The 57,671-nt window shown below is 35.1% G+C and carries 41 protein-coding genes (1 of these 41 only partly in view); 35 read left to right on the forward strand and 6 right to left on the reverse strand.

The genetic code is table 11. The annotated features are described in order from the left end of the window. The 11 genes from APR43_RS02685 to APR43_RS02735 form a co-directional block, all read left to right on the forward strand. Positions 1-362, forward strand: partial view of a RagB/SusD family nutrient uptake outer membrane protein gene (locus APR43_RS02685; protein WP_053471994.1) — the end only. The gene continues 1,312 nt to the left of window position 1, outside the view; only the last 362 of its 1,674 coding nucleotides appear in the window; its start codon lies off the left edge, out of view; it ends in the stop codon at positions 360-362. A 104-nt stretch (positions 363-466) separates the two neighbouring features. Next, entirely contained in the window at positions 467-1,402 is a 936-nt protein-coding gene (locus APR43_RS02690) for an alpha/beta hydrolase (protein WP_053471993.1), read from the forward strand. 11 nt (positions 1,403-1,413) lie between these two features. Next, positions 1,414-2,379 carry a DUF4861 family protein gene (locus APR43_RS02695; RefSeq protein WP_053471992.1) on the forward strand — a complete coding sequence of 322 codons (966 nt, stop codon included), beginning with the start codon at positions 1,414-1,416 and terminating at the stop codon, positions 2,377-2,379. Between the two features lie 281 nt (positions 2,380-2,660). Then, positions 2,661-3,851, forward strand: a complete 1,191-nt coding sequence (locus tag APR43_RS02700; protein WP_053471991.1) for a glycoside hydrolase family 105 protein — start codon at positions 2,661-2,663, stop codon at positions 3,849-3,851. A 22-nt stretch (positions 3,852-3,873) separates the two neighbouring features. Further along, on the forward strand, positions 3,874-5,094 hold the full coding sequence (locus APR43_RS02705) for a glycoside hydrolase family 105 protein (RefSeq protein WP_053471990.1): 1,221 nt from the start codon (positions 3,874-3,876) through the stop codon (positions 5,092-5,094). Between the two features lie 332 nt (positions 5,095-5,426). Further along, complete coding sequence (locus APR43_RS02710; RefSeq protein WP_053471989.1) at positions 5,427-7,022, forward strand: glycoside hydrolase 43 family protein; 1,596 nt, start codon at positions 5,427-5,429, stop codon at positions 7,020-7,022. Between the two features lie 26 nt (positions 7,023-7,048). Then, positions 7,049-9,058, forward strand: coding sequence for a pectate lyase (gene pelA / locus APR43_RS02715; RefSeq protein WP_053471988.1), 2,010 nt, complete (start codon positions 7,049-7,051; stop codon positions 9,056-9,058). Positions 9,059-9,152: 94 nt separating this feature from the next. Next, positions 9,153-10,502, forward strand: a complete 1,350-nt coding sequence (locus APR43_RS02720; protein ID WP_053471987.1) for a glycoside hydrolase family 28 protein — start codon at positions 9,153-9,155, stop codon at positions 10,500-10,502. Between the two features lie 246 nt (positions 10,503-10,748). Then, on the forward strand, positions 10,749-11,492 hold the full coding sequence (locus tag APR43_RS02725) for a rhamnogalacturonan acetylesterase (RefSeq protein WP_053471986.1): 744 nt from the start codon (positions 10,749-10,751) through the stop codon (positions 11,490-11,492). A gap of 41 nt (positions 11,493-11,533) precedes the next feature. Continuing rightward, positions 11,534-12,829: a DUF4861 domain-containing protein gene (locus APR43_RS02730; protein ID WP_053471985.1), complete on the forward strand. Its 1,296-nt coding sequence runs from the start codon at positions 11,534-11,536 to the stop codon at positions 12,827-12,829. A 392-nt stretch (positions 12,830-13,221) separates the two neighbouring features. Then, positions 13,222-13,398, forward strand: a complete 177-nt coding sequence (locus APR43_RS02735) for a histone H1 (protein ID WP_026729959.1) — start codon at positions 13,222-13,224, stop codon at positions 13,396-13,398. Positions 13,399-13,521: 123 nt separating this feature from the next. Here APR43_RS02735 and APR43_RS02740 read toward each other — a convergent pair whose 3' ends face one another. The 3 genes from APR43_RS02740 to APR43_RS02750 form a co-directional block, all read right to left on the reverse strand. Beyond that, on the reverse strand, positions 13,522-14,835 hold the full coding sequence (locus APR43_RS02740; RefSeq protein WP_053471984.1) for a WG repeat-containing protein: 1,314 nt from the start codon (positions 14,833-14,835) through the stop codon (positions 13,522-13,524). A gap of 69 nt (positions 14,836-14,904) precedes the next feature. Further along, entirely contained in the window at positions 14,905-15,807 is a 903-nt protein-coding gene (locus tag APR43_RS02745) for a hypothetical protein (RefSeq protein WP_205720327.1), read from the reverse strand. A gap of 105 nt (positions 15,808-15,912) precedes the next feature. Further along, positions 15,913-16,818, reverse strand: coding sequence for a helix-turn-helix domain-containing protein (locus tag APR43_RS02750; RefSeq protein ID WP_053471983.1), 906 nt, complete (start codon positions 16,816-16,818; stop codon positions 15,913-15,915). Positions 16,819-17,073: 255 nt separating this feature from the next. Here APR43_RS02750 and APR43_RS02755 point away from each other — a divergent pair, with 255 nt between their 5' ends. Beyond that, positions 17,074-18,132, forward strand: a complete 1,059-nt coding sequence (locus APR43_RS02755; RefSeq protein ID WP_053471982.1) for an NAD(P)-dependent alcohol dehydrogenase — start codon at positions 17,074-17,076, stop codon at positions 18,130-18,132. A gap of 134 nt (positions 18,133-18,266) precedes the next feature. Here APR43_RS02755 and APR43_RS02760 read toward each other — a convergent pair whose 3' ends face one another. Continuing rightward, the gene (locus APR43_RS02760) at positions 18,267-19,307 is read right to left on the reverse strand and encodes a GntR family transcriptional regulator (protein ID WP_053471981.1); all 1,041 of its coding nucleotides are present in this window, start codon (positions 19,305-19,307) and stop codon (positions 18,267-18,269) included. Positions 19,308-19,690: 383 nt separating this feature from the next. Between APR43_RS02760 and rhaT the strand changes: the two genes are divergently transcribed. The 20 genes from rhaT (at position 19,691) to APR43_RS02860 (ending at position 53,144) form a co-directional block, all read left to right on the forward strand. Continuing rightward, positions 19,691-20,740, forward strand: coding sequence for an L-rhamnose/proton symporter RhaT (gene rhaT, locus APR43_RS02765; protein WP_053471980.1), 1,050 nt, complete (start codon positions 19,691-19,693; stop codon positions 20,738-20,740). Positions 20,741-20,765: 25 nt separating this feature from the next. Further along, the gene (locus APR43_RS02770; protein WP_053471979.1) at positions 20,766-22,907 is read left to right on the forward strand and encodes a bifunctional rhamnulose-1-phosphate aldolase/short-chain dehydrogenase; all 2,142 of its coding nucleotides are present in this window, start codon (positions 20,766-20,768) and stop codon (positions 22,905-22,907) included. A gap of 376 nt (positions 22,908-23,283) precedes the next feature. Then, positions 23,284-24,558: a TIM barrel protein gene (locus APR43_RS02775; RefSeq protein ID WP_053471978.1), complete on the forward strand. Its 1,275-nt coding sequence runs from the start codon at positions 23,284-23,286 to the stop codon at positions 24,556-24,558. A gap of 70 nt (positions 24,559-24,628) precedes the next feature. After that, positions 24,629-25,990 carry an FGGY-family carbohydrate kinase gene (locus tag APR43_RS02780; protein WP_053471977.1) on the forward strand — a complete coding sequence of 454 codons (1,362 nt, stop codon included), beginning with the start codon at positions 24,629-24,631 and terminating at the stop codon, positions 25,988-25,990. A gap of 255 nt (positions 25,991-26,245) precedes the next feature. Then, on the forward strand, positions 26,246-27,001 hold the full coding sequence (locus APR43_RS02785) for a (Fe-S)-binding protein (protein ID WP_053471976.1): 756 nt from the start codon (positions 26,246-26,248) through the stop codon (positions 26,999-27,001). Between the two features lie 179 nt (positions 27,002-27,180). Beyond that, positions 27,181-28,584 (forward strand): lactate utilization protein B, encoded by a 1,404-nt coding sequence (locus APR43_RS02790; protein ID WP_053471975.1) that lies wholly within the window; start codon positions 27,181-27,183, stop codon positions 28,582-28,584. Beyond that, entirely contained in the window at positions 28,574-29,161 is a 588-nt protein-coding gene (locus tag APR43_RS02795; protein ID WP_053471974.1) for a lactate utilization protein C, read from the forward strand. The genes APR43_RS02790 and APR43_RS02795 overlap by 11 nt, the downstream gene beginning before the upstream one ends. Positions 29,162-29,309: 148 nt before the next feature. Continuing rightward, positions 29,310-29,771 carry a hypothetical protein gene (locus APR43_RS02800; protein WP_053471973.1) on the forward strand — a complete coding sequence of 154 codons (462 nt, stop codon included), beginning with the start codon at positions 29,310-29,312 and terminating at the stop codon, positions 29,769-29,771. Between the two features lie 495 nt (positions 29,772-30,266). Beyond that, positions 30,267-31,172, forward strand: a complete 906-nt coding sequence (locus tag APR43_RS02805) for a carbohydrate kinase family protein (RefSeq protein ID WP_053471972.1) — start codon at positions 30,267-30,269, stop codon at positions 31,170-31,172. Positions 31,173-31,479: 307 nt separating this feature from the next. After that, the gene (locus tag APR43_RS02810; RefSeq protein ID WP_240514914.1) at positions 31,480-35,520 is read left to right on the forward strand and encodes a two-component regulator propeller domain-containing protein; all 4,041 of its coding nucleotides are present in this window, start codon (positions 31,480-31,482) and stop codon (positions 35,518-35,520) included. Between the two features lie 695 nt (positions 35,521-36,215). Then, entirely contained in the window at positions 36,216-37,613 is a 1,398-nt protein-coding gene (locus APR43_RS02815; protein WP_053471970.1) for a hypothetical protein, read from the forward strand. Between the two features lie 45 nt (positions 37,614-37,658). After that, complete coding sequence (locus APR43_RS02820) at positions 37,659-40,691, forward strand: SusC/RagA family TonB-linked outer membrane protein (RefSeq protein WP_053471969.1); 3,033 nt, start codon at positions 37,659-37,661, stop codon at positions 40,689-40,691. 12 nt (positions 40,692-40,703) lie between these two features. After that, the gene (locus APR43_RS02825; RefSeq protein ID WP_053471968.1) at positions 40,704-42,305 is read left to right on the forward strand and encodes a RagB/SusD family nutrient uptake outer membrane protein; all 1,602 of its coding nucleotides are present in this window, start codon (positions 40,704-40,706) and stop codon (positions 42,303-42,305) included. Between the two features lies 1 nt (position 42,306). After that, on the forward strand, positions 42,307-43,944 hold the full coding sequence (locus tag APR43_RS02830) for a glycoside hydrolase (RefSeq protein ID WP_053471967.1): 1,638 nt from the start codon (positions 42,307-42,309) through the stop codon (positions 43,942-43,944). A gap of 174 nt (positions 43,945-44,118) precedes the next feature. Further along, positions 44,119-45,705 carry a glycoside hydrolase gene (locus APR43_RS02835; protein ID WP_053471966.1) on the forward strand — a complete coding sequence of 529 codons (1,587 nt, stop codon included), beginning with the start codon at positions 44,119-44,121 and terminating at the stop codon, positions 45,703-45,705. A 110-nt stretch (positions 45,706-45,815) separates the two neighbouring features. Next, a complete protein-coding gene (locus APR43_RS02840; protein ID WP_053471965.1) occupies positions 45,816-48,236 on the forward strand; it encodes a sugar-binding domain-containing protein in 2,421 nt (806 codons plus the stop codon). 273 nt (positions 48,237-48,509) lie between these two features. After that, positions 48,510-49,877 (forward strand): glycoside hydrolase family 27 protein, encoded by a 1,368-nt coding sequence (locus tag APR43_RS02845; protein WP_082356421.1) that lies wholly within the window; start codon positions 48,510-48,512, stop codon positions 49,875-49,877. Next, on the forward strand, positions 49,877-51,808 hold the full coding sequence (locus APR43_RS02850; protein ID WP_053471964.1) for a family 43 glycosylhydrolase: 1,932 nt from the start codon (positions 49,877-49,879) through the stop codon (positions 51,806-51,808). Before APR43_RS02845 ends, APR43_RS02850 begins: the two co-directional genes overlap by 1 nt. A 311-nt stretch (positions 51,809-52,119) precedes the next feature. Beyond that, entirely contained in the window at positions 52,120-52,524 is a 405-nt protein-coding gene (locus tag APR43_RS02855) for a hypothetical protein (RefSeq protein ID WP_053471963.1), read from the forward strand. Positions 52,525-52,754: 230 nt separating this feature from the next. Beyond that, the gene (locus APR43_RS02860; RefSeq protein ID WP_053471962.1) at positions 52,755-53,144 is read left to right on the forward strand and encodes a helix-turn-helix transcriptional regulator; all 390 of its coding nucleotides are present in this window, start codon (positions 52,755-52,757) and stop codon (positions 53,142-53,144) included. 49 nt (positions 53,145-53,193) lie between these two features. Here the strand turns inward: APR43_RS02860 and APR43_RS02865 are convergent, their stop codons facing one another. Further along, the gene (locus APR43_RS02865) at positions 53,194-53,526 is read right to left on the reverse strand and encodes a YegP family protein (protein ID WP_053471961.1); all 333 of its coding nucleotides are present in this window, start codon (positions 53,524-53,526) and stop codon (positions 53,194-53,196) included. 169 nt (positions 53,527-53,695) lie between these two features. Between APR43_RS02865 and APR43_RS02870 the strand changes: the two genes are divergently transcribed. From APR43_RS02870 to APR43_RS02880, 3 genes are all read left to right on the forward strand, one after another. Further along, entirely contained in the window at positions 53,696-54,181 is a 486-nt protein-coding gene (locus tag APR43_RS02870; RefSeq protein ID WP_053471960.1) for a copper resistance protein NlpE, read from the forward strand. Positions 54,182-54,312: 131 nt separating this feature from the next. Continuing rightward, positions 54,313-55,449 (forward strand): XdhC family protein, encoded by a 1,137-nt coding sequence (locus APR43_RS02875; RefSeq protein WP_053471959.1) that lies wholly within the window; start codon positions 54,313-54,315, stop codon positions 55,447-55,449. Beyond that, on the forward strand, positions 55,412-56,032 hold the full coding sequence (locus APR43_RS02880; protein WP_053471958.1) for an NTP transferase domain-containing protein: 621 nt from the start codon (positions 55,412-55,414) through the stop codon (positions 56,030-56,032). The genes APR43_RS02875 and APR43_RS02880 overlap by 38 nt, the downstream gene beginning before the upstream one ends. Before the next feature lie 240 nt (positions 56,033-56,272). On the opposite strand, the gene APR43_RS02890 is transcribed toward APR43_RS02880, so the two are convergent. Further along, positions 56,273-57,424: a cysteine desulfurase family protein gene (locus tag APR43_RS02890; RefSeq protein WP_053471956.1), complete on the reverse strand. Its 1,152-nt coding sequence runs from the start codon at positions 57,422-57,424 to the stop codon at positions 56,273-56,275. Between the last annotated feature and the right edge of the window lie 247 nt (positions 57,425-57,671).

Here is a 57,671-nt window from a genome sequence, read left to right on the forward strand (position 1 = left end):
GATTGGGAGAAACGTATTTAATCGCTGCCGAAGCCTATTTAAAAGCAGGACAGCCGGGAACTGGTTTAGACCGTTTAAATGAAGTGAGAAGAAGAGCCGGAGTTGCAAATGCTACATTAGCTGAGTTCAATATCGATTATATTTTAGATGAAAGAGGAAGAGAATTGTTAGGAGAATACAAACGTTGGTTTGATTTAAAACGTACGGGAACATTAGTTGCACGAGCATCGGCTCATAATTATAAAATTAAGGCCGCAAATTTTGTTGGTGTTGGCGGACAACTTAAAATTTTAAGACCAATTCCGCAAGTGGCATTGGATTTAAACCAGAATAAAGATTTTCCTCAGAATCCTGGTTATTAGTAATTTGTTAGTTTTTTGAGACTATTAGTTTTTTTGAAGAAGTTAAGGAGGAGTTCGACCCAAGTGTCGGACTCCTTTCTGACTAAAAAGTAAAAAGGATTGTAATGCGAAAAATAATATTGATTTCATTCATGCTGTCTTGTGCAATAAATGCGCAGCAGACTTATCCTGTCGACACATCGTACACGGTAAAAAGCACGTATGCTAAATTGATAAAAAAATATCCGTCAATCACAATTCCGGTTTTAGAAAAGCATAATAATCTGATTCAAATTAAAGATATAATTTACTTTAAAGAAAACGAAAGAACCTTGCATTTTGATGCTTTTGTATATAACACAAAAAAGCAAAATCCTGCCGTTATTATGATTCATGGCGGAGGTTGGAGATCTGGCGATAAAACTCATATGAACGCTTTGGCAGAAGAAATTGTTTCTTACGGTTATTCCTGTTTTACAATAGAATACAGGTTATCACTCGAAGCAAAATATCCGTACGGAGTTTATGATGTAAAAAATGCGATTAAATTTATAAAAGATAATGCAAAGAAATTCAAAGTAGATCCAGACAAAATTGCGGTTTTAGGCTGTTCTTCGGGCGGGCAAATGGCAGCTTTGATTGGTACAACAAATGAAAATCCAACTTTTGAAGATGCTTCTTATAAAAGTAAATCAACTTCAAAAGTAAATGCAATTATCGATATAGACGGCGTTTTGGCATTCAGGCATCCGGAATCTTCAGAAGGAGAAATAGCATCTTTTTGGCTTGGAGGTTCTTATGAAGAAAAACCGGAGAATTGGAAAAATGCTTCGGCTTTAAGCCATACCGACAAAAACACGCCGCCAACATTGTTTATAAACAGCAGTATTGACAGGTTTCATGCCGGGAGAGATGATATGATAAAAATTTTAAATCAGTATAAAATTTACAATGAAGTTCAAACACTAGAAAACTCACCGCATTCTTTTTGGTTTTTTGAACCCTGGTTTTATAAAACAACCAATTTTACAGTCCAATTTCTAAATAAGATATTCAAATAATTTACCATAAAATGAAAACAAAAATTACAGCCGCAGCTTTATTCTTAATTGGTTTTACATCCGTTAATGCTCAAAAATATGATATTAAAACGGCTAAAACGTATGCTGAAATTTCAGCAAAAACAGACGGACACTGGGAGGGACGCAAATACATTGGCGGAACTACTTTTAAAAACGTCGACCGATTAAAACTGGCACCGGAACATACAGATCATTCCTTTGATATTCGTTACGAAGGTCCGGGCTGGGAAAATAACCGAATTGGTTACCGTTTGTATTTAGACTGGAGAAATGCGATTGATATTTTTGGAAAGAAAACATCGGCTATAATTTTACCAAAAGTCGGGCAGGATAATTTTGATTCGTATCATGAAATGAGCGATTGGGGAGCTGATATTCTAAAAGCCGGAAAAGCAATCGGAATTGGTTCTATCGATCGTTATTTAAACAATGAAAAACTGCATTTCCGTGAAGTAGATTCTACGATTGCAACAGTTGTAAATAAAGACAACGAATCGGGCGTAAAAGTGAATTATTATGGATGGAAGACAGCATCTGATAAAATTGATTTTACTTCTACTTTAACTATAAAGCCAGATCAATTATATACAAAACATACGATTCAGGCCTCCAAAGAAATTAAAGGAATCTGCACGGGAATTGTAAAACAAAAGAATACTGAATTGCTTAAAAAAGAAAGCAAAAACAAAAAATGGGCTTATATAGCAACATATGGTACACAGTCTTTGGTTCCGGATAAATTAGGACTGGGTATTTTTTATGAAGTAAACACAATCCAAAACATCGCTGATACGGATTTAGATTATTTATTGGTTTTTAAACCAACAACAAAAGCAAATTCTTTTTATCTTTTAGGTGCCTGGGAACAAGAACAAAACGGAATAAAATCGCAGGAAGATTTCGTGAAATATTTAGATGCACAATTAGAGGTTTTGAATAAAAAAGGGAAGATGTAGGTTATTTTTTGCCACAGATTTAAAGGATTAAAAAAGATTAAAAAATCTGCTGATCTGCAAAATCTGCGTGAAAAATATTTAACACATAGAAACATAGATTTTGTTGTGTTTAAAAGAGTATAAAAAGAAGCAAGCTTCTTAAACATAGCTTACTATGTTTGTTGATGCAAGTGAAACGCCTTTTATTAAGTCTCAAAAAACTATGTTTCTATGTGTTTAAAAAACAAGCAAAGAATAATCCATTTAATCTGTGAAATCTGTGGCAAAAAAAATATATAAATATGAAGTATAAAAAAACAGCCGTACTATTATTTCTGCTTCTCCATGTTTTTGCTATTGCACAAAACAATTCTGAAAACGTACTCCCAGATAATTTAAAATGGTCTGAGCGAACTGCACTTTCTATTTTAGATAAATATCCCGAAGCATGGAAACTAGACGGAAATGACAGCCCGAAATGGGATTATAAAATGGGGTTTGTATTGTCTGGTTTTGAGAAATTATATCAGGAAAAAAAAGATAAAAAGTACCTCGACTATATCAAAAACTATGTTGACGGTATGATTGACAGCGACGGAAATCTTAAAAAATATGAAACTAAAGAATATAACATTGATTGTTTGAATCCGGGGAAACTTTTGTTCAATTTATACGATGTGACAAAAGATTCGCGCTATTTTGAAATTATTGGAAAATTGAGAAATCAATTAGAAAATCAGCCGAGAACAGCGAGCGGAGGATTTTGGCACAAACAGATTTATCCGAATCAAATGTGGATTGACGGCTTGTATATGGCTGAACCTTTTTATACCCAATTTACGGTGAAATATGAAAAAGGAAGAAGCTTAGATGATATTGCAAAACAATTTGAATTAGTTCACGATCATATGATCGATAAAAAAAGCGGACTGGTTTACCAGGCTTGGGACGAAAGCAAGGAAATTGCCTGGGCTGACAAACAAACCGGAACTTCGCCAACAGTTTGGGGACGCGGAATTGGCTGGTATATGACAGCATTGGTAGAAACGTTGGATTATTTTCCAAAATCTCATCCAAAATATAAAGTTTTGGTTCAGTACTTAAATGAAATTGCAGCGGCTGTAGATCAATATAAAAGCGATACCGGATTATGGTATCAGGTAGCAGATAAAACACAGTTATATGCCAATTATACAGAACCATCTGGTTCAGGAATGATTATTTATGCTTTTGCAAAAGGAGCACGCAAAGGATATCTTTCTTCGAGTTATAAAAAAACAGCAAAGAAATCATTTGACAGTTTTATAAAAGAGTTTGTTAAGGTTGATAAAAAAGGAGAAGTAAATATTCTCAATGTGTCGGCAAATGTAGGTTTAGGAGGAAAACCTTTTAGAGACGGCACGAATGATTATTATCTTATTGCCAAAACAAAAGAGAACGGGGCAATAGGCTTAGGAGCATTTTTACTGGCTTCAATTGAATTAGAAAAATAATAGAATTAAAATATATTTTGAAATGAAAAATACTAGGAAACAAAGTTTTATGTCGGTTTTATTAGTTTGCGCTATTGCTTTAACAGGCTGTAAAGCGATTTCGCAGGAACCAGCAAAAAAAGAAATTGTTATTTCTAAAGACTTGAAATGGTCAGATAAAATGGCTTTAACCTTAATGAAACGTCATCCGGAAAGTTATATGCTTGACGATTCTAAAAAGCCAAAATGGGATTATGTTCATGCTTTAGTTTTGCATTCGATAGAAGAATTGTACAAGAAAAATCCAGATCCGCGTTACAAAGCTTATATAAGAGGCTATGTAGATGAATTGGTTCAGGAAGACGGAAGTATTAAAACTTATGAATTCGATAAATACAACATTGATTTGGTTGTTCCCGGACGTTTGCTTTTTGATATTTATGCAGAATCAAAACAGGATAAATATTTAAAAGCGATGCAATTAGTTCGCAAGCAATTAGCAGAACAGCCACGTACGGCAAGCGGCGGTTTCTGGCACAAACAAATTTATCCAAACCAAATGTGGTTAGACGGTTTATATATGGGAGAACCATTCTACGCACAATACACAGCAACGTTTGAAAACGGAAAAAGCTTTGATGATATTGCAAAACAATTTGAGTTGATTCAGCTTCATGCTACAGATCCAAAAACTGGATTGTTATACCACGGCTGGGACGAAAGCAAAGCAATGCCTTGGGCAAATAAAGAAACAGGAAATTCACCAAATTTTTGGTCAAGAGCTTTAGGCTGGTACGTAATGGCATTGGTTGATGTTTTGGATTATATGCCAAAAGACCACCCAAAAAGAGCAGAGTTAATTAAGTATTTAAATAATGCTTCAGCAGCTTTGGCTAAATATCAGGATAAATCCGGATTATGGTATCAGGTTACAGATAAAGGCGGAGAAAAAGGAAATTATTTAGAAGCCTCAGGATCAGCAATGTTTACTTATGCTTTTGCAAAAGGAGCAAATAAAGGATATTTACCTGCAAAATATAAAAAACTGGCGAACAAATCTTTTGACGGACTGACTAAAATCTTAATCAAAAAAGTTGACGAAGACGGCGGTATTACCTTAACAAACTGTTGTCAGGTTGCAGGTTTAGGCGGAACTCCCTATCGTGATGGTTCTTATGAATATTACGTAAACGAAAAGAAAAAAGATAACGATCCTAAAGCGACGGGGCCTTTTATCTTGGCTGCTTTGGAATTGAATAGATAGAAGTTAATTGTTAATTGTAAATTGTTAATTGTTAATTGTGAGTTATGAATTTTGAATTATAAGTTAAGAGTGAACGCACGCTTTGTCTTGCTGAGCGAAGTCGAAGCATCGCAAAGTAATTCCTCAAAGAAACTCCAATTACAAATTACGATACAAACCCGACAGTCCCGAAGCTTCGGGATAAAACCTGTCGGGTTTAAAACACATAGTTTGTCATTTCGAGGAACGAGAAATCGCACTCGGAATTCGACAAAGATTGACGACAATAGGAATGGATTTTCTTGTGCGATTTCTCCTTTCGTCGAAATGATAAAAAACAAAACAATACAAAAATGAAAAATATAAAAATCATTTTCCTTTTCCTTTCCATTTTCTCTTTTGAGAAAAATTCGGCGCAAGTCTGGACACCGGATAATGGAGACGGAACTTATACCAATCCTATCATTCATGCTGATTACTCAGATCCTGATGTGGTTCGAGTGGGAGATGATTTTTATATGACAGCATCGTCCTTTAACTGTATTCCCGGACTTCCGATTCTGCATTCTAAGGATTTGGTAAACTGGAAAATTTTAAGTTACGCGCTGCCGAAACAGCCGCCTTTTGAAACGTATGATAAAGTACAGCACGGAAATGGAGTTTGGGCACCAAGTATTACTTTCCATAACAACGAATTTTATATTTATTATCCAGATCCTGATTTCGGGATTTATATGATAAAAGCTAAAAAAGCCGAAGGTCCTTGGTCAGAACCACTTTTGGTAAAAGCCGGAAAAGGATTGATTGATCCGAGTCCGCTTTGGGATGATGATGGAAAAGTGTATTTAGCGCATGCGTTTGCAGGAAGCCGTGCGCAGATAAAAAGTTTATTAGTAGTCTGCACGATGAATGCAGAAGGAACTATCGCTAATAATGATGAGGTTATGGTGATTGACGGACATGAAAGTGAAGGTACAATTGAAGGGCCAAAATTCTACAAACGAAACAATTACTATTACATTTTTGCACCTGCTGGCGGCGTTCCTACGGGCTGGCAGACCATCTTAAGATCTAAAAGTGTTTTTGGCCCTTACGAAAAGAAAAAAGTTTTAGAACAGGGATCAACCCAAATAAACGGCCCGCATCAGGGCGCGTGGGTGCAGACACAAACGGGTGAAGATTGGTTTATTCATTTTCAGGATAAAGGCGCTTACGGAAGAATTGTGCATTTGCAGCCTATGAAATGGGAAAACGACTGGCCGGTTATGGGGCAGGATTTTGATAAAAACGGAATAGGCGAACCGGTTACAACATTTAAAAAACCAAATGTTGGCAAAAAATATCCAATTGAAAATCCGGCGACTTCAGATGAATTTAATGAACCAAAATTAGGTTTACAATGGCAATGGCAGGCCAATTCGCAAGTCAATTGGGGTTTTCCTACCAGTATGGGATACCTGAATTTATTTTGCGTAACAACAATCAAGGATAATAAAATATTTGATGCACCGAATTTGCTTCTTCAAAAGTTTCCTGCCGAAGAATTTTCGGCTACAGCCAAAATAACTTTCAATACCAGATTAAACGGCGAATCGACCGGACTAATTATCATGGGATTAGATTATAGTTATTTATGTTTTAAAAATGTAGAAGGAAAATTATATCTAAACCAAAAAACAGGAACTTTCAATAAAACGGTTTCAGAAACAGAAACAAAACCTATTTTGATTGCTAACAATACTGTTTATTTAAAAGTTAAAATTAAGAAAGGCGGAGTGTGTAGTTTCTTTTACAGTTTAGACGATAAAAACTATCAATCAATAGGAACTGACTTTATTTCGAAAGAAGGAAAATGGATTGGAGCGAAAGTCGGGCTTTTTGCTTTAGGCGAAAAAATAACAAACGATTCCGGGAATGCTGCCGTTGATTGGTTTAGAATAACGAAATAAAAATGATCAAAAACTAAAAGAATAAAATGATTCCACTAAAAAAAATAGTACTGCTTTTTATTGTTGGTTTTAGTTTTGCAGTAAATGCGCAAAATACTTATAAAAACTGGCCGGATATTATTCGTAAAAATGATGCGTCCTGGTTTGGTACAGAAGAAGCGAAAAAGATTGCCGAAAATGTTTTGCTTTATCAAAGAGATATTGGAGGCTGGCCAAAGAACATTCAAATGCAGAATGAGCTGACTCCATCACAGAAAAAAGAATTACTTGAAATAAAGAAAACTACAAAAGAAACCACGACAGACAATGGAGCAACGACCCAGGAAATGCTTTTTATGTCTAAAATGTATGCGCAGGTTAAAGACGAACGCTATAAAGAATCCTTTTTAAAAGGTTTAAATTATTTGTTAGAAGCCCAATATGCAAACGGCGGCTGGCCTCAGTTTTATCCCTTAAAAAAAGGATATTACACCCATATAACATATAATGACGATTCGATGGTTCGCATTTTAAATGTGATGAAAGAAGTTGCTGAAGAAACTGATTTTTACAGCATTAAACCCTCAAAAGATATTGTTGCCAAAACTAAAATAGCTTTTGATAAAGGCATCGACTGCATTATCAAAACACAATACAAACAAAACGGAGTTTTAACGGCTTGGTGCGCTCAGCATGATGAGGTTACATTACTTCCGGCAAAGGCGAGAGCGTATGAACTTCCTTCGCTTAGCGGAAAAGAATCGGCTAAAATTGTTTTGCTTTTAATGTCAATTCAAAAACCTTCACCAGAAATAATTACTGCTGTAAAAAGTGCCAATATCTGGTTTGAAAAAACAAAAATTACCAATCTGGAAGAAAAACGTGTTTTAAATGACGCCGGAAAAATTATCGATAAAAAAATGATTCCGGTTCAAAATGCGTCACCAATCTGGGCGAGATTTATGGAGTTGGATAACAACGAACCTTTCTTTAGTGATCGTGACGGAATCAAAAAGAAATCACTGGATGAAATAGGCGAAGAACGCAGAAATGGTTACGCTTGGTATACCGACGAGCCAAAAGAAGTTTTGAAAAAATACGATTCCTGGGCAGTTAAAAATGGTATAAAAGTTTCGGAAACAGCATCAGAGAAAAAAAAAACTAACTTCTTAACGGTTGCTCAGGATGGCTCTGGTGACTTTACCAAAATACAAGATGCCATTTATGCAAGTCCGTCTTTTCCTTATGAAAAAGTGACCATTTTTATAAAAAACGGAACCTATAAAGAAAAGCTTAGAATCCCGGAATGGAACAACAATTTGATTTTATTGGGAGAAAGCAAAGAAAATACCATTATTACTTTTGATGACAATTTTTCGAAGATCAATTTAGGACGCAACAGCACTTTTTATACTTCGACTCTTTTAGTTGAAGGAGACGATTTTTCGGCATCAAATTTAACCATTCAAAATGCTTCTGGAGATAAAGGTCAGGCAATTGCATTATCAGTGGTAAGCAATCGGGCTAAAATTTCAAATTGTATTATTTTAGGAAATCAAGACACCCTTTATTTATCAGGAAAAAATGCCAAACAATATTTTAAAGACTGTTATATTGAAGGAACAACTGATTTTATTTTTGGAGGTTCAACCGCATTATTCGAAAACTGTGTCATTCACAGTATTAAAAGTTCCTACGTAACAGCTGCATCAACTCCCGAAGGAACAGCGTACGGCTTTGTTTTTAAGAATTGTAAGCTAACGGCTGAACCTTCTGCCAATGCCGTTTATTTAGGAAGGCCGTGGCGTATTTATGCCAAAACAGTTTATATAAACTGCGAATTAGGAAAACATATAAAACCCGAAGGCTGGGAAAACTGGTCAAAACCAGATGCGGAGAAAAACACCTTTTATGCCGAATACAATAACAGCGGAGAAGGATTTCAGCCAGCGAAAAGAGTAACATGGTCACACCAGCTTACCAAATCAGAAGCAGATCAATATTCGATAGAAAATATTTTAAAAGATACAACGATACCTTGGTATCTTAGTTACTAAGTTTCTAAGATGCTAAGACTCTAAGTTTTGTTTGACTCCAGAATCTTAGCATCTCAGTATCTCAGAAACTTAGCACCTTAGAACCTTAAAAAAAATGAAATATCTTATCCTCATATTAATCAGCTTTAGCTCATTTGCCCAGAACAATGATTTTCCAACGGCAAAAGTTGATTCTATTGTAAAAAGAATCCAGCTTCCGGTTTTTCCTGCTTATCAGGTAAATATTTTAAAATTAGGTGCAAAAGGAGATTCCATTACAAACAACAAAGCTGTTTTTGATAAAGCGATGGCATTGTGCAAAAAGAATAATGGCGGAACTATTATTGTGCCAAAAGGCATTTATAAAATAAATGGGCCAATTCATTTTGTAAGCCATGTAAACCTTAAAATAGAAAAAGGAGCAAAGATCAAGTTTAGTGACAACCCGCAGGATTACCTTCCAATGGTTTTAACAAGCTGGGAAGGAACTATGCTATATAATTATAGTCCGCTTATATATGCCAATGAATGTACCAATATTGCCATAACAGGCGAAGGAACAATTGATGGAGAAGGAGGAAAAGTATGGAAAAGCTTTAAAGCAAAAGAAGGTCAGGGTAAAGATTTAAGCCGTGAAATGAACCATAATAATATTCCGTTAAAAGACAGAAAGTTTGGCGAAAGTTATTTCCTGCGTCCGCATATGATTCAGTTTTTGAATTCTAAAAATATTTTAGTCGAAAATGTGAGAATCGAAAATTCGCCGTTTTGGTGTCTGCATCTTTTAAAATCACAAAGCATTACCGTTCGAGGTATCAGTTATAAATCATTAAATCATAATAATGACGGAATCGATCCAGAATATGCCAAAGATGTTTTAATAGAAAATGTAACTTTTAATAACGGTGACGATAACGTTGCTATAAAGGCAGGCAGAGATCACGAAGGAAGAGCCAATACAGCAACTCCAAGTGAAAATATAATAATTAGAAACTGTAATTTTAAAGGACTTCATGGCGTGGTTATTGGGAGTGAAATGTCGGCTGGAGTTCAGAATGTTTTTGTAGAGAATTGTAAAACCATCGGTTACTTAAAAAGAGGAATTTATCTAAAAACCAATGCCGATAGAGGCGGTTTTATTAAAAATATATTCGTTCGGAATATTCAATTAGATCAGGTGGAAGACTGTATTTATATTACAGCCAATTATCACGGAGAAGGAAAAGGATTTCAATCGGATATATCGAATGTTTCATTCTCGAATATTACCTGTAATAAAGCATCAGAATCCGGAATTGTAATTCAGGGTTTCCCCGATAAAAAAATCAAAAACATCTCACTCAAAAATATAGAAATTAAAGAAGCAAAAAATGCCCTCTCAAACGAAAATGCCGAAAATGTTTTAATGACAGATGTTTTTATAGGACAAAGGGCAACAGTGCCAACGGCAGTTTCGAAACCTTGAATTTTTAGGTTCAAAGGTGCAGAGGTTCAAAGGGACAAAGGTTTTTTCTGTAGAGGTGCGCAGAAGTGCGTTTATTTTTAGGTACAAAGTTACAGAGGTTCAAAGGGACAAAGGTTTTTCTGTAGAGACGCACAGCAGTGCGTCTACGCAAAGAGTATCCGTAAAGATATGTCCTCCTGAGCGAAGTCGAAGGAACGCAAGTAACTCCGCATTTCAAAATCTAAAATCTAAAATCTAAAATCTAAAATGAAAAAATACATCTTAATCTTATTACTAATCACATCAGCTTGTTTCGCACAAAAAACAGCAGTGTATTGTATTGGCGATTCGACAATGGCAAACAAAAAAGATCCGGAGCGTAATCCAGAGCACGGGTGGGCACAAGTTTTACAGCCCTTTTTTAAAGACGATATCGTTGTGGTTAACAAAGCAGTAAATGGGCGAAGCACAAAAAGTTTTATTAACGAAAAACGCTGGGATTCCATTTATAAAAAACTAAAGAAAGGCGATTATGTCTTTATACAATTTGGACATAACGATGAAAAAATAGAAGATTCTGCCCGTTACACTAGCCCGCATACAGCGTATAGATATAACTTAATTCGTTTTGTAAAAGAAAGCAGGGAAAAAGGAGCAATCCCAATTTTGTTAACTTCAATTGCAAGACGCAACTTTAATGAAAAAGGAGTATTAGTTCCTACACACGGAGATTATCCTTTAGAAACCCGTTTAACGGCGCAGGAATATAAAGTCCCTTTCATTGATTTAGAATATTATACCGAAGTTTTAGAACAATCTTACGGGCCAGAAAAATCAAAACAACTGCATTTGCATTTTAAAGCGGGTGAAAATGCCTATTATGATAAAGATAAGGCAGATGATACGCATCTTTCTTTATTAGGTGCCAAAACGATTGCACAAATAGTAGTAAATCAAATTAAAGTTTTAGATGATAAAACTTTAGAAAACCTTAAAAAAGGAATCAGATAAATTAATTTCAAATGCCTGAATTGGTTTAAAATATAAAAAAAATGAAAAGTACAATCAATCTTTGCACTTCGATTGCATTCTCTACACTAATTTTTGCGTCGTGCCAGGCGCAGCAAAAACTTTCTAAAGAAAATAAGATTGTTTTAAAAAACACTTCTAATATCGAATTATTTCAAAAAGCCATTGCTGTAAAAAGAAATCAGCTTACACTAAATAAAGATTTAGGAACTTATCCGGTATTGCTTTTTAAAAATGATACCATTCCTGCACAGGTTAATGATTTAAACGGTGATGGAAAATGGGATGAACTTTTTTTTGTAACCGATTTTTCTCCAAATGAAGAAAAAACAATAGTGCTGAATTGGTCGCAGAAAGATCCTAAATATCCAATAAAAACAAGCGTTCGATTTGGAAAAAGAGAAGGGAAGAACCTTCCTGTTCATCCAGATACGCAGGAAATTTTGATGGCAGACCAGGTACATAAAAAATTAGGTTATCAAAAATACCAAACAGATGGACCAACCTGGGAGAATGATAAAGTAGGTTTCAGGCATTATTTAGATGGCAGAAACTCAAAAGATGTCTTTGGGAAAAAATTGCCCGGAATAACGCCGGAAGATGTTGGAATTAACAGCAAAGGAGCCGTTGAAGACAATTATCATGTAATGTACGACTGGGGAAGAGATATTTTTCCTGTTGGAAATTCGGCTGGTTTAGGAGGATTTGCCTTATTGACTAATGACAATAAAATCAACAGACTGGGAATACTTGCTGCTGACACTTTAAATAATATCGAAAAAACAACTTTTAAAATTGTTAGTGAAGGCCCGGTTAATTCGGTTTTAAGTTATACGTATCAAAATTGGGAAGCTTCGGGAAATAAATATCAGGCACAGGAAACCACTTCAATCTGGCCGGGAATGTATGGTTATAAAAATACAGTTTCGCTGAATGGTTTAAAAGGAAACGAAATGCTGCTTGTTACACTTTCTAATCTTAACAACCAAAACCCGCTGCAGGTAATTGAAGCTGGAGATTTTGTGTGTTTTATACAACATGATAAATTGACCTATGAACGTCAATGGATTTTAGGAACTGCTGTTATTGTTCCGAAAAATGTTTACAAAGGATATATTGAAGCACCAAAAACAGGACAGCTGACAGATTCTTATTTAATAAAACTGAAAACAAAGAACAAAGAAGAAATTAGTTATTATCCAATAGCGGGATGGGAATTAAGTGCAGATGCAAACTTTAAGGATTCTGTTTACTTCACCAATTATGTAACCAATTTGGCAAAGCAGCTTTCGGCTAAAATTAAGATAAGTATAAAATAAGTTTGATATCAACGTCATTTAAGATATATAATAACAAAATCATAATATTTGACTTGTATTTTGAAGTTCTGCCTTTAAATAGACAATCAATTGGGGAAAAATTCCACACATTCTCAGTGGTGAAATAAAAATTTAAGCGAAAATCTTATAATTTAAAACCATTTTATTTTTTTATAAACCTATTTTAAAACATGTCTAAATAAGCTCTTAAATTTTGTTTTGATAATAATTGTCTGATTAATAGTTTGTTGCGGAAAGATGATTTAGCAAAATGTGATTCGTAAATTTTAGGTTAATTTAAAGTACAAAAAACAATGATAATTTTAACAGCAAATATGTTGTAACTATCAATCAAACTTCTATTTTTGCGCCTTAATTTAATAATTATAAGCATGAAAGATCTATTAGTAAAAATCAACGCCGAAATTGACACATTCAAAGCAGAAGCTGAATCTTTAACTGAAAAAGGTATCAAAGCTGCAGGACCAAGAGCACGTAAAGCTACTTTAGAAATCGAAAAACTTTTAAAAGAGTTCAGAAAAGTTTCTATCGAAGAATCAAAAAAATAATACAACTAAAACCTCGTCAATCGACGAGGTTTTTTTTGCTTCAAATTAAAGTACAAGAATAAAGTAATAAAGCTAAAAAACTCAGAGCCTTAGAATCTAAGTATCTCAGCACCTCAAAAAAAACTATCGTTTTGGCTCAGCAGCGATTAATTCTTTAGTTTTTAAATCATATATTTTAGTTTCATTACTGCATTGAAACATAACTTGCAAGCGGTTTTTTTCCATAAAATCAAACCGATAAGTGCAATGATTGTTTTTCTCTTCTTTTAACTTAATAATTTCGGTACCATCTTGATTGTATAATGCGTATACATCGTAGCTGCCTTCGTTTTTAATTGTAAAATAGTAAAAAATCAATAATTTATTATCTTTGAAAAAATTTACAAATTCCTCACTGGGCTGATTATAAAAATTTATTTTTTGCATCCATATTTGGTTAAATTCAGGAGGCAGGATAATCTTTCCACTTTGATCTATAACCCCGATAACATTTCCCTCTTTTTGAAGTGAAAAAACAAAAAGGTTATCTATAATGATGTCATAATCAGGGTGAATATCAGCAAAATGAGCTATTCTATGTTTTACAGGTTCAAGAAAAGAATAGGCAAAAGGCGAAACAGATCCATCAAAATCAACAATTTGAATTCCTTTTTCAGTTTCTGAAAAATAATATTTATCATAAGCCATTACCACATTGTTTGCCGTATTAGGTTTTACATTTAATGTACTGTCAATCACAGTATCATAATACGGATTTGGTTTTCTGGTTTCTTTATTACGTCTCTTTGCCCATATTTCATTTTTGTTTTTTACATATAGATAGTGTTCAAATTCTTCATGTTTTTTAAAAAGAATCTTTTTATCTGTGTTAAGATCAAAATAACCAAATTGATTGTCGCTGTTAAGAGAAATCATATTTTTTTTATTCAGATGTGTTATGAAAGGATAGGTACAAATCTCGCTTGCTTTATTATCATCTAAGCGAAATAATTTGTCATTATATTTTGCAAGATTGGTCTGTTCGGGAATGATTTGCTCACCCAAAAGTTGTTTTTTGGTTATAAGGTAAAGTTGTTTGTTGTGGTAAAAAAGTGACTTTACATCTTCGTCTTCCTCAAAAGTATATATTAACTTACCATTTACATTAAATAGAAAACTTTTGGAATTCCAAGAAATGGTATCTAGCGGAGAATATCCAATATAAAAAATCTGCTTTGATGTTGGCGGGTAAGTTTCACCAACCAAATACCGATCTATTGCCTCATAGTTTGGCGGAATAAGAACTTGTTTGGTAGAAGTAACCATTACACCGCTTTTAGTACTTTTCATAAATATAGAATAAGGCGTATCTGAAAAAGCGTAATATTTTAATTTTGCTTTGCAGGAATTAAAAAGGATACAAGACAGAATCAGCAATACATAAAGTGTATTTTTCATAGACTTACTTTTATTATAATGATATAATAAATTGTAAAAAGGTTGGAATTGGTACGTTTTTTTATTCGGTTATACTTCGTAAAAAATAGTTAGTTGTTTTAATCGGCTTTTTACCAAGTCATTTTTTAGAGGTTCGAAGTGAAATACTTCTGCATTATTTTTTCTAACCGTGATGTAAAATGGCTGATTCATTTTTTGTGTGAGATGATAAATGGTTTCCAGTTCGGCAATATCTTCAAACCAGCTTGCCATTGCGTATAAAGAAGGGAAGGGCGTTTTTTGCAGCTTTGCGTATATTTCGGGTGCCATTTCTATAGATAACGGACTTCCACCTCTAAAGCGAGTTTTTTCAAGTAATGGATCGATGTATTTTTCGGCAGGAACATTCATTTTGTACCAAATAGATTCAGTAAAAATGGTTGGTTCGATTAGAGTATCTTTATCAAGAGGATGAGGCGTTAGTTCTAGCACAGCATCAACAACATGCGTAGTCTCATGAAGCAGCACATAAAGAAACGCATCCATTTCACCGGCTTCAATACGGACTTCATAATCGGGATTTGTTGAACGATCATAGCAAATGAGCTCTTTTGCAGTAGCCCATTGAGAAATTGTTTCGTTGAGTATACCAGCCCGAAAAGTAATATTAAATACTTTCAAACTATCTTGATTTTCAACAGGAGATGTAAGGGCAGTATTAGGCATGTTATCCATAAAACTAATACTATGCAAATTTGTTTTTAAGATTTTCTGATGCAGAGGCGGTAAAAAAGAGAATGCTTTTTCAACCTTTGCTCTTTCATTTTCAGTCAATTCGTGATTTACAGGATTCATTCCGGCATCGCGAAATTTTTTATAGACACTTTCGGGAGCATTTAAAACCCGTTTAATGGCATCCTGATTTGTGGTCTGACCAAATGTTTTAAGCGATAAAAATAAGCAGAGAATAGCCGTAAGGTAGTTTTGTATCATTGATGATGAAATAGAAGTTTTTGTTTTGGATGCAAAATAAGATCTGGAAATCTGATTTTCATACCTCAAAACTATTAAAAAGAAATGTGGTTTAAGCTGAAAAAATCAAATATTGCTTTCCCTGCGATAGGTTTTTGGAGTTAATTGCTGACTTCTTTTGAAAAAATTGATAAAATGAGGAAGATCATCAAAACCCAGACACCACGCAATCTCAGAGATATTCCAATCCGTATGCTGAAGGAGGCTTCTTGCTTCCTGCATAATTCTTTCGGAGATAAGCTGGGTCGTAGTTCTTCCTGTCACCTGTTTCAAAGCGTGATTGAGGTGATTAACATGTATGGATAATTGATGCGCAAATTCAGTTGGGTAACGAAATTCCATTCGCTGCATATGTGATTCGATAGGAAATTGTCTTTCCAGGAGTTCCATAAAAATAGAACTTATTCTTTGGGAACCATTTGAGTCATTATATCGCTGATAGGCCGCCGGTTCCAGTTTTAGTGCTGTAAGAATAAGCTGAAGCAGCATGGCTCGAAGCGAATCGTATTTATAGCTGAATTCCAAAGTAATTTCGTGCAGCATCTGCTTGAAGATATTTTCAAACTGAACATATTGCTCCTCGTTCAAATGAAAAAGCGGAACATTGCCAGGCTTATAAACCGGATAATCTTTGATATTTACAAACTGGTCAAAAAACTCATCGGTAAAGATGCAGAAATAAGAAGTCTGCTCAGAATCGATATGTTCCCAGGAATAAGGAATATTAGGATTAGTGAATAATAAAGCACAATCAGACTCCATTGTTTTGTCAGCATAATACAGCTTGGTTCTGCCTTTTAATAAACTTATTTTATAGAGAGATTTTCTGTTGAAAGGCTTGCAATTGAACTTATCATCTGTATTGTGTTTTATGTAAAGCACATTAAAATTTTTGATGTCTTTATCAAACAATCCGGGCATAAAAACCCTGCTGTCATTTTTGAGATCCTTATGTAAATCAATTTCCTTCATCTTTGCTAAAATTAGTAGTTTAACTACTTTTTATACAGGTAGTTGTAAACTGATTTTGCTTTATGTAAATATAGCACAAAGGTATAAAATCGAATACAAGTAAATTGGTAATATCAAATAGAAAGCTGTAAAAATCAAAGAAACGTTTGCTATTTGACATATTTGATTTTTTCAGCTTTTCATTTGAAATACACATCTTTAAAGATAGATACTGCGAATAACTTTGCAACGATTATAACACTAAACCTAAAAACAATGATTGCAGTAAAAGGATATGCGGCACAAAGTGCAAATGAAACGCTGGCTCCATGGAATTTCGAGAGAAGGGAAGTTGGAGCACATGACGTACAAATCGAAATTTTATATTGTGGAGTCTGCCACTCAGATCTTGCGCAAATTAACAATGAATGGTTTCCGGGAATTTTCCCAATGGTTCCAGGACACGAAATAGTAGGCCGTATCACAAAAGTGGGAGATCACGTTAAAGGTTTCAAAATAGGCGATCTTGCCGGAATTGGTACTATGGTTAATTCATGCGGAGAATGCGGACACTGTAAAGACGGATTGGAACAATATTGCAGTGAAGGTGTTGTGCCTACTTATAACGGTCTTGACAAATTTGGAGACGGCAAACCAACATATGGAGGCTATTCTAACTCTATTGTAACCCATGAAAACTTTACGGTTCACATTCCAGAAACATTAAACTTAGCAGCAACAGCGCCTTTGTTATGCGCAGGAATCACAACTTATTCGCCATTAAAACACTGGAAAATAGGTAAAGGACATAAAGTTGCTGTTCTTGGTTTGGGCGGACTTGGACACATGGCTGTAAAATTTGCAGTTGCCCTGGGAGCTGAAGTTACTATTTTGAGTACTTCTCCACAAAAAGAAGTTGATGCAAAAAGATTGGGTGCTCATCATTTTGTAGTAACGAAAGATGCGGCGCAAGTTGAAAAAGTAAAGAGTTCTTTCGACTTTATTGTAGATACAGTAGCAGCAGACCACGATTTTAACTTTTACCTGTCTTTACTTAATATTGATGGAGTTCATATTTGCGTGGGTGTTCCGGTAGAAGGAATTCATCTGGATGGAGCTTTAGGCGCTTTTTCATTATTAGGCGGACGTAAAAGTATTGTAGGATCTGCCTGCGGAGGAATAGCCGAAACTCAGGAAATGCTAAACTTTTGTGCCGAACATAATATTGTTGCCGATATTGAATTAATCGACATCAAAGACATCACCACAGCCTATGAAAGAATGCTAAAAAATGATGTAAAATACCGTTTCGTAATCGACATGGCAACTTTATAAAAGCATCAAATAAACTATCTAATCATCTGCAATGAGAAATAAAAACCTTATTGCAGATTTTTTTGTTTTAAACCGCTGTAAAAAAAAACTTAGTCCCGATAGCTATCGGGATAGCATCTCAGAATCTCAGCATCTTAGATAGAATTTCTATCAATAAAATTAAAAGGAACTTTAAACTGACCTTTTTCTTTATTCAAAATCATTCTCGCAGCAGTTTCTCCCATAATATTAAAATCGGTAGACATTACGGTTATGCCCAGTAATTCTTTTAATGGCGTATCATTATAAGAGATTACGCCGATATCTTTCCCTAAAACATATTCCTCATCGCGAATCTGTTTCATTAAATTCACCAGATCAGATTCTTCAATAGTAATAAATAAATCACCTTTTTTAAGAATCATATCATCATATACTTCACTAAGAATTTCAAAGTTGATCTCGTGTTCCACACAAAATTTTCTAAAACCATGCAGAATTCTTCTCGGATACGGATAAACAGCTTTATCAGGATAAACTAAAATTAATCTTTTGTATTTGGTGATTTTCGTTAAACCTTCTTTCAGCGCATTATAAATATCATTTTCAAAATCCTGATAAATTTTAATGATTTCACCTTCATGCGAAAGTTTGATATTATCCATTAAAACCAGTTTCTCCTCAGGAATTCTCTGAATCGCTTTGGCAACTTCATCCGTAAAACTCAAATGTTTTAATTCATCGGTTTTAAAATGCGTTGTAATAACATAATAATCGTAAGCCCCTTCAAACTTATCCAGTAAATTTAAAAACAGCGTTTCGTCGCAATGATAAATATGAAGATCAGTATGCGCATTCGCACCAAGCGTATCAATAAACGAGCTGTAGGTTTTCATTTTGTAAGCGCTCAGTTTATTAAACAAAAACAAAATATTTACTTTTGACTCCAGTTTTGTTCGGGTAATATAATATCCTTTTCCTCTAATCGAAGAAATGATTTTTCTTTCCTTTAAAATATTATAGGCTTTTTCAACCGTATCGCGCGACATATAAAACTCTTCGCTGAAACTGTTTATAGAAGGAATTTTTTGGTTGATTTTTAAATTTCCGTTAGCAATATTCTGCAAAATCGAGTCAACAATTTGTTTGTATTTTGGAACCCTCGAATCTTCATCTATTTTAATTAATTTAATCATGCTGCTATTTTGCAATCTGTTTCAGGTTTTGGGGCATGAAACAATTTTTTTTAATTATAATTTTATAAAAAACAATCCTAAAAACTGCTTCATATATTGATTTTACTACTTTCCTTACAAACAATAACGATAAAATAAAAGTACTCTTTACTTTCAGGGTGTTATATCAACTAGAGGAAATAATAATAACGAAATCGATTGCTAAAGTAGCGTTTTTAAATTTATTTTTCCAATACAATTGCATTGATCTTTGCAATTAATGCGCACTTTTAACAAAAAATACACGAATCATAAAGGATAGTACAGGACAGTTTTCTTTTTTACATTATATTATTTTACAAAACGAAATTAACTATCGCAATTAACCACAAACAAATTATTAAATGGAATCATTATTAGGAATCATTTTTCATTCTATCGGAGGATTTTCTTCAGGTAGTTTTTATATGCCTTTTAAAAAAGTTAAAGATTGGGCTTGGGAAAGCTACTGGCTTGTAGGCGGATTTTTTTCCTGGTTAATTGTACCGCCAATTGCTGCCTATTTAACGATTCCAAATTTTACTGAAATTATTGTAACAGCGTCACCAGCCATCAAAACCTTTACTTTTTCAATGGGATTGATTTGGGGAATTGGCGGATTAACATACGGTCTTGGCGTTCGTTATTTAGGAATGTCACTTGGAAATTCGATCATTTTAGGATTCTGTTCTGCATTTGGAGCTTTAGTTCCTTCTATATATTATGATTTGTATCCAACAGAAGGTAAAATTTCGTTTAGCGAAATGCTGGCAAGTTCTGGCGGACGATTGGTTTTACTAGGCGTTGCTGTCTGCCTTTTAGGAATTGCAATTTCTGGAAAAGCGGGAATCCTAAAAGAAAAAGATTTTGCTGTTGGTCACGAAGATAAAGACAAAGATTTCAGTCTTGTAAAAGGTTTAATAATTGCGGTAATTTCTGGAATTTTAAGTTCTTTTTTTAACTACGGAATCGAAGCCGGAAAACCAATGGCAGAACAGGCAGTAATAAATGGCTGTAACCCATTGTTTCAAAATAATGTAACCTATATTGTTTTGCTTTGGGGAGGTTTAACCACCAATTTTATCTGGTGTATCTATTTAAATTTTAAAAATAAAACGATTGGAGATTATACCAATAAAGCAACTCCAATTACAAAAAATGTGTTTTTTTCAGCACTTGCCGGTACAATGTGGTTTTTGCAGTTTTTCTTTTACGGAATGGGCGAAAGCAAATTAGGAAACGGGGCAAGCTCATGGATTCTGCATATGGCAACCATTATTTTAACAGCAAATTTTTGGGGATTCTATTTGAAAGAGTGGCAGGGTGTTTCGCAAAAAACATTCAGGACTTTTATCTGGGGAATCGGATTGATAATGCTTTCGATCATTTTAGTCGGAATTGGGAATTCTTTGTAAATACTTGAAAAAATATATGATAACAATGTCAAATACAAATACAAAAAATATGAATTTTAAGCATGTGAGCTATTTTTGGGATGAAGCTAAAGCAGCAGCATTAGCAGGAGATGAAGTAGCGCTTTTCATTTATCGTTCGAACCTTTTAGGAGCCGATTTAAGATTGACTAACTATGGAGGAGGAAATACTTCTGTAAAAATTACAGACAAAGATCCGTTAACAGGAGCAAGTTCAGAAGTTATGTGGATTAAAGGTTCTGGAGGAGATATTGGTACATTGACAAAATCTGGCTGTGCAGCATTGTATTTAGACAGATTGCGTAATCTTGAAAATGTTTACAAAGGAATTGAGTTTGAAGATGAAATGGTAGAATTATTCAATCATTGTATTTTCGATCTGGCTTCAAAAGCACCATCTATCGATACGCCTTTGCATGGTTTTTTACCATTCAAACATATTGACCACCTTCATCCGGATGCAGCAATTGCAATCGCTGCCGCAAAAGACGGAGCAAAAATCACTGAAGAATTATTTGACGGAGAAATTGGCTGGGTAGGCTGGCAGCGTCCGGGCTTTGACTTAGGGCTTCAATTAAGAAGCTGTTTAGAAGAAGCTGCTAAAAAAGGAAAAAAACTACGCGGCATCATGTTAGGTTCTCACGGTCTTTTTACCTGGGGAGATACTGCATACGAAAGTTATATCAATACGCTGGAAGTAATCGAGAAATGCGCGACGTATTTAGAAGATAACTACGGTAAAAAACGTCCGGTTTTTGGAGGTCAAAAAATCGAAAGCCTTCCAGAAGCAGACCGTAAATTAAAAGCAGCAAAAGTAGCCCCAATTTTAAGAGGTTTCTGTTCATCAGAGCGTCAAATGATTGGACATTATACAGATGATGCAAGAGTATTGGAATTCATCAATTCAAACGATCTTTCAAAATTAGCTCCATTAGGGACTTCTTGTCCGGATCACTTTTTAAGAACAAAAATCAGTCCACTGGTTTTAACATTAGATCCAAACGAAGATTTATCAGATGTTGATGCGGTAAAAGCAAAATTAGCTCCTGCTTTTGAAGCTTACCGTGCGATGTACAAAGACTATTATAATGCCTGCAAGAAATCAAATTCTCCTGCAATGCGTGACCCAAATCCGGTGGTGATTTTATATCCGGGAGTTGGAATGTTCACTTTTGCAAAAGATAAAACGATGGCACGTTTGGCATCAGAATATTATATCAATGCCGTAAACGTAATGAAAGGTGCAGAAGCAGTTTCAGAATATACTTCATTGCCGCACCAGGAAGCATTTGATATCGAATATTGGTTATTAGAAGAAGCAAAATTACAGCGTATGCCAAAGCCAAAAGCATTGTCTGGCAGAGTAGCTGTAATTACAGGTTCTGCTGGCGGAATTGGTAAAGCGATCGCTAAGAAATTTGCTCAGGAAGGTGCTTGTGTAGTAATCAACGATATCAACGAAGAGCGTTTAGAGTCAGCAACTGCTGAATTTATTAAAGCTTTTGGAAAAGATGCTGTTGCCAGTACTTTATTGAATGTTACAGATGAAAAAAGCACAGAATTAGCTTTAGACCAAGCTTCTTTAGCTTTTGGAGGTGCAGATATTATTGTAAACAATGCAGGAATCAGTATTTCAAAATCTATTGCAGAACATACGCTTGAAGAGTGGGACAGATTATATGATATTTTGGTAAAAGGACAATTTATTGTTTCTAAAGCCGGAATTGAAGTAATGCGCAAACAAGGTTTTGGAGGTGATATTGTAAACATTGTTTCTAAAAATGCAGTAGTAGCCGGCCCAAATAACCCGGGTTACGGTTCTGCAAAAGCTGCTCAGGCGCATTTAACACGTTTAATGGCTGCCGAATTAGGAGCAGACAAAATTCGTGTAAACACAGTAAATCCAGATGCCGTAATCTCAGATTCAAATATTTGGTCTGGCGGATGGGCAGAAGGTCGTGCAAAAGCATACGGAATCACGGTAGAAGAACTACCGGCTTACTATGCAAAACGTACGTTATTGAATGAAATCATATTGCCGGATGATATTGCAAATGCTTGTTTTGCGTTTGTTGGAGGTTTCCTGAACAAATCGACAGGAAACGCTTTAAACGTAGACGGCGGCGTTGCAATGGGCTTTTATAGATAAAAATTATTTAAGTTTTTTTATAAGTTTGTTTAAGCAAAAGTGGTTTTTTGTGGTCTAGCGTTCGAATTCTTTCGAACGTTAGATTTTTTTAGACAATCCATTTTTATAAGCAGACCAATTACCATAAAATAGTAAAGTTAAACCAGAGTTTAGATTATATAAATTAATCAGCAGAAGTTTTTTAAACACATAGAAACATAGATTTTTTTTCTTGAGTAAAGATTAAAAAGATGACAAGTCATCACACAGAGCTATGTTTATTAATGCAAGTGAAACGCCTTTGAACGTAAAGAAAAACTATGTTTCTATGTGTTAGAAAAATAAACGCAAACGGATAAAATTCATATATTGTAACTCTATTAAAATATCAATAACTATGTTAATCGGATCAAACCACATCGAATCTCATAACGAGGGATTATTAAAAAAACACCAAAACAAACTTGTTTTTACAGCATCAGAAATTGATAATACAGAGTCGATTATCCAAAAACTAATCGACTTTCAAATCGCAATTCCATCTTGGGCTTTAGGAACAGGAGGAACAAGATTCGGGCGTTTTGCAGGAGGCGGAGAACCTCGTTCAATCGAAGAAAAAATCGAAGATGTTGGGTTGCTTCATAAATTAAACAATGCATCAGGCGCTATTTCACTTCATATTCCGTGGGATATTCCACAAGATTATAAAGCAATCAAAACATTAGCGTCACAGCACAATTTAAAGTTTGATGCCATGAACTCGAATACATTTCAGGATCAGGCAGATGCAGAACATACATACAAATACGGTTCATTACAAAACGTAAATAAAGCCGTTCGTAAGCAAGCAATCGCACACAATATCGAAGTTATTAAACACGGAATCGAATTAGGATCAGAATCATTAACCGTTTGGCTTGCTGATGGTTCTAACTTTCCGGGACAGTTAAACTTCCGTAAAGCATATCAAAACACCTTAGAAAGTTTAGAAGAAATCTACGATGCATTACCTTCAAACTGGAAATTATATTTAGAATACAAATGTGCCGAACCTAATTTTTATTCTACAACAGTTGCAGATTGGGGACAATCCTATTCTTACGTGAAAAAATTAGGCGATAAAGCACAAACTTTAGTCGATTTAGGACATCATTTACCAAACGCCAATATTGAGCAGATCGTTTCATTATTATTAATGGAAAACAAACTGGGCGGATTCCACTTTAATGATTCAAAATACGGTGACGACGATTTAACTGCCGGAGCTTTAAAACCATATCAATTGTTCTTAATTTTCAATGAATTAGTTGAAGGAATGGACGCAAGAGGAATGAACCACGCCAAAGATTTAGGCTGGATGATCGACGCATCGCACAACATCAAAGATCCGTTAGAAGATTTATTACAATCTGTTGAAGCCATTATGATTGCTTACGCACAAGCACTTTCTGTAGACAGAAAAGCATTAGAACAAGCACAACAAGAAAATGATGTAGTAAAAGCACAGGAAATTCTTCAAAACGCTTTCCGTACAGACGTTCGCGCTCTTGTTGCCGAGGCTCGTTTACGTTCAGGAGCAGCTTTAAATCCGGTAGAATTATACAGAAGCCTTTCTGTGAGAAAAAATCTTATTGGAGAAAGAGGATTAAAAACATTGGCAACGGGATTATAATTATGAGTTTTGAATTATAAGTTAATATCTGTAATTCACAATTCACAACTCACAATTTACAATTAAAAAAATGAATGTAGTTGCAATTTTTGATATTGGTAAAACAAACAAAAAGGTATTTTTATTTGATGAAAATTATAGAATTGTTTGGGAGAAATCAGTCAATTTTGACGAAACTGTCGACGAAGATGGTTTTCCCTGCGAAGATATAGAAGTGCTTAAAAACTGGATTTTTGAGCGCTTATCAGAAATAAAAGCTTTAACCAATTATATTTTAAAAGCCATCAATTTTAGTACTTACGGTGCTAGTTTTGTCTACATTGATAAAGAAGGAAAAGTTTTAACTCCTCTGTATAATTATTTAAAAGATTATCCGGAGGATTTAAAAAACGACTTCTATAAAAAATACAAAGGAAAAGAAGCGTTTGCCGTAAAAACAGCTTCTCCCGTTTTGGGAAGCTTAAATTCAGGAATGCAGATTTACCGTTTAAAAGAAGAAAAACCGGACTTGTTTAAAAAGGTGCAATATTGTTTACACCTGCCGCAATTTCTGAGTTTTCTTTTAACCAATGAAGCTTACGCCGATATTACAAGCGTTGGCTGTCATACCAATCTTTGGAATTTCAAAAAAATGAAATACCATAAATGGTTAAAAAGTGAAGGCATTTCAGGTAAAATTCCGCCGTTTTATTACGGAAAAGATGTTGTCAAAACAAAAGACGGTTTAGCAGTAGGAGCAGGGCTTCACGATAGTTCATCGGCGATAATTCCATATACCATTAACTTTACCGAGCCTTTTGTTTTATTATCAACAGGAACCTGGAGCATTTCCTTAAATCCGTTCAACAATAAGCCATTGACTTTTGAGGAATTACAGCACGATTGTTTGTGTTATTTACAATACACAGAAAAGCCTGTAAAAGCCGCAAGACTTTTTGCAGGAAACGAACATGAAGTACAAACCAAACGCTTAGCAGAATATTTTAACGTCCCGGTTGATACATACAAAGATGTTTATTTTGATAAAAATGTAGTTTCAAATTTACGCGCGCTAAATTTTCAAATCATTTATCCTAAAAAATACAATTTTGATATTCTGAAAGAATGCCCTTTTCAAAAAAGAGACCTTTCAACATTCAAAAATTACGAAACGGCCTATCATCAATTAATGTTAGATTTGGTAGAACAGCAGGTTTTTTCAACTAACTTAGTCATTCATAACAGCCCTGTAAAGAAAATATTTGTGGACGGAGGTTTCAGTAAAAATTCCATTTATATGAATTTATTAGCCGAAGCTTTCCCTGATGTTGAGGTTTATGCCGCATCAATGGCGCAGGCAAGTGCTTTAGGAGCAGCATTAGCAATTCATCAAAACTGGAATCCTAAACCAATTCAAAATGATTTGATTGATTTGAAGTTTTATAAACATTAAAATAATGGCGCAGATAAATAGATTAAGAATTAAAAATGTGCGTTAAATTGAGATAGTATTGTCATTTCGACGAAGGAGAAATCTTCGCGAGAAGCTCGACAAAGATTGGTCTTTAGTTGCGGAGTTACTTACGAAGATTTCTCCTTCGTCGAAATGACAAACAAACGAGTAGATTCATTCAGATTTAATTTTAGAAAATCTGCGTGTATCTGTTTAATCTGCCAAATCTGCGGGCTAAAAATAAAATAATAAAAAATGAAAATCGGACTATTTATACCGTGTTATGTCGATCAGTTTTACCCAAAAGTAGGTATTGCGACATACGAACTTTTACAGAAATTAGGATGTGAAGTTCATTTTCCGATGGGACAAACCTGCTGCGGTCAGCCAATGGCAAACAGCGGTTATGCACATTTAACAAAAGGCTGTGACACTAATTTTATAGCCAATTTTACCGGATTCGATTATATTGTATGTCCTTCAGGAAGTTGTGTACTGCATGTAAAAGATCATTTGCATGACGAAAAAAATGAAGAAGCCACAACAAAAATTAGAAATACCGTTTTTGAATTAACAGAATTTATAACTGATATTTTAAAAATAGAGCATATAGACGGAAGTTTTCCTTTTAAAGTAGGAATGCACGTAAGCTGCCACGGACAACGCGGATTACATCTTTCTCAAATGTCCGAATTAAACGCGCCATTTTTCTCAAAACCTGAACAATTACTGCATAATATTAAAGGATTAGATTTAGTTGCTTTAACGAGAAAAGACGAATGCTGTGGTTTTGGCGGAACATTTTGTGTGACCGAAGAAGCCATTTCTGTAAAAATGGGACAAGACCGAATTAAAGATCACGAAAGCCATAATGTAGATTATATTACAGGTGGTGATATGTCGTGTTTAATGCATTTAGACGGAATTTTGAAAAGACAAAAAAGCCGAATAAAAACCATTCATATTGCTGAAATATTAAATTCACTCGAAAACGAAGTAAATTTAAGATAAACATAAATTTCTTTTTCTACCATTAAGATATTAAGTTCATAAAGCTTGACTTAATGCTAAAACAGAGAAACTATTTAAAATTGAAGCTTAATTTTCTTTTATCCTTAAGCATTTAAGTTCATAAAGTTTGGCTTAATTAACTTAATACCTTAATGGTAAAAACATTTAACTGACAAAAGATGTCTTCAGAAAAAATAATACAGCACAGCGAAGCCGCAGCAAAGTTCAACAAAGATGTAGAGCGTGTCAATTGGCATGACGAAACACTTTGGTTTGTTCGTGCAAAGCGTGATAAATCGGCACATCAAATTAAGGATTGGGAATTATTACGAGAAACGGCATCCCAAATAAAAGCCAATGTGCTTTCTAATATTCATGATTATTTAGTTGAATTTGAAGCCAATGCACAAAGAAACGGAATCATTGTACACTGGGCAGCCGATGCAAAAGAACACAACGAAATAGTGCATTCAATCATGGCAAAACATGATGTAAAGCAAATGGTGAAATCAAAATCGATGCTTACTGAGGAATGCCATTTAAACGATTATTTAGCCGAAAAAGCAATAGAAGTTATCGATTCAGATTTAGGCGAATATATTGTACAGCTTCGTAAAGAACCGCCAAGTCATATTGTTTTGCCAGCCATTCACCTTAAAAAAGAAGATGTTAGTGAAACTTTCCACGAACATTTAGGAACAGAAAAAGGAAATTTTGATCCGCAGTATTTAACCGAATCGGCGCGTCATAGTTTAAGAAACACCTTCTTAACCCGAAAAGTAGCTTTAACCGGAGTTAATTTTGCCATTGCTGAAACCGGAGAATTTGTAGTCTGCACTAACGAAGGAAATGCCGATATGGGCGCACATTTAGCCGATGTTCATATCGCGTGTATGGGATTTGAAAAACTGATCCCACAGCGCAAACATTTAGGTGTTTTCCTTAGATTATTGGCAAGAAGCGCAACAGGACAGCCTATAACCACTTTTTCAAGCCATTTCAAAAAACCAAGAGACGGAAAAGAACTTCACATAGTTATTGTTGATAACGGCAGAAGCAAACAATTAGGACGCGAAGATTTTAGAAATTCCCTAAAATGCATTCGATGCGGAGCCTGTATGAATACTTGTCCGGTTTACAGACGAAGCGGCGGACACAGTTACCACAATGCGGTTGCCGGACCAATTGGTTCTATTTTGGCACCCAATTTAGACATGAGCAAAAATGCCGATTTACCTTTTGCCAGTACACTTTGCGGTTCCTGTACCAACGTTTGCCCTGTAAAAATTGATATTCACGATCAATTGTACAAATGGCGTCAGGTTTTGGTAAAAGACGGTTATACACCAAAAGCAAAAACTATTGCGATGAAAACAATGGCAACAGTTTTAGCCAATCCAACGATTTTTAATATTGCAGGAAAATCAGGAAGATTTATAATGAAAAATGTTCCTGGAATGGTCAATAATAAAATGAATAAATGGTATGACCAGCGTGAAATGCCAGACGTTCCTGAGGAATCTTTTAGAGAATGGTACAAGAAAAATTCAAGAGAATCTAAAGCAAAAGACAATGAGCAGTAAAACCGAAATTTTAAATAGAATAAAACTAAACCAACCCGATTTAGTGACAGATCTGCCGGATTTAAGTGTTTTAGGTTCAGAAGATTTTGATATTCTTGAAACCTATAAAACAGTTTTAAAAGGTATTGGCGGAGATCCTGTTGAGGTTTCTAATTACAGTGAAATTATCAATTATATAAAATCACATTACAATCTTCAAAAAAGATTAATTACAACACTTCCAGAGCTTTCAGAAATCGCTTCATTAGACTGGAACAATGTTGATCCGCATTCGCTTCAGGATGTTGAATTAACGGTTGTAAAAGCACATTTTGGAGTTGCTGAAAACAGTGCACTTTGGGTAACCGATGATATTTTAGGACAGCGAATTGCTCCTTTTATTGCACAATATTTAGCAATAATTGTTCATAAAAATGATATTGTCCGCACGATGCAGCAAGCCTATGAAAGAATAGGGAATCAGGAATATGGTTTCGGAACTTTTATTGCCGGACCTTCAAAAACTGCTGATATTGAGCAGTCGTTGGTTTTGGGTGCGCATGGTGCGCGTGGATTGATTGTCTTTTTGTTAGATTAATATTTACAGCTTCATCATAAAATAAACTGTGTAAGTGTCTTTTGATTTTACACAGTTTTTTGTTTTTTATATTTAAAGATTTTTATAAAAGCGTGGTAGAGTTTTACGTTATATTTGTTTAATATCATATTAGGTAAAAAGAATAATTATGAAGGAAATAGGACTTAAAATAATTGGGAAAATTTCAGTAATTCTTCTCATTTTAGGCTTTTTATTTTTTTTATTTCTACTTTTTGAAGGATATCTTATAAGAAAAGATATTAAGTTAAATGGAAAAGTCACAGTTGGAAAATGTATTTCACACCGCAAATATAAAGGAGCAAAAATTGATTACTTGATTTACAATATTGAAGGAATACGATATAAAGGCGAAGGCGGTTCTTCAATAGGTTCTTCTGAGCGTGTTGGCAGATTCTACAAAATTCGTTATTCTGAAAAATATAAAGGATCTATAGAAGCTGATTTTGATCAGGAAGTAACAGATACTACAGAAATCTTGAAAGCCGGCTTTACCAAAAGCGATATGTATGCTTTCGCTAATGATTCCATAGCTGCTCGCGAAGCCTCACTTAAACAAGAAATTCTTGCAATACTCAATATCAAAGAATAAGTATGTTTTTATTGTATTGAATATGTAGTCCCTACGGGACAAATTTTGAAGGCGTGATCGTGGAGTGCTACCGATATTTAATCTCTCCGAGATATTTCATTGAAATAAATAACGTTACAGATTACTCCGTTAGGAGTTTCATATCGGTAGAAGAAACAATAACATTCCCCTTTAAGCATACCCCGTTAGGGGTTTCATATCGGTAGAAAACAATAGCATTACGAGTTAAGCATAGCCCGTTAGGGGTTCAATATCGGTAAAGAATAAAACGACAGTAGAAATACTCCACTAGGAGTATATGGTCGGTAGAAAAAAATAAAATTTAGCACATACCGCATACTCCGTTAGGAGTATTTGATTCATTACAAAAAAATAATAATTATATAAAAAGAGGATTTTTAAATCCTCTTTTTTATTATACAATAACTAATTTCTAGGTCAGTTTTAATTAAAAGTATAACTTTATATTTCAGGATTAACAAAAACAAATTAGGAATGAGTAACGAAAAAAAGCTTAACGCGATTGCGTACGGAGAAGTGCTGTGGGATGTTTTTACCAACGAAAAAAAGATAGGCGGCGCACCGTTGAATGTAGCTTTGAGAATGAAATCATTAGGCTGTGATGTTGCCATGATTAGCTGTGTAGGAAATGACGAAGACGGAAAAGCCATCATAGAAACCGTAAAAGATTTAGGACTCGAAACCGCTTCCATAATTACCTCAAAAGATTTCCCAACAGGATTGGTAAACGTAACTTTAGATCAAACAGGATCTGCAACTTATGAAATAAAATATCCATCGGCTTGGGATAAAATTATATTAAATAACGAAGCAAGAAAACTTACTAATGATGCTGATGTTTTAATTTACGGAAGTTTGGTCTGCAGAGATGAGGTTTCCAGAAAATCATTAGAAGAACTTTTACAAACAAATACTTATAAAGTTTTCGATGTCAATTTAAGAAAGCCACATTATACGTATGAGATTCTTGAAAAATTAATGAAATCCGCCAATTTCGTAAAGTTTAATGATGAAGAAATTTTAGAAATATCCTCAGCTTTAAATTTCCCACATACCGATTTAAAAGAGAATATGAATTTTATTTCTTCTTTGGCAGACGTAAAAGGAATATGCGTTACAAGAGGTAAACACGGAGCTTTACTATTATGGGAAGGCACTTTTTATGAAAATATTGGTTATCCAATTGTGGTTGCTGATACTGTTGGTGCTGGAGATTCTTTCTTAGCCACTTTAGTAACCTCTTTACTTACGGATAAAAAACCGCAGGAAGCTTTAGATTTGGCTTGCGTAATGGGCGCTTTGGTTGCTGGTTCGCCGGGTGCAAATCCGAAAATTTCTTTGTCTCAGATTGAAGATTTAATGAGAGGAAAAGTTGAATAACCTCAATTTACTCGTAAAGGTTGTCATTTCGAGGAACGAGAAATCGCACAAGTATTTCCTTAAAGTGAATCGCCAATCTTTGTAGAGTTTCTAGTGTGATTTCTCCTTTCGTCGAAATGACAAAAAATGAGTAAAAGCTATAGCCACACCAACAAAAACATAGGTATAACTTTATTAAAAACAATCAACCGCTATAAAAATCCTATAAACAAAGGGCAAAATATAATTTTTATATTGTAATTTTTGTAAAATACTGTCAAATTAGCTTATAATTGTACTTTTTACAAGTATTTTAAAAAATTACACTTTGAAGCATTTTGTTCTATATCTTCTGCTAATAAGCTTTTCATTTTCAGGATATTCGCAAGATTATCCCGTTAAGTTTTTGGATATATCTGACGGATTATCAAATAATTCCGTGACCACGATATTTCAGGACAGCGAAGGTTTTATGTGGTTTGGAACTTACGATGGCTTAAACCGATACGACGGCTACAATTTCAAAGTTTTTAGAAACCGAATCAACGATCCAAAATCATTATTGTTCAATGCGATTTACAATATTGAAGGCGATTCTAAAAACAATATTTGGGTAGGAGGAAACAACGGAGTTTGTATTTATAATAAAACCTCGGCTACATTTCATTCGGTTGAATATACATCTTCCAATAAAAAAACAAAAAACTTAAAAGACATTGTACATCAGATGCGGTCTGTTTCTGATAAACTGTTTTTAATTGCTTCTCAAAATCTAGGATTAGTTGCGTTCGAAAATGGTTCATTTATTGGGAAACCAATTCCGCTTACCGTTTTAGGAAACCAAATCAACGTCAATAATTACGACGCCATAGCCATTCAGGAAAATAAGAACAAATCCGGAAGCTGGGTTTATATTCGAAATGTTGGACTTTGCAATTACACTTATAAATCACAAAAATTACAAGTTGTTTTTCCGCTTTCGATTGGCGTAAAAGCAATGAAATTATCTTTAGATGGAAATCTTTGGTTCGGAACCGACGAAGGCCTTTTTCTGTTTAACACCAAAACAGGAACACTTTCGGATAATTATTTTTCAGGTAAATGCAGTGTAACCGATATTCTCGCAGACAAAAAAGGAGAAATCTGGGTTACAACAGACGGCTGCGGCATTTTTCAGGTTATTGGAAACAATAAAAAAGCCGTGCCTTATAATTCGGTTAAAAACAATCAACTGGCGAAAAGTAATTCGGTTTGGAGTTTATACGAAGATAAATCTGGTAACAAATGGTTTGGTTCCCTTCGCGGCGGAATCAGTATGCTGAGCGATACGCCAAAATATTTTAAAAGCATCAGATACAATGGAAAAGATCCTGCCGAAAACTTTATTTTGTCTTTTTGCGAAGACGAGAAAAAGAATGTTTGGGTAGGTACAGATGGTGCAGGTTTAAAATATTGGGATAGAAAAAAAAATACGTACACAACTTATGAAAATTTGCTTCCAAGTACTTTTATTACAGGAATAATTCGGGATGATAATAATGATATTTGGATTTCTACTTGGGCGGGAGGAGTCAACAAAATAAATAAAAGTGATAATAGTCTAAGACACTATGCCTGCTATAATACTTTTACCAAGCAGATAGAAAAGAATATTTGGTTTGTTTTTAAAGATTCAAAATCAAATATTTGGGCAAGTGCCACAAATGAAGGTTCACTGTATTTTTTAGATAGAAATGAGGATAGTTTTAAACTCTTTAATAAAAACATTGATAATCTGCAATGTATGGCCGAAACTTCAGATGGAAAGCTTTGGGGAGGAAATTATACGTCTTTATTTTCTATAGAAAAAAATACCAAAAAGATTACCAAAACCACAATAGGAAATCCTGTTCGATGCATTCATGAAGACAAAGACAAAAATTTATGGTTAGGAACGCAGGAAGGCGGTTTGCTTTTATTTGACCGAAAAACGAATAAATTCAAAAGATTTACATCTGATGACGGACTTCCATCCAACACTATTTTAAGGTTATTTGAAGATAAAGGAGGAAATCTTTGGATGAGTACGTATAATGGTATTTGCCGATTTGATAAAAAGAGAAAAACCTTTCGTAATTTCTCTGTAAACGACGGGCTTCAAAGTAATCAGTTTAGTTTTAATGCCGGACTTCAATTATCAACAGGAGAATTTCTTTTTGGTGGCATAAACGGTTTCAATATCTTTTTTCCCGAAGCGATTAAAGGATTCAATCAAAAAAACAATGTTTTGCTGACTGATTTTTATGTAAACAATCAGCCAATTGAAGAGAGCAAAGCAGAAATCACAACCGATTCTGAAAAAGTAAAAGAATTAGAACTGGCTTATGATCAAACCACTTTATCATTAGAATTTGTTGCCTTGGATTATAACAATGCCGACAAAATAAATTATGCTTATTTTTTAGAAAACTGGGACGAACAATGGAATTATGTGGGTCAGGCCCGAAAAGCAAATTACTCCAGACTTCCCGAAGGAAAATATACTTTTAAAGTAAAAACAACCAACTTTAAAGGAGGCTGGAACAAAGAAGTCAGCCTTGTTTCGATACAAGTTTTGCCGCCTTGTTATAGAACCTGGTGGGCTTATTTATTGTATATTTTGAGTATTGCAGGACTTCTTTTCGTTTATCTGGATTATCATAAAAACAAAGAAAAATTAAAATATAAAGTCAAAATTGCCGAACTGGAAAGCAAGAAAGAAAAGGAAATTGCCGAAAAGCAATCTTCCATGTTTACTTATATTTCGCATGAATTTAGAACACCGCTTTCGCTGATTATAAATCCGTTGAAAAAAGCGGTTCAGAAAGAAGATTTTCAAAATGGTTCTTCGGGAAGTGATTTGGCAATTGCACACCGAAACGCCAGAAGACTTTTAAGCCTTGTAGATCAACTTTTACTTTTTAGAAAAGCAGAAAATGATGCCGATTCATTACGATTGTCTCCAATAAATGTGAATAACCTTTGTAATGAAGTGTATCAATGTTTTGTAAATCAGGCAAAAGATAAAAACATCGATTATAATTTTACGATTCCAGATCATGAAATTGTGATTATTGGCGATTATGAAAAAATTGAGATTTCGTTATTCAACTTAATGTCAAATGCTTTTAAGTACACACCAATTGGCGGCGAAATAAATCTTATAGTAACAGAAAGTGATGAGGAGGTTTTTCTTGAAATCTCGGATAACGGAGACGGAATTGAGAAAAAAGATATCGAAGTAATTTTCGAAAAATTCAAACAAATCAATTCAAAAGTTTCAATAGGAACCGGTTTCGGAATCGGACTTTTTATTGTCAAATACTTTGTAGACAAACATAAAGGTAAAGTAAGCTGCGAAAGTGAAATTGGTAAAGGAAGTACATTTAAACTAGCTTTTCTAAAAGGAAACAGCCATTTTGAAAATGTAGAAATTACAAATGACGCTCCGCAAAGAAGCCAGTTATTTGATGAATTAATAATTGACGATTCCGAAGAAAACAATTCGGCTTCAAATACTATAGTTTCAGAAAGTGATTTCCAAAAAATCATGCTTACTGAAAAACGCACCGTTTTAATTATTGATGATAATGCCGAAATCAGAGCGTATCTGATAAAATTATTCTCAGAAAACTATGTCGTTTACAGTGCCGAAAATGGAGAAGAAGGTTTAAAACTGACCAAAAAACACATGCCGGATCTTGTAATCAGTGATATTACAATGGAAGAAATGGACGGTTTAGAATTGTGCCGAAAAATAAAAGAAAGTAACGATTTGTCTCATATTCCGGTAATTCTGCTTACGGCATCAAAAAATCCTGAAACTCATTTGCAGGGAATCAATGATGGTGCCGATGATTATATCACAAAACCATTTGATGATGATATCCTAAAAGCACGTGTAGAATCTTTACTGCGAAACAGAAGCAACCTGCGAACTTATTTCTTAGACAGCATTACACTTAAGGAAAATACCCAAAAAGTTCCGGTGGAATATCAGGAAATGCTAAAAAAATGTATTGACATTGTAGAAGCCAATATTCACAAAAGAGACTTTACCATCAAAAACTTTGCACTCGAAATGGGAATGAGTCACAGAACGCTTTATACTAAAATCAAAATCATTTCGGGACAGACTTTAAATGCTTTTATACGTTCTGTTCGTATTCGAAGAGCGGCGATGTTAATGCTCACCGAAGACATGAATATTACGCAGGCAAGTGCTGAAGTTGGTTTTGAAGACCCAAAATATTTCAGACAGCAGTTTGTAAAACTCTTTGGAATGACACCATCAGAATACATTAAAAAATACAAGAGTTCTTTCAACTCAGATCTCAATATTATCAAATAATAAGGTTTTTTGTCATTTCGACCGAAGGGAGAAATCGCACTCGTAACTCGACAAAGCATCTCTCCAATCTTTGTCGACAACCTTGTGCGATTTCTCCCTTCGGTCGAAATGACAAACAGAATTCTTGTAAAAAACATGAAATTTAATAATTACGTATTATGTAAAAATATGCTGGTATTTTTTCGTAGTCCTTAAAATTTAACTCAAAATAATGGTTAATTGCAATTTTGACCTCCTTTTTTTTCCATTTTACCCCTGCTGGAAAGTTTGAATTAAACATTTCTTTGCAGTAATAGTAATTAAGTTAGTCATATTACTATATTATAATCATAAGTGTTTGTTTCGATAAGTTTTTATCAGTTTAAAAAATTGAGCCTTTTTTAAACATTAAGTAAGAGTTGGTTTTACAGTATAACTTATCATACCCGCAGCTCTTAAAAACTGCGGGTAAAATAACAAACAGCAAGATTCAATAAAGAAGAAAGAAAATAGAACAAAGAGGAAAGATCAAAAAGAAAAAAATATACTAACAATTAACCAAACTCACCAATATGAAAATAACCAGATAATCAATTGCAGTCTGTTTAGCCTCAGGAACAGATAAGACCAAACTTAAAAAATGACCTACAAGTTTAAACCAACTTACGTTTTTAGAAAACGACAAACTAACTAAACCTAACTTTAAAAATTAAGAAATGAAAAAAAATGTATTTTTATTTTTTCTTACCCTTTTTGCCATCTTTTTTACCGGATGTCAAAATAACGAATCAGGATTTCCAAGTTCTGATAATCCTACGGTAGTGGTATCAACAAAAGAAATTTATGGTGCACCAAGCAGAAAATTTGAAATCAAAGCCGCTCTGGCTGATGATTTAGGATTAAAAAGCGTAGAGATTCAAATTCCAGAATTATCGCTTGATAAAGTAATCTCATTTGCCACAGATCCGCTTTTAAAATCATACGATTTGAGTTACTTTTTTGAAGTTCCGGCAAACAGAGGAACTTCTGAAGCATTCAAAATAAAATTAATTATTACAGACGTTTCGGGAAATGTTGTAAATGAAGAAGCCAATCTGCGTTTAGACGGCGAATTTGCTGCTCCATCGATAACAATGGTTACTCCAAAAGAAGGTGCCGTTATCTTGTTATCAACAAGTAACCAAATGCCGGTAAATTTTGTGGTAAACGACGATTCAGGAATTGATTATGTTCAGGTGAAATGTGAAGCGCTTGGTATTGACGAAACTGTTACGTTAACAGGTTCGCCTCAATCGTATACGTTCAATAAAACGTATACACTGCCTGTAACGGCTGCAGATTATGTATTGACCATTACAGCAAAAGACAAATTTGCGATTCCGAATACAGGAACTTTAAGCGTAAATATTGTAGCTACAAACGAATATCCGGCGCTTTATTTATGCGACCAGCCAAAAGGTACAAACTTAACGACAGATGCAGTTGGAGTTCCGATGTATTTCCACGAAAAAAGCGGACAGGATTTCGAATTCAAATACTACGCAGATAAAGACAATAAAGAAATTTATTTCTTAGGTCAGGAATCCGATTTTGCACCACATTGTTTTGGATTGAATACTTCTGGAGAATTAGTAGACGATGTTGCTTCAACGGCAATTATTCTTCCAACAAAAGGATATTATAGTATCAAAGTAAATCCAAATACTTTAAAATATACAGCCACAAAATATACACCTTCAAGCAAAGTCTGGGCAGATATCGCGAACGGATTATGGCATGATGACGAAGCTTTAAGAAGACCATTCGTGAGTGTTTGCGGCGGCGGAATTCAGGGTGCAGATTGGGATACATGGACAGCCTGGGTTCAAACCGGACTTCATTTAGCAAATAATCCAAACAACCCTTATCAATTAGTGGGAGAATATACTTTGACAGGACAAATGGAAGCAACTTTTACAGGTCAATGGTGGAGCCCTTCATGGAGATTAATTAAAAATGGTATTTGTACCATGTCACCGGGAGAAAACGGAAATGCTAAATACCCAGCAGCGGCCGGAGTTTACAAAGTAGTTCTTGATACAGAGTTAGAGAGAGTTTTTATAACAAAGAAATAATTTGTTATCAGGCTTTTATAACATTAATAAATAAAACATCTAAATATGAAATTTAAATATATATGGTTTTTTATTGCCCTTTTGTGTACTGCTGTATCATTTGGACAAATAAAAATAAAAGGAACTGTTAAGGACAAAGCAAATGTACCAATTCCGGGAGTAAACGTAATTGTAAAAGGAACTTCAACATCTGCTGCGACTGATTTCGACGGAAATTATACAATCAATATTCCAAACAAAAATGCACAGATCGAGTTTTCATTTGTTGGATTTACAACTCAATTAGTAGCCGTTGGCGATAAAACCGAGATCAATATCGTACTTCAGGAATCAAGCCAGGCCTTAGACGAAATCGTGGTTGTAGGTTATGCCGCTGTAAAAAAGAGCGATGTAACGAGTTCAATTTCTTCTATAAAAGGAAAAGAATTACAAACCATGACAGTAGGTAACGTAACCGAATCATTACAAGGAAAAGTTTCCGGAGTTCAGGTTACAGGACAAGGCGGGCCGGGCGCACAGCCAAGAGTCCTGATTCGTGGAATTTCTACCGTAAACTTAAGTACAGATCCGCTTTATGTGGTAGACGGAATCCCAATGGGAACGAGCATCAATTTCTTAAGTAATAACGAAATTGAATCTATGGAAGTTTTAAAAGATGCTTCGGCAAGTGCTATTTATGGTTCTCGTGCATCAAACGGAGTTATCCTGATTACAACCAAAAAAGGAAAAGTTGGAAAAACAAGATTCAATTTTGATTTGAGTTCAGGTATGCAGATCATGAATAATCCCTATAATATGGCTGACGCCGAAGGTTATGCAACGATAATGAATAAGGCTTACAACAATTCAGGCTATTCCGATTATCTGCCAAATCCTTCTCAATACAAAGGAAAAACAACAGACTGGTGGAGAGCCGGAATTAAAACCGGAACTCCTGTAACGAATGCTTCTTTTGGAGTAAGCGGTGGTTCAGACAAACATACGTATGCTATAAGTTTGAATTACTATAACTCAGAGTCTATGTACGGAATAGGCGGATGGGAAAGAGTGACAATGAGAATTGCAAATGATTTTAAATTCTCTGATAAATTCTCAGCCGGAATCACTTTAAACCCTCGTTACGAAACTTGGGGCGCTCCGGGAAACTGGGCAGATTTTGATAAAATTGACCCAATTACGCCAATTTACAAACCTGCAGATCAGTTAACAGGATTAGAAAATGAATACAGCATTTATGCACGTTCGCCATCGTATGTATGGAATCCGGTTGCAGCCGTAAACCGTTACGATGATTACACAGATCAGTACAATTTAAATACAAACGGATATTTACAATACGAACCAATAAAAGGGTTGGTAATTCGTACACAGGCTTCTGTTGAGGTTGGAGATAAAATTTGGAGCAAATTTACTCCGGATTTCGTAATCGATGCCGCACACGAAAAAGCAGAAATTAATACGATCGAAAGAAGAGCTACAAATAACGTTGACTGGACGTGGCAGAATACCGTAACCTACAACAAAACATTTGCAGGGAAACACAACGCTTCTTTAATGATTGGTAACACAATGGAAGAATACAACGGAAACGATGTTTGGGGTTACGGAGAAGGCGTGCCAAATAACTCAGATTCTATGAGAGAGTTAAATGCCGCAACAAAAAACCGTAACAGCGGCGGAAACAGCTGGTCAAGTTCTATAATGTCTTATCTCTCTCGTTTTTCTTATAACTACGATGGTAAATATTATTTCACAGGAACATTTAGACGAGATGGATCTTCAAAATTCATGGCCAATAACAAATGGGCAAATTTTCCTTCGGCTTCGGTTTCATGGAGAATTTTAAACGAAGGATTTATGGAACCTACAAAAGATGTTTTAAGCGATTTAAGATTTAGAGCTGGATGGGGTAAAGTAGGAAATCAAAATTTGCCAAGCGCTGTTTATCAGTCAAACATTGGTCAGGGATTTTATATAATCGACGGGCAGGTTGTTGATACTTCATTTCCTTCATCAATGGCAAATAAAGATATTAAATGGGAAACGGTAGAAGATGTGAGTTTTGGAATTGATTTCGGATTATGGAAAAATAAACTTTCAGGATCATTAGAATATTATCAAAAGAAAACACACGATATGTTATTCCTGAAACAGTTTCCAACCTACAGCGGATTCCCGGGATTTTCTACCATGTGGACAAACGTAGGCTCCATGCAGTCAAGCGGTATCGATTTATTAATTTCTTATAAAGATAAAAAAGGCGATTTCTCATACGGTGTAGACTTAACCTTTACAACTGTAAATGTCGAAATGCTTTCTCTGTCATCTGAAGGAGAAAAATTATACGGTGCAAGTAACAGAACTTTAACCGTAAAAGGCGAAGAACCGGGATATTTTTACGGATATGTTGCGGATGGATTATTCCAAAACCAAACCGAATTAAATTCTCATACAGACGAACACGGAACAAAATTACAGCCGTATGCACAATTAGGAGATATTCGTTTTAAAGATGTAAATGGCGACGGAAAACTGGATGATAAAGACAGAACTAAAATTGGTTCCCCTTGGGCAGATTACAATGTAGGTTTGAATTTAAATTTTGGATACAAAAACTTCGATTTAGTAGCTAACTTTTATTCAAGTATTGGAAATGATATCGTAAACCAAAACATTTCAGATTTATACAACGGAGCAAGTTTAACAAACAAAGTAAACGGATTAGATCAAATGGCCTGGCACGGTGAAGGAACTTCAAATTACATTCCGCGTTTATCAAAAGACGACAATAATGAGAACTATACAAAATTCTCGTCTTTGTATGTTGAAGATGGTTCTTTTGTACGCATGAAAAACCTTCAGTTAGGATATTCTTTCTACAACAAATTTGGTTTAGATAAATTGAGAATTTCGTTATCCGGGCAAAATTTATGGACATGGACAAACTACACAGGAGTTGATCCTGAAGTAGCCGGTGGAGATCCTAATACAGGAGACAGAGTAAAAGGATCAGGTTTTGGCGGATGGAATTATCCCGTACAGCCAACAATCCTGATGGGTCTTAATGTTGCATTTTAATAAAAAACGATCATGAAAAAAATACTAGTATCCATAATAGCTTTAGCTGCATTTTCAGTTTCTTGTGACGATTTTATCGAAAAAGAAGAAAGAGGAACGCAGACTTTAGAAAACTATTTTCAAACTGCGCAGGAATGCGAAAACTATGCTAATGAATTAACACAGCGTTTGTTATTAGCAAAAGACTGGTGGACATTAACGGCTCCAAGAGTTACCAACGAAATGTCTACAGATGATGCCTGGATGGGAAACACAGGACAGGACAGCGGCGCGCACAGACCTTGTTCGCAATATATCATTACGCCAGATAATATGGGAGATATGAACAGTATTTATACCGCTCATTTTTACACCATTCAGTCAGCAAATATTGGTCTGGAGAAAATGGCAAACTCGCCAATTTCTGATGCACAGAGAAATCAATATATGGGGGAATCATTATTCGTTCGTGCTTATTGTTACTACGAATTGGTAAACCTTTTTGGCGGAGTTCCGTTATACACAAAATCTTTAGGAACAGGCGATTTAAATTTACAGCGCAGTTCTGCAGCAGATGTTTACGCTCAAATTGAAGCCGATCTTAAAGAAGCAGCATCAAGATTAGAAAGTGCTCCCGTAAAAAGAGACGGAAGAATAAACAAATGGGCAGCATATGCATTATTAGCGCGTGTAACTTTATTTCAGGAAAAATGGGCCGATGCCAAATTATATTCCAACAAAGTAATTACAGAAGGGCCATTTCAATTAGAAGCTGATTTCTTAAATATCTGGAATGTAAACAATCACAACGGAGTAGAATCAATTTTGGAAGCACAGTCATCATCTGTACAAGATAAAAGTTTAGGAGCCGCTTTACCAACTTTAGCCGGAGCAAGAGGCGAAGACAAGAAAAATTTTCCAAGCAATGATGCTCAGGATGTTTTGGACGGCTGGGGATGGTGTATGCCAACCAGCGATTTAGAAAACGCTTATTTATCTGAAAATGATGAAATTCGTCGCAAAAGCACCATTACAAAATGGGGAGAACCTGCTTATGGAGATGAAACTTTAAACCCAACACACAAATTCAGTTTAAACGATAATAAATCAGGGCGTATCTGCCGTAAATATTATATTCCAATAGCGACACGTCGTGCATTAGATAAAAAAGATGGACACTTACCATTAAACATTCCGTTGATTCGTCTGGCAGAAATGTATTTGACAAGAGCAGAAGCCAATTACCATACAGGCGGTGATGCATTGGCAGATATTAATATCATTAGAGCGCGTGTACAATTAACGCCAAAAACTGGAATTTCCGGCCCAACTCTTTTAAGACAAATCTACAAAGAGCGTCGTTTAGAATTAGCTTTTGAAGGATTACGTTTATTTGATATTCGTCGTGAAAAAGACCCAACAACAGGAAGACCAGTAATTGAATCTTTGATGGGACCAAACGGAACTTTTGTTCAGTACAACCTGAATTCTACAGATCCGTATGAAACTACAAATACAAGAGAATCACAAGACAAAGGAATCAATTTTAATCCGGCTAAAAACTTATTGTGGCCAATACCACAACTAGAAATTGACTTAAGCGGCGGACTAATCACTCAAAATCCTGGTTATTAAGATGAAGTTTTTAAATAACAATAAAGTAAGTCTGCTGTGTGCAGGCTTGCTTTTCGCCAGCACTTTATTAGTAAGCTGCGATTCTGAAAACAACGGAGACTCAAATTCAGAATCAGGCACGGCAGAATTAAAGGTAAATCTGGATATGCCTTTGCAGACAATGGAAAGCTTTGGAGCTTCTGATGCTTGGCAGTGCAACTTTATCGGTAAAAACTGGCCTTCAGATAAAAGAAACAAAATTGCCGATTTATTGTTCAGCAAAGATTTTGATACCGATGGAAACCCAAAAGGAATTGGATTATCATTATGGCGTTTCAATCTTGGAGCAGGAAGTTCAGAACAAGGCGACGCCAGCGATATTAATGACGAATGGAGACGTACAGAATGTTTTACAACAGATGGCGTAAGTTATAACATGAACAAACAAGCCGGACAGGTTTGGTTTATGAAAGCAGCCAGAGAACGTGGTGTCGAAAAATTATTGGCTTTCGCCAATAGCGCTCCGGTTTATTTAACCCAAAACGGAAAAGCACACGCGACCATCAAAGAATTTTACAATTTAAAAGATGGAAAAATGCCAGATTTGGCTGATTTCTGGGCAAACGCTTTAGATAAATTAAAAACAGAACAAGGTTTAACAATCGATTATGTAAGTCCGTTCAACGAACCGCAATACGAGTGGGACGGAACAAATCAGGAAGGATCTCCGGCTACAAACGCTAACATTTACAACTTCGTAAATGTTTTATCTCCAAAATTGCAATCAAAAGGAGTTGAAGCACAAATCGTAGTTGGTGAAGCGGGAGCTTACGAACCTTTGTATAAAACAGTTTCAGGCAAAGAAAGCAGATCGAACCAAGTTGATTATTTCTTTGGAGCCAATTCTGCTAAAAAAATCAGCGGATTAAGCAATGTAAAGAAAACCATTTCGGCACACAGTTACTGGCAGGCATGGCCTTTAAACGAAATGGTTTCATCAAGACAATTGGCAGCTTCAAGAATTCAGGGAGCAGGAAATATCAGCCTTTGGTCGTCTGAATACTGCGTTCTGGAAAGTCCGGGAACAGCTGAATTACCGGGCGGAGCAGGAGCAGGAAGAGATTTAGGAATGTCATTGGCACTTTGGACAGCGCGTATCATCAATACAGATATTGCAGTTGGAGGAGTTACGTCATGGCAATGGTGGACAGCGATTAGCCGCGGCGATTACAAAGACGGTTTAATTCATGTAGACGATGGCGCAAGCAACGGAGCAGGAAATTCAGATTATTGCAAAAACGATGGTTATATCAGAGATTCAAAAACACTTTGGGCGCTAGGAAACTTTTCATTCTTCGTAAAACCTGGAATGGTAAGAGTTCAAATTCCAAGTGTAGATAATGCCACTTCCGTGAATGATGTAATGGTAACCGCATACAAAGACGCAGCAACAAAAAAACTGGTAGTTGTGGCAGTTAACATCAGCAAATCGGCGAAAGCCTATAAATTAAATCTTGCAGGAGGAGCTTTAACTGATAACAAATTAACGCCTTATACAACTTCTGAAACTTTAAGCCTGAAAAAAGGAACTGCTGTTGATGCGGCGAGTTTTGAGATTCCTGCGAGGGCGGTAGTTACCTACGTTGGAAGTTATAAGTAAGATATTTACGCATTACTGTTATTCGCAATTTTTGTCATTTCGACGTAAGGAGAAATCGCACTAGAGAATCTACAAAGATTGGCTATTACTGTGTGGTTACGCGTGCGATTCCTCGTTCCTCGGAATGACAAACGGAGCGGTGAAAAATGCGACAATAAAAAAACAAAAAAATAAATGAGAAAAATATATATCTCGCTTTTATTGATAACAAGTTCGCTGTCATTTGCACAGCGAACTGCTATCATCAGCACAGATAATGTTGTACAAACCATGGATGGTTTTGGAGGCTCTGATGCCTGGAGAACTCAGTTTGTGGGGAAAAATTGGCCGGAGCAAAAAAAGAATGCCATTGCCGATTTACTTTTCAGCAAAGAAATTGATGCAAACGGAAATCCAAAAGGGATTGGACTTTCAATCTGGAGATTTAACCTTGGTGCCGGAAGTACAGAACAAGGAGAAAACAGCAAAGTTTCTGACGAATGGAGAAGAAGTGAATGTTTCCTAAACGCTGACGGAACTTACGATTTTTCGAAACAAGAAGGGCAGAGATGGTTTCTGCAGGCAGCCAAAAAACGAGGTGTCGATAAATTCCTGATTTTTACAAATAGTCCACCAGTTTCGATGACAAACAACGGACTATCTTTTGCATCCCAAAAAAATAAACTGAATCTAAAAGATGGAGCAATTCCAAAATTTGCCGATTTCTTAGTTCAAAGTATTCAGGGATTAGAGAAAAAAGAAGGAATCAAATTCGATTACATAAGCCCAATAAACGAACCGCAATGGGAATGGATGCCTAATAACGGCGATAAAAACAGTCAGGAAGGAACTCCGGCAACAAACGACGAAATTTATGCTTTGACCAAATCACTTTCTGAAAAGCTCAAAACCAATAAAATGAGTACAGAAATTGTAATTGCCGAAGCCGCCCAAATCAATTATTTATATGAAAATGTAAATGCCGAAAACAGAGACAATCAAATCGATTATTTCTTCGGAAAAACAAAAACGAATATTGCCAAACTTTCTAATGTAAAAAACGTCATTTTAGGACACAGTTATTTTACAACATGGCCTGTTGAAAAACAAGTTTTAAGCCGAAAACTAATCGCTGCCAATATCAAACAAAACCCGGGATTAAAATACTGGCAGTCTGAATACTGCATTTTAGAAAATCCGGGAGAAGCAGAAATTCCGGGCGGTTCAGGCGGAGGAAGAGATTTAGGAATGCAGACTGCTTTGTTTGTGGCACGTTTAATTCACAACGATATTGCAGTTGCCAACGCCGCTTCATGGCAATGGTGGACATCAATAACCAGAGTTGATTATAAAGACGGTTTAATTTACCTAGACGACGGAAAAAGCAACGGAGGAACCGAACCCAATTATGTTAGAAACGATGGAGAATTTCACGATTCAAAACTGCTTTGGGCATTAGGAAATTATTCTCTTTTCGTACGTCCGGGAATGCAGAGAATTGACGTTCCAAACCAAAACGAACTAGATGCCGCAAACGACGTAATGTTAACCGCTTATAAAGACGTTCAAAATAAAAAACTAATTGTAGTAGCAGTAAACTGCGGAAAATCTCCCCAAAAATACAAGTTCAATTTATCAAAAGGAACCCTAAAAAACAACGAATTAACGCCTTATATAACGTCTGAAAATTCAAACTTAAAAAGAACAGCAACTCAGAAAATTAATGATTTAGAAATACCCGAAAGATCTGTAGTGACATTTGTGGGAGAACTTCAGTATTAGTTTTCAGTCTCAGTTTACGGTCACAGTGAGAAACTGAAAACTGAGACTGCGACTGAAAACTAAAAAAAACTCAGAACCTTAGCATCTCAGCACCTTAGAACCTTAAAAAAATGTTTAGAAAAAAAATCATATTACCCGTACTTCTCTTCTCCTGTATATCAGCATTCAGTCAGATATCATTTGGAGATTCACAAAAAATCAATGACAACTGGAAATTTAATCTTCAGGAAACTCCGGATGCAAAAAATACAGCCTTTGACGATAGTAAATGGCAATCTGTAAACGTTCCGCACGACTGGAGCGTAAAAGGACAATTGAGCCCAACATTGGCAAGCTGCACAGGATATCTTCCGGGAGGAATTGCCTGGTACAGAAAATCAGTTAATATTCCGCAAAGCAAAAGCGGCGAAAAAGTTTATTTATACTTTGAAGGCGTTTACAACAGAAGCGAAGTTTTCATCAACGGACATTCGTTAGGAAAACGTCCAAATGGTTATATTTCTTTTGCTTATGATGCTACACAATATGTGAAATTTGGAGGAGAAAATACAATCTCTGTTCGCGTTGATCACAGTCAAAGTGCCGATTCACGCTGGTATACCGGCTCAGGAATTTACAGAGACGTTTATTTAGTATACGCAAATCCGGTTCATATTGGGCAATGGGGAGTTTATGCTTATCCCGAAGTAAAAAACGGAACAGGAACTTTAAATGTTGAGGTTGATGTAGAAAACGATTCAAAAGCAAAATCAAGTCTTACGATTGTAAACGAACTGATTTCAAAAGACGGAAAATCGGTTGCAAAATCTTCTTCTAAAGTGGAGATTGCAGCAAACCAGAACGGAAAAATTTCAACCAAATTAAACGTAAAAAATCCTCAAATATGGGATTTAGAAAACCCGAATTTATATCAGCTAAAAACAACCGTTTTAAAAGATGGAAAACAAATCGATCAAACCGTAACCAAAACAGGTTTTAGAACTTTTACATTCGACCCAAATAATGGTTTTGCCTTAAACGGAAAATGGATGAAAATGAAAGGCGTTTGTCTGCATCATGATGCCGGAGTTTTAGGTTCGGCAGTTCCGCGCGAAGTTTGGGAAACAAGACTAAAAACACTTAAAGAAATTGGCGTAAATGCAATCCGTACAAGCCATAATCCGCAAGCTCCCGTTTTCTATGAACTTTGCGATGCGTTAGGGATTTTAGTTTTAAACGAAGCGTATGACGAATGGGAATTCCCAAAACGTAAATGGCTGGAAGGCTGGAATTACGGAACTCCGGGATTTGAAGGTTCGTTTGATATTTTTGCAGAATATGCGGAAAAAGATTTAGAAGATTTTGTACGTCGTGACAGAAATCATTTATCGGTTTTTGGATGGAGTATTGGTAACGAAGTAGATTATCCAAACGATCCGTATTCGCATCCGGTTTTAGACAAAGGAAAAGACGGTTTCGGACAAGCAGCTTATGGCGGTTACAAAAAAGATGCGCCAGATGCCATGCGTCTTGGAGCCATTGCAAAACGTTTAGTAGCAGCAGTAAAAAAATACGATAAATCACGCCCAACAACAGCCGGACTAGCAGGAGTTGCCATGTCTAACGAAACAGAATATCCGGGAGCTTTAGACATTACAGGATACAATTATACAGAAAGCAAATATCAATCAGATCACGAAAAATATCCAAACAGAGTCATTTTTGGAAGTGAAAATGTGCATGATATGGATCCCTGGCTTGCCGTAAAAAACAACAAACACATTTTCGGACAGTTTTTATGGACAGGAATTGATTATTTAGGAGAATCAGGAAGATGGCCTTCAAGAGGATTTTATTCTGGATTAGTTGATTTTGCGGGCATTATCAAACCAAGAGGATATTTCCGCCAGTCATTGTGGTCAGATAAACCAATGGCATATATTGGGACTTATCCGTTAAAAAACGAAAAAGATATTTCTAAAGATGCATGGGCAATTTGGAATTATAACGAAGGAGAAAAAATTCGTGTAGTTTGTTATACCAATGCTGCAAAAGCACGTTTAGAGTTAAATGAAAAAGTGGTTGGTGAAACCAAACTTTACGACGAAAAAACCGGGATTATCTATTGGGATATTCCGTTTGCTTCAGGAAAATTAGAAGTAATTGGTTTAGATAAAAATGACAAAGAAGTTAGCAGATATGCCATTAGAACAACACAGCAGCCAGTTGAACTAACGATTGCAGATAAAAACATTACCATTTCTAAAGACAAAGGCGTTGCTAAAATAATGGTTCAGGTAAAAGATCAAAACGGTTTACCGGTAATGCTTTCAGATAACGAAGTAACTTGCACAATAAGCGGCTCGGGAACTTTATTAGGACTTGAAGCAGGAAATAACAGCGACATGACAGATTATACAGATAATGTGCAGCGTGTATTCCACGGACATATTGCGGCTTATATTCAGGCAACAGGAGAAGCGCAGCCAATTAAAGTAACCTTTACAAGCCAATGGTTAAAGCCAGTTGAGGTTACGATTAATGCAAAATAATTATTGGTAAAAATGTTCCGTAGGAACTACATATCGGTAGCCAATGGTTAAAGCCAGTTGAGGTTACGATTAATGTAAAATAGAAAAATTTAAACACATAGGAACATAGATTTTTGAAGATCTAAAAAAGGCGTTTCACTTGTTTCAATGCACATAGCTATGTTTTAAGAAACTGGTTTCTTTTTATATCTTTAAAACATTGAAATCTATGTTTCTATGTGTTTAAAAAAATTATTCATTACATTTAAAATGTGTAATCTACATTTATTTAATATGAAAATAAAAAATAAAATATTGGCATTCGGATTGATTTTAATATCAATTTCAGCCAATTCACAAAACAAAACCTTCCAAAAAAACGAATTCAAACAATGGGCACAAACCCCGCCAATGGGCTGGAACAGCTGGGATTGTTACGGACCAACTGTTGAAGAACACGAAGTAAAAGCCAACGCCGATTATATGGCAAAGAACCTAAAGAAATTTGGCTGGGAATATGTTGTGGTTGATATTCGTTGGTTTGTAGAAAATGACAAAGCAGGAGGTTATAACCAAACAGACCCGCGTTATGTAATCGATCAATACGGAAGATATTTACCGGCTATAAACCGTTTTCCATCAGCAAAAGACGGAAATGGTTTCAAACCTTTAGCCGATTATATCCATAAAAAAGGACTGAAATTCGGAATCCATATCATGCGCGGAATCCCGAAAAAAGCCGTCGAAGATAAACTGCCAATAAAAGGCGCAAACGGAGTTACAGCAGATCAAATTTATACCACTGCTTTGCAATGCGAATGGCTAAAAGACAATTATACAATTGTTGCAGACAAACCGGGCGCACAGGAATATTACAATTCAATATTCGAATTGTACGCACAATGGGGTGTAGATTTCATTAAAATTGATGATTTATCAAGACCGTATCATGAGGGTGAAATCAACTTAATCAGAAATGCAATCGACAAATGCGGACGCAAAATTGTTTTAAGCACTTCGCCGGGAGAAACTCCAATTGAGGCTGCTCCACACGTAACCACGCACGCCAATATGTGGCGCATGGTTGACGATGTTTGGGACACTTGGCCGCACATCACACATTTAATGGATGTGGCTCAAAAGTGGTATCCATATATAGCACCGGGAACATGGCCAGATTGTGATATGATTCCGCTTGGACGTATTTCAGTAAGGGGAGAACGCGGCGAAGACAGAATGACTCGTTTAACAAAAGAGGAACAATATACGCTGATTACGTTTTTCAATATCTTTAAATCACCCTTATTTTTTGGTGGCGATTTACCAAGCAACGACGCTTTTACTTTGTCATTATTAACCAATAAAAATGTGGTAAAAATGCATAATGAAAGCACAGCCGTAAAACAGCTTTTTCAAAAAGATGGACAAATTGCCGTGACTTCAAAAAATGAAAAAGACGGCAGTGTTTATCTGGCTTTATTTAATATTTCAGATTCGGCATCACAGAATGTTTCAGTAAATCTTTCAGATCTTGGAATTTCGGGAGAAGCAGATATTCTGAATATGTGGACAAACGAAAAATCTAAAACAACATCAACAACAATTGCAGCCGACTTAAAACCGCACAGTTCCGTTTTATATCAAATAAAAAGTAAAAAATAATGAAGAAAGCACATTTTAGCCTTGTATTATTTTTATCGTTTTTTAATTTTTTACAAGCCCAGAATACAAAAGGAATTCCGCCCGTAATTGCCGAAAAAGATTTAACAGCCTATTTATTCGTTTATTTCACAGGAAATTCTGTTGAAGAAGAGGCCGTTCGTTTTGCCGTAAGTGCTGATGGTTATCATTATTATCATCTCAACGATAACAAACCCGTTTTAGACAGCAAAACAATCAGTTCAACCGGAGGCGTTCGTGATCCGCATATTTTAAGAGGAGACGACGGAAAAACCTTTTATATGGTTTTGACCGATATGACTTCTTCAAAAGGATGGGATAGTAATCGTGCGATGATTTTGCTAAAAAGTACCGATTTAGTAAACTGGAAAAGCAGTGTAGTAAATATTCAAACCGCTTTTTCAGGAAATGAAAATCTAAAACGAGTTTGGGCGCCGCAGACTATTTATGATGCTAAAGCCGGAAAATATTTAATTTATTTCAGTCTGCAATATGCAGGAGGACCGGATAAAATTTATTACGCTTACGCGAATAAAGATTTCACAGCTTTAGAAAGTGCACCAAAATTATTATTTGTTCCAAAATCTGAAAGAGCCTGCATTGACGGCGATATAATTGAAAAAGACGGCGTTTATCATCTTTTCTATAAAACAGAAACGGAAACTGCCGGAATAAAAGTAGCCACAACAACTGATTTAACTTCGGGAAAATGGACAGAAAATGATAATTATTTGCAGCAGACAAAAGATGGAGTTGAAGGTTCAAGCGTTTTCAAACTAAACAATTCAGACGAATATATCCTGATGTATGATGTTTATACAAAAGGAAAATATCAGTTTACAAAAACCAAAGACTTAGAAAACTTTACCGTAATTGATAATGATATTTCGATGGATTTTAATCCGCGTCACGGAACGATTTTACCAATTACCCGCTCTGAATTAAAAAGAATTACAGACAAATGGGGAATGCCCGCAAAATTTCCGAAAGTAAATAATAACCCGGTTTTAGAAGGTTATTATGCCGATCCGGAAATTCTGTACTCCAACAAAACAAAAAAATATTATATCTACCCAACAAGCGATGGTTTCGACGGTTGGTCTGGAAATTACTTCAAGACTTTTTCTTCAGATAATTTAAAAGACTGGAAAGACGAAGGAATTATTCTCGATCTTAGAAAAGATGTAAGCTGGGCAAACCGCAATGCGTGGGCGCCTTGTATTGTAGAGAAAAAGATAAAAGGCAAATACCAGTATTTTTATTATTTCACAGCAACGCAAAAAATAGGCGTGGCAGTTTCAGATAATCCTGCTGGGCCTTTTAAAGACAGCAGAAAAGCATTAGTAAACACAAGACCCGAAGGTGTAAAAGGCGGTCAGGAAATCGATCCTGATGTTTTTACAGATCCTAAATCTGGGAAAAGTTATTTGTACTGGGGAAATGGATATATGGCTGTTGCCGAATTAAATCCTGATATGATTTCAATAAAAGAGGGAACAACGAAAGTAATTACAGTTGATGACACTTTTCGCGAAGGAACTTATATAATTTACAGAAAAGGAACGTATTATTTCCTTTGGAGCGAAGACGACACCAGAAGCCCGAATTATAAAGTGAGATACGGAACTTCAAAATCGCCTTTAGGACCAATTGAAATTCCGAAAAATAATATAGTGATTCAGGGAAAACCGGAAGTTGGAATTCACGCAACCGGACATAATTCGGTTTTACAAATCCCAAATAAAGACGAATGGTATTTTGTTTATCATAGATTTTCTTATCCAACCGGAATTAAAATGGGAGGCGCAGGAGGATTTCATCGTGAAGTCTGCATCGATAAATTAGAGTTTAATCCGGACGGAAGTATAAAAGAAGTAATTCCAACTCATGCCGGAGTCGACGGTTTAAAATAAATTTGTAACTTTATCCTTTCTAAAAAGCCATTCCTCACAAAGGAGTGGCTTTTTTTGTGCATTAGTTATATAAGTAAAACGCCATATTGAATTTTTAAATCATAAGGTAAAATTTATAATTAGATTTAATTACAACCTCTGGTTATATTCTATAAGCTGACTTGTAAGAAAAAAAAGCTGATTATGCGTAATATTGCGAAATGATGTGCTGTTTACCACTGCAGCATTTTCAAATGTATTTAAGCCGAAAACAATTTTTTAGAAAACTTTCTCACCAGGTTTTCTTTAAAGAGATTTAATTATTTATCATTATGTTCATTTCCCTCACTCATGATCAGGTACAATTTCAGTACGGATCAAAACAATGGCAGTACAATTTTAATGAAATTGTAGAACTTGGACTGCTCAAAAAAAAGAAAACCTATCTTTTTGAAAACGGCGCTTTTACAGCCGTAACTGTTTTAGCCTATTACTGCATGATTTTCACCAATGTAATGGAGCTGTATTATTTAATTCCAACTTTATTGTGCTATTCTTTTTTGATTATTATGAGATTTAATAATAAATCAGAATTTGACTATTTTGTGATTGTAAAAGACATTTACAAAAAAGAAACTAAAGTAAAAATAAGCGCTTTAGACCGGCCAATAATTGGAAAACAAATCGACCAGTATTTAAATTTCGAATTCGAACGGATTTTAAAAACAACAAACTAATATAGCAATGAACCAACTATTAACGGAGATTTCCAGTTACGATCTGGCTTTTATAGTTATTGCTCTCGTATATGGTTTCATAATTATAATCAGAAAAAAATAAACAAATCCTGTTTCACCGACCTACAGAAACAGCATTTGTAATTACTTCAAAAAAATAAAGCTGCAATACCCCCTAAGTTCAGTTGCGGCTGTTTAAGTTACAAACGCCCTCCCTCCAAATCAAACTTATGGCAACTTCAATAAAAAACAAAATAAAAAGCATTAGAGAGTTAAAAAATTACACTCAGGAATATATGGCAGATCAACTTGGTGTCACTCAGGCAGGTTATAGTAAAATAGAAAAAGGAAGAACAATATTATCCTATGTTAAATTAGTAGAAATAGCACGGATTTTAGAAGTAAGTGTTGAAGATATTATAAGTTTTGACAGTCAGAGATATTTCAACAACTATAATACCGTAAAAGGAAACAGTAACAACGGAAGCATATTAATTAATTCCAGTAATGATGAAGCACTAAAAGAACTCTATGAAGATAAAATAAAACTTCTCGAAAAACTTTTAAACAAAACAGAAGAAGAACTGGACCGCTATAAAATGAAGTTTGGTCACATATAAACTAAAAACGAGGCTTTAGAGCCTCGTTTTTTTTAAATATTTTTTGGAATTATGCAGTCTGATCATCTATATCTGCGTCAGGAGCGTTCTTTTTTACTGACTCGATTCCGTTTTCTCTCGCAGAAGTACTTTCATACATTTCACTTGCCCCAATATTTTGTCCGTTGCTTGCTTTTAGGTTAAAATAGGGTTTGCCATTACTAGACTCTTTTCTGTCATAACGATTATCGTCCTGAGAGTTTGTTTTAACAGATTCAATTCCGTTTAAGGCCGCTGCTTTTGTCGAATAACCTTCGCTGGTCAAAATGGTCTGGCCGTTACCAGCTTTTAAATTGAATTGAAATTCACCATTGGTTCTTTTAGTAATTACAAATTTTCCCATGTAGTTTTTTATTTAAGTTAACTAAAATATTTTGCTATTGATAAAAATACAAAACTTCATAATACAAATGCTATTGCAAGAAAAAATAATCATTTATAATTTGTTAAGTTAATTAGTTTTTTACATAGGAAAATTCGGTAAATTTGAAATAATATTAAAATTAAAGAATATGAAAAATGTATTGATTTTGCTAATCACTGCAGTTCAGTTTTTGTCTTGCAACAGCAAGAAAAATGAGGAAAAAACGAATACTTCAGTATCAGATTCAACAACTATAAAAGTTGAAAAAAACACAGCCGAAAATGTTTTGGTTTACGAAGGACTATTGCCTTGTGCAGATTGCAGCGGTATTCAAACCGTTCTTAAAATTTATCAAGGAAACGGAACAATGGAAGGACAAAAATTTGAATTATCAAGTATTTACAAAGGAAAATCTCCTGAAAAAGAGTTTGTTGAAAAAGGAAATTTTAATACAGAAAGAGGCTTAGAAAACGATCCGGATGGAACCATTTTTGTTTTGAATTGGGACAAACCTGCCGAAAAACAATCGTATTATGGTTATTTAAGTTCAGACACAAAAAAGATCTATATGCTGGACCGCGACAGAAAAATAATAAAATCAAAACTGAATTATTCTTTAGATCTAAAAAAATAAATCAAGCCGATTTTTAATTCAGAATATTATAAACTTAAATAGCTTTACTGCCTTTAAGTTTATAATATTTTTTATTTTTAGAGAATGAAAGATCATCAACACAAAATTTTGGTTGATGGACATTTATTTTTATGAAAGAAATCAGCGAAATTCTTAAAGCATACACAGAAGCAAAATCGGCCGGAAAAAAAACAGCTCTCGCAACAGTCGTTAAAGTTGAAGGATCATCGTATCGCCAGCCCGGAGCACGCATGCTTGTAACAGAAGATGGAGAACTAACAGGAGCTATAAGCGGCGGCTGCCTTGAAGGCGATGCATTACGAAAAGCACTGCTGTCCATTCATCAAAAACAAAATAAATTAATTACCTACAATACGAATAATGAAGACGATATTGAAGTAGGTTTACAGCTTGGCTGCAACGGAATTGTTCATATTCTATTTGAATATATTGATGAAGAAGCATCAAAAAATCCCATACAGCTTTTACAGCAATTAGAATTAGAAAGAAAAGAAGCCGTAGTTGTGACTATTTTCTCTTTAAAAAGAAATGCCATTCAGCAAGGAACAACACTTTTTTACAGAGAAGAAAATCAAATTTTATCTCATAATGATGAGGTTCTAGATTTGATTTCAGATGTAAATGAAGTCTTGAAAAGTAAAACATCAATTGTAAAAAAACTTCAGACAGAAAACGAAAACGAAGCTTTAATAGAATATATAAATCCGCCAATTTCACTTGTAATTGCCGGAGCTGGAAATGATGTTCAGCCTTTGGTTAAAATGGCATCCATTTTAGGCTGGAAAATTACAGTTGGCGACGGACGCGCGACACATGCAATAGAAAAACGTTTTCCAAAAGCAGACAAAGTAAATGCCGTAAAAGCAGAAGAATTTCTGGAGAATATTACCATCGATAATCAAACGTATTTCGTTTTGATGACACACAATTACAAATACGATTTAGCAGTTTTAAAATCACTTTTAAAAACAGATTGTCAATACATTGGAATTCTCGGCCCAAAAACAAAATTAAACCGAATGCTGGATGATCTTCAAAATGAAGGAATTAATGTAAGCGAAGAACAATTAGAACGAATTTACAGTCCGGTTGGATTAGATATTGGAGCCGAAACATCCGAAGAAATTGCCCTTTCAATTGTATCTGAAATTAAAGCTTTTTCGGCAGGAAAAAACGGAACTTCTTTAAAGTATAAAGCAGGTAAAATTCATGACGAAATTCATTATGAAAGATCAATTTCAAAATAAAACCGCTATTATAATTTTAGCTGCAGGTAATTCCTCAAGATTAGGAAGGCCAAAGCAGCTATTAGAATACAAAGACTCAACGCTTTTAAAAAACACGATTTCTGAAGCTCTAAAAGTGCCCAATTCATTTACAATAGTTGTAACGGGTGCGAATCATAATGAAGTTCAAAAAGAACTTAATACAACAGAAATAAATATTTGTTTTAATCCCGAATGGGAAAACGGAATGTCATCTTCAATCGTAAAAGGATTAAACGAATTACTGCTTTTAAAACCCGATTGCGATGAATGTATTTTTGCCGTTTGCGATCAGCCTTTTGTCACCAATTTAGTTTTTGAAAATTTAATCAGCGAATATCACAAAACCAAAAAAGGAATTATTGCTTCGGCTTATTCCGAAACCTTAGGAACTCCGGTTTTATTTCATAGAAAATATTTCAATGAACTGCTTGAATTGAGTGGGCAGGAAGGAGCAAAGAAAATCATTAAAAAGTATTTAGAAGATACAGTTTCAGTTCCTTTTGTAAAAGGTAATATTGATATTGATACAGAAGAAGATTACAACAAGTTAATTTCTGAGTAGCTATATGTTTTAATCTCGCAAAGTCGCAAAGTTTTTAAGATTTATTTTCAATTGCCTCCAGCTTTAGCTGGAGGTTCTAAGCAAAAAACAGAAAAGGCTTTAGCCAAACTAACCGAAGTTTGGCTAAAGCCTTTTTTAACCTTAATCTATTTCTTCCTCCAGTTAAAACTGGAGGCAACTAATAAAAAACTTTGCGTCTCTGCGACTTTGCGAGATTATTTCTCAAAGCAAACAAAAAACTTAGTGCCTTAGCGTCTTAGTGGCAAATTCTCTCGCCAAGCTCAAAACCCGCTCAACAGCAATATCAATTTCCCCCAAAGTAGTAAATCTTCCCAAACTAAACCGTATCGAACTCAACGCTTCTTCATCAGACAATCCCATAGCTTTTAAAACATGCGAAGGCTCAGAAGTAACAGCCGAACAAGAAGCCCCATTCGAAACCGAAATATTCCCCAAAGCCATAATAAGCTTTTCCGAATTTACACCTGGAAAACAAATATTTGAAGTATTATAAATTCGGTTTTGAATATTTCCATTTATAAAAGAACCTTCAAATTGCAATAAACCCTTTTCTAGTTTATTACGTAATATTTTTATTCTGTTTTTATCTGTTTCTAATTCATTTACAGCTATTTCAGCAGCTTTACCTAAACCGATAATTCCGGGAACGTTAAGCGTTCCGCTGCGTAATTTTCTCTGATGTCCGCCGCCAAGAATTTGAGGGAGTAATTTTATTTTGGCTTTCGCCGAAATATACAAAGCACCAACACCTTTTGGGCCATAAAATTTATGTGCCGACAAAGTCAAAAGATCAATTCCAAGAGCTTTTACATCAATTGGAATTTTCCCCACAGCTTGAGTTGCATCACACAAAAACAACACATTTTTGCTTTTAAGAATCGTAGAAATTTCGCTGACATTTTGTATGACACCTGTTTCGTTATTAGAAAGCATTCCTATGAAAACCAGTGTTTTATCTGTAATAATTTCACTTAAAAGATTAAGATCTAAAATCCCTTCACGATTAACAGGTAAGTAACTGACTTCAAAGCCAATACTTTCCATAAAACGACAAGTTTCAAGAACCGCTTTGTGTTCTGTAGCAACCGTAACAATATGTTTTCGATCTTGATCAGCCAGACCTTTTATCGCCAAATTTATCGCTTCTGTAGCACCCGAAGTAAAAATAATTTCATCAGCATCGGCATTAATCAAATCAGCAGTTTGCCAGGCAGCATTTTCAACAGCTTCGTTTACCGATAATCCTGCAATATGCTGACTAGTAGAATTGGCATAAAAATCAGTAAAATAGGGTAGCATAGCTTTTAAGACCCGCTCATCAACACGGGTGGTGGCATTATTATCGAGGTAAATATGTTGCTGATTTGGCATAGTAAAAACTTAATCTCGTAAAAATACAATTTTCGATGTAAATAATAAATCTGTTTCTGTGTCTGATTTTTTTAACGCAAAGAGTGCAAAGGTTTTTATCGCAAAGCGCGCAAAGTTTTTTTTAAAGTTAATTATCTAGATAATTGTAAAGTTCGCAAAGCTTTATCAATTCCAGCTTTGCGAACTTTGTCTCCGCTTAACATAAAGTGAGATTAAAAATCTTTGCGCTCTTTGCGTTAAAAAAACA

It is taken from the genome of Flavobacterium sp. NLM (assembly GCF_002210235.1).
Classification (GTDB): domain Bacteria; phylum Bacteroidota; class Bacteroidia; order Flavobacteriales; family Flavobacteriaceae; genus Flavobacterium; species Flavobacterium panici.

Excerpts from the sequence above, each read along its gene's own strand:
- APR43_RS02690 (WP_053471993.1), top strand. The coding sequence starts at position 467 with ATGCGAAAAATAATATTGATTTCATTCATGCTGTCTTGTGCAATAAAT.
- APR43_RS02695 (WP_053471992.1), top strand. The coding sequence starts at position 1,414 with ATGAAAACAAAAATTACAGCCGCAGCTTTATTCTTAATTGGTTTTACA.
- APR43_RS02700 (WP_053471991.1), top strand. The coding sequence starts at position 2,661 with ATGAAGTATAAAAAAACAGCCGTACTATTATTTCTGCTTCTCCATGTT.
- APR43_RS02705 (WP_053471990.1), top strand. The coding sequence starts at position 3,874 with ATGAAAAATACTAGGAAACAAAGTTTTATGTCGGTTTTATTAGTTTGC.
- APR43_RS02710 (WP_053471989.1), top strand. The coding sequence starts at position 5,427 with ATGAAAAATATAAAAATCATTTTCCTTTTCCTTTCCATTTTCTCTTTT.
- pelA (WP_053471988.1), top strand. The coding sequence starts at position 7,049 with ATGATTCCACTAAAAAAAATAGTACTGCTTTTTATTGTTGGTTTTAGT.
- APR43_RS02720 (WP_053471987.1), top strand. The coding sequence starts at position 9,153 with ATGAAATATCTTATCCTCATATTAATCAGCTTTAGCTCATTTGCCCAG.
- APR43_RS02725 (WP_053471986.1), top strand. The coding sequence starts at position 10,749 with ATGAAAAAATACATCTTAATCTTATTACTAATCACATCAGCTTGTTTC.
- APR43_RS02730 (WP_053471985.1), top strand. The coding sequence starts at position 11,534 with ATGAAAAGTACAATCAATCTTTGCACTTCGATTGCATTCTCTACACTA.
- APR43_RS02735 (WP_026729959.1), top strand. The coding sequence starts at position 13,222 with ATGAAAGATCTATTAGTAAAAATCAACGCCGAAATTGACACATTCAAA.
- APR43_RS02740 (WP_053471984.1), bottom strand. The coding sequence starts at position 14,835 with ATGAAAAATACACTTTATGTATTGCTGATTCTGTCTTGTATCCTTTTT.
- APR43_RS02745 (WP_205720327.1), bottom strand. The coding sequence starts at position 15,807 with ATGATACAAAACTACCTTACGGCTATTCTCTGCTTATTTTTATCGCTT.
- APR43_RS02750 (WP_053471983.1), bottom strand. The coding sequence starts at position 16,818 with ATGAAGGAAATTGATTTACATAAGGATCTCAAAAATGACAGCAGGGTT.
- APR43_RS02755 (WP_053471982.1), top strand. The coding sequence starts at position 17,074 with ATGATTGCAGTAAAAGGATATGCGGCACAAAGTGCAAATGAAACGCTG.
- APR43_RS02760 (WP_053471981.1), bottom strand. The coding sequence starts at position 19,307 with ATGATTAAATTAATTAAAATAGATGAAGATTCGAGGGTTCCAAAATAC.
- rhaT (WP_053471980.1), top strand. The coding sequence starts at position 19,691 with ATGGAATCATTATTAGGAATCATTTTTCATTCTATCGGAGGATTTTCT.
- APR43_RS02770 (WP_053471979.1), top strand. The coding sequence starts at position 20,766 with ATGTCAAATACAAATACAAAAAATATGAATTTTAAGCATGTGAGCTAT.
- APR43_RS02775 (WP_053471978.1), top strand. The coding sequence starts at position 23,284 with ATGTTAATCGGATCAAACCACATCGAATCTCATAACGAGGGATTATTA.
- APR43_RS02780 (WP_053471977.1), top strand. The coding sequence starts at position 24,629 with ATGAATGTAGTTGCAATTTTTGATATTGGTAAAACAAACAAAAAGGTA.
- APR43_RS02785 (WP_053471976.1), top strand. The coding sequence starts at position 26,246 with ATGAAAATCGGACTATTTATACCGTGTTATGTCGATCAGTTTTACCCA.
- APR43_RS02790 (WP_053471975.1), top strand. The coding sequence starts at position 27,181 with ATGTCTTCAGAAAAAATAATACAGCACAGCGAAGCCGCAGCAAAGTTC.
- APR43_RS02795 (WP_053471974.1), top strand. The coding sequence starts at position 28,574 with ATGAGCAGTAAAACCGAAATTTTAAATAGAATAAAACTAAACCAACCC.
- APR43_RS02800 (WP_053471973.1), top strand. The coding sequence starts at position 29,310 with ATGAAGGAAATAGGACTTAAAATAATTGGGAAAATTTCAGTAATTCTT.
- APR43_RS02805 (WP_053471972.1), top strand. The coding sequence starts at position 30,267 with ATGAGTAACGAAAAAAAGCTTAACGCGATTGCGTACGGAGAAGTGCTG.
- APR43_RS02815 (WP_053471970.1), top strand. The coding sequence starts at position 36,216 with ATGAAAAAAAATGTATTTTTATTTTTTCTTACCCTTTTTGCCATCTTT.
- APR43_RS02820 (WP_053471969.1), top strand. The coding sequence starts at position 37,659 with ATGAAATTTAAATATATATGGTTTTTTATTGCCCTTTTGTGTACTGCT.
- APR43_RS02825 (WP_053471968.1), top strand. The coding sequence starts at position 40,704 with ATGAAAAAAATACTAGTATCCATAATAGCTTTAGCTGCATTTTCAGTT.
- APR43_RS02830 (WP_053471967.1), top strand. The coding sequence starts at position 42,307 with ATGAAGTTTTTAAATAACAATAAAGTAAGTCTGCTGTGTGCAGGCTTG.
- APR43_RS02835 (WP_053471966.1), top strand. The coding sequence starts at position 44,119 with ATGAGAAAAATATATATCTCGCTTTTATTGATAACAAGTTCGCTGTCA.
- APR43_RS02840 (WP_053471965.1), top strand. The coding sequence starts at position 45,816 with ATGTTTAGAAAAAAAATCATATTACCCGTACTTCTCTTCTCCTGTATA.
- APR43_RS02845 (WP_082356421.1), top strand. The coding sequence starts at position 48,510 with ATGAAAATAAAAAATAAAATATTGGCATTCGGATTGATTTTAATATCA.
- APR43_RS02850 (WP_053471964.1), top strand. The coding sequence starts at position 49,877 with ATGAAGAAAGCACATTTTAGCCTTGTATTATTTTTATCGTTTTTTAAT.
- APR43_RS02855 (WP_053471963.1), top strand. The coding sequence starts at position 52,120 with ATGTTCATTTCCCTCACTCATGATCAGGTACAATTTCAGTACGGATCA.
- APR43_RS02860 (WP_053471962.1), top strand. The coding sequence starts at position 52,755 with ATGGCAACTTCAATAAAAAACAAAATAAAAAGCATTAGAGAGTTAAAA.
- APR43_RS02865 (WP_053471961.1), bottom strand. The coding sequence starts at position 53,526 with ATGGGAAAATTTGTAATTACTAAAAGAACCAATGGTGAATTTCAATTC.
- APR43_RS02870 (WP_053471960.1), top strand. The coding sequence starts at position 53,696 with ATGAAAAATGTATTGATTTTGCTAATCACTGCAGTTCAGTTTTTGTCT.
- APR43_RS02875 (WP_053471959.1), top strand. The coding sequence starts at position 54,313 with ATGAAAGAAATCAGCGAAATTCTTAAAGCATACACAGAAGCAAAATCG.
- APR43_RS02880 (WP_053471958.1), top strand. The coding sequence starts at position 55,412 with ATGACGAAATTCATTATGAAAGATCAATTTCAAAATAAAACCGCTATT.
- APR43_RS02890 (WP_053471956.1), bottom strand. The coding sequence starts at position 57,424 with ATGCCAAATCAGCAACATATTTACCTCGATAATAATGCCACCACCCGT.